Source organism: Enterobacter sp. RHBSTW-00318, from assembly GCF_014101375.1.
Classification (GTDB): Bacteria; Pseudomonadota; Gammaproteobacteria; order Enterobacterales; family Enterobacteriaceae; genus Enterobacter; species Enterobacter ludwigii.
On the sequence record NZ_JABXQH010000001.1, the window covers coordinates 1026896 to 1083728 of the forward strand.

59 protein-coding genes and 2 tRNA genes (2 of these 61 cut by a window edge) are annotated in these 56833 nt (G+C 50.7%); 25 read left to right on the forward strand and 36 right to left on the reverse strand.

Annotation, left to right across the window (positions count from 1 at the left end; translation table 11 throughout):
- The 5 genes from HV157_RS05080 to HV157_RS05100 all read right to left on the reverse strand — a co-directional run.
- Positions 1–139, reverse strand: partial view of a hypothetical protein gene (locus tag HV157_RS05080; RefSeq protein WP_032667106.1) — the 5' portion only. It extends 77 nt beyond the left edge of the window; only the first 139 of its 216 coding nucleotides appear in the window; its start codon is at positions 137–139; the stop codon falls past the left edge of the window.
- A gap of 457 nt (positions 140–596) precedes the next feature.
- Entirely contained in the window at positions 597–872 is a 276-nt protein-coding gene (locus HV157_RS05085; RefSeq protein ID WP_087857524.1) for a hypothetical protein, read from the reverse strand.
- A gap of 9 nt (positions 873–881) precedes the next feature.
- Positions 882–1433 (reverse strand): lipoprotein, encoded by a 552-nt coding sequence (locus HV157_RS05090; RefSeq protein WP_001224786.1) that lies wholly within the window; start codon positions 1431–1433, stop codon positions 882–884.
- A gap of 15 nt (positions 1434–1448) precedes the next feature.
- Positions 1449–2015 (reverse strand): hypothetical protein, encoded by a 567-nt coding sequence (locus HV157_RS05095; protein ID WP_032667107.1) that lies wholly within the window; start codon positions 2013–2015, stop codon positions 1449–1451.
- Positions 2016–2520: 505 nt separating this feature from the next.
- Complete coding sequence (locus HV157_RS05100) at positions 2521–2853, reverse strand: hypothetical protein (protein WP_116325679.1); 333 nt, start codon at positions 2851–2853, stop codon at positions 2521–2523.
- Positions 2854–3734: 881 nt separating this feature from the next.
- Here HV157_RS05100 and HV157_RS05105 point away from each other — a divergent pair.
- Together HV157_RS05105 and HV157_RS05110 are read left to right on the forward strand one after the other, a co-directional pair.
- A complete protein-coding gene (locus tag HV157_RS05105; RefSeq protein WP_100280101.1) occupies positions 3735–4469 on the forward strand; it encodes a DNA-binding protein in 735 nt (244 codons plus the stop codon).
- Positions 4470–4615: 146 nt separating this feature from the next.
- The gene (locus HV157_RS05110; RefSeq protein ID WP_100280100.1) at positions 4616–5098 is read left to right on the forward strand and encodes a DUF4756 family protein; all 483 of its coding nucleotides are present in this window, start codon (positions 4616–4618) and stop codon (positions 5096–5098) included.
- A gap of 78 nt (positions 5099–5176) precedes the next feature.
- Here HV157_RS05110 and HV157_RS05115 read toward each other — a convergent pair whose 3' ends face one another.
- From HV157_RS05115 to HV157_RS05160, 10 genes are all read right to left on the reverse strand, one after another.
- Positions 5177–5497 (reverse strand): hypothetical protein, encoded by a 321-nt coding sequence (locus HV157_RS05115; protein WP_126502050.1) that lies wholly within the window; start codon positions 5495–5497, stop codon positions 5177–5179.
- 58 nt (positions 5498–5555) lie between these two features.
- Positions 5556–6305, reverse strand: coding sequence for an EcsC family protein (locus tag HV157_RS05120; RefSeq protein WP_084831986.1), 750 nt, complete (start codon positions 6303–6305; stop codon positions 5556–5558).
- 98 nt (positions 6306–6403) lie between these two features.
- Entirely contained in the window at positions 6404–6646 is a 243-nt protein-coding gene (locus HV157_RS05125; protein WP_116325681.1) for a DNA-binding protein, read from the reverse strand.
- A gap of 62 nt (positions 6647–6708) precedes the next feature.
- Positions 6709–7074 carry a hypothetical protein gene (locus HV157_RS05130; protein ID WP_116325683.1) on the reverse strand — a complete coding sequence of 122 codons (366 nt, stop codon included), beginning with the start codon at positions 7072–7074 and terminating at the stop codon, positions 6709–6711.
- 54 nt (positions 7075–7128) lie between these two features.
- Positions 7129–7365, reverse strand: a complete 237-nt coding sequence (locus HV157_RS05135) for a hypothetical protein (RefSeq protein ID WP_032667113.1) — start codon at positions 7363–7365, stop codon at positions 7129–7131.
- Positions 7366–7415: 50 nt separating this feature from the next.
- The gene (locus HV157_RS05140) at positions 7416–7712 is read right to left on the reverse strand and encodes a hypothetical protein (protein ID WP_016243654.1); all 297 of its coding nucleotides are present in this window, start codon (positions 7710–7712) and stop codon (positions 7416–7418) included.
- An 85-nt stretch (positions 7713–7797) separates the two neighbouring features.
- Positions 7798–8115, reverse strand: coding sequence for a hypothetical protein (locus tag HV157_RS05145; RefSeq protein WP_032667204.1), 318 nt, complete (start codon positions 8113–8115; stop codon positions 7798–7800).
- A gap of 19 nt (positions 8116–8134) precedes the next feature.
- A complete protein-coding gene (locus HV157_RS05150) occupies positions 8135–8347 on the reverse strand; it encodes an AlpA family transcriptional regulator (protein ID WP_016243656.1) in 213 nt (70 codons plus the stop codon).
- 169 nt (positions 8348–8516) lie between these two features.
- Entirely contained in the window at positions 8517–9359 is an 843-nt protein-coding gene (locus HV157_RS05155; RefSeq protein ID WP_032667114.1) for a DUF6387 family protein, read from the reverse strand.
- 338 nt (positions 9360–9697) lie between these two features.
- A tRNA-Ser gene (locus HV157_RS05160) sits at positions 9698–9785 on the reverse strand.
- A gap of 267 nt (positions 9786–10052) precedes the next feature.
- Here HV157_RS05160 and HV157_RS05165 point away from each other — a divergent pair.
- The 4 genes from HV157_RS05165 to HV157_RS05180 all read left to right on the forward strand — a co-directional run bounded on the left by HV157_RS05165 (position 10053) and on the right by HV157_RS05180 (position 14102).
- Positions 10053–11189, forward strand: coding sequence for a D-alanyl-lipoteichoic acid biosynthesis protein DltD (locus HV157_RS05165; RefSeq protein WP_151712530.1), 1137 nt, complete (start codon positions 10053–10055; stop codon positions 11187–11189).
- Between the two features lie 128 nt (positions 11190–11317).
- Complete coding sequence (locus tag HV157_RS05170; protein WP_151712552.1) at positions 11318–12436, forward strand: MBOAT family O-acyltransferase; 1119 nt, start codon at positions 11318–11320, stop codon at positions 12434–12436.
- Positions 12433–13866 (forward strand): AMP-binding protein, encoded by a 1434-nt coding sequence (locus tag HV157_RS05175; protein WP_182268433.1) that lies wholly within the window; start codon positions 12433–12435, stop codon positions 13864–13866. The genes HV157_RS05170 and HV157_RS05175 overlap by 4 nt, the downstream gene beginning before the upstream one ends.
- A gap of 17 nt (positions 13867–13883) precedes the next feature.
- Positions 13884–14102: an acyl carrier protein gene (locus tag HV157_RS05180; protein WP_151712528.1), complete on the forward strand. Its 219-nt coding sequence runs from the start codon at positions 13884–13886 to the stop codon at positions 14100–14102.
- 121 nt (positions 14103–14223) lie between these two features.
- On the opposite strand, the gene HV157_RS05185 is transcribed toward HV157_RS05180, so the two are convergent.
- Together HV157_RS05185 and HV157_RS05190 are read right to left on the reverse strand one after the other, a co-directional pair.
- Positions 14224–14311, reverse strand: a tRNA-Ser gene (locus HV157_RS05185).
- Positions 14312–14455: 144 nt separating this feature from the next.
- Positions 14456–16084 (reverse strand): ABC transporter substrate-binding protein, encoded by a 1629-nt coding sequence (locus tag HV157_RS05190; protein WP_182268432.1) that lies wholly within the window; start codon positions 16082–16084, stop codon positions 14456–14458.
- Positions 16085–16353: 269 nt separating this feature from the next.
- On the opposite strand from HV157_RS05190, the gene yccA reads away from it, so the two are divergent.
- Positions 16354–17013 (forward strand): FtsH protease modulator YccA, encoded by a 660-nt coding sequence (gene yccA, locus HV157_RS05195; RefSeq protein WP_014169445.1) that lies wholly within the window; start codon positions 16354–16356, stop codon positions 17011–17013.
- 88 nt (positions 17014–17101) lie between these two features.
- Positions 17102–17431: a sulfurtransferase TusE gene (gene tusE / locus HV157_RS05200; protein WP_020884782.1), complete on the forward strand. Its 330-nt coding sequence runs from the start codon at positions 17102–17104 to the stop codon at positions 17429–17431.
- On the opposite strand, the gene yccX is transcribed toward tusE, so the two are convergent.
- The 3 genes from yccX to HV157_RS05215 are packed head-to-tail and all read right to left on the reverse strand — an operon-like array spanning position 17428 to position 19077.
- Positions 17428–17709, reverse strand: a complete 282-nt coding sequence (gene yccX / locus HV157_RS05205) for an acylphosphatase (protein WP_020884783.1) — start codon at positions 17707–17709, stop codon at positions 17428–17430. The genes tusE and yccX overlap by 4 nt on opposite strands.
- A gap of 11 nt (positions 17710–17720) precedes the next feature.
- A complete protein-coding gene (locus tag HV157_RS05210; protein WP_020884784.1) occupies positions 17721–18509 on the reverse strand; it encodes an AraC family transcriptional regulator in 789 nt (262 codons plus the stop codon).
- A gap of 10 nt (positions 18510–18519) precedes the next feature.
- A complete protein-coding gene (locus HV157_RS05215) occupies positions 18520–19077 on the reverse strand; it encodes a kinase inhibitor (protein WP_134179008.1) in 558 nt (185 codons plus the stop codon).
- A gap of 175 nt (positions 19078–19252) precedes the next feature.
- Here HV157_RS05215 and rlmI point away from each other — a divergent pair, with 175 nt between their 5' ends.
- Entirely contained in the window at positions 19253–20443 is a 1191-nt protein-coding gene (rlmI, locus tag HV157_RS05220) for a 23S rRNA (cytosine(1962)-C(5))-methyltransferase RlmI (RefSeq protein WP_040017081.1), read from the forward strand.
- Between the two features lie 60 nt (positions 20444–20503).
- The gene (gene hspQ / locus HV157_RS05225; RefSeq protein ID WP_013097248.1) at positions 20504–20821 is read left to right on the forward strand and encodes a heat shock protein HspQ; all 318 of its coding nucleotides are present in this window, start codon (positions 20504–20506) and stop codon (positions 20819–20821) included.
- Positions 20822–20855: 34 nt separating this feature from the next.
- Here hspQ and HV157_RS05230 read toward each other — a convergent pair whose 3' ends face one another.
- Entirely contained in the window at positions 20856–21272 is a 417-nt protein-coding gene (locus HV157_RS05230) for a CoA-binding protein (protein ID WP_025204532.1), read from the reverse strand.
- Positions 21273–21444: 172 nt separating this feature from the next.
- Here HV157_RS05230 and HV157_RS05235 point away from each other — a divergent pair, with 172 nt between their 5' ends.
- On the forward strand, positions 21445–22107 hold the full coding sequence (locus tag HV157_RS05235) for a DUF2057 family protein (protein WP_041162938.1): 663 nt from the start codon (positions 21445–21447) through the stop codon (positions 22105–22107).
- Positions 22108–22187: 80 nt separating this feature from the next.
- Entirely contained in the window at positions 22188–22646 is a 459-nt protein-coding gene (gene mgsA, locus HV157_RS05240) for a methylglyoxal synthase (RefSeq protein WP_020884788.1), read from the forward strand.
- Positions 22647–22705: 59 nt separating this feature from the next.
- Here the strand turns inward: mgsA and helD are convergent, their stop codons facing one another.
- Positions 22706–24760, reverse strand: a complete 2055-nt coding sequence (helD, locus tag HV157_RS05245; RefSeq protein WP_150344201.1) for a DNA helicase IV — start codon at positions 24758–24760, stop codon at positions 22706–22708.
- Between the two features lie 122 nt (positions 24761–24882).
- On the opposite strand from helD, the gene HV157_RS05250 reads away from it, so the two are divergent.
- Positions 24883–25329, forward strand: coding sequence for a YccF domain-containing protein (locus HV157_RS05250; RefSeq protein WP_182268431.1), 447 nt, complete (start codon positions 24883–24885; stop codon positions 25327–25329).
- Between the two features lie 19 nt (positions 25330–25348).
- Positions 25349–27511: a YccS family putative transporter gene (gene yccS, locus HV157_RS05255; RefSeq protein ID WP_020884791.1), complete on the forward strand. Its 2163-nt coding sequence runs from the start codon at positions 25349–25351 to the stop codon at positions 27509–27511.
- Here the strand turns inward: yccS and HV157_RS05260 are convergent.
- Complete coding sequence (locus HV157_RS05260) at positions 27468–28094, reverse strand: TfoX/Sxy family DNA transformation protein (protein WP_020884792.1); 627 nt, start codon at positions 28092–28094, stop codon at positions 27468–27470. The two genes, yccS and HV157_RS05260, sit on opposite strands and share 44 nt — an antisense overlap.
- Positions 28095–28311: 217 nt before the next feature.
- Here HV157_RS05260 and sulA point away from each other — a divergent pair, with 217 nt between their 5' ends.
- Both sulA and ompA read left to right on the forward strand, forming a co-directional pair.
- A complete protein-coding gene (gene sulA / locus HV157_RS05265) occupies positions 28312–28821 on the forward strand; it encodes an SOS-induced cell division inhibitor SulA (protein ID WP_032677816.1) in 510 nt (169 codons plus the stop codon).
- Between the two features lie 355 nt (positions 28822–29176).
- Positions 29177–30232, forward strand: coding sequence for a porin OmpA (ompA, locus tag HV157_RS05270; protein WP_020884794.1), 1056 nt, complete (start codon positions 29177–29179; stop codon positions 30230–30232).
- 69 nt (positions 30233–30301) lie between these two features.
- Here the strand turns inward: ompA and matP are convergent, their stop codons facing one another.
- Positions 30302–30754 carry a macrodomain Ter protein MatP gene (gene matP / locus HV157_RS05275; protein ID WP_014169429.1) on the reverse strand — a complete coding sequence of 151 codons (453 nt, stop codon included), beginning with the start codon at positions 30752–30754 and terminating at the stop codon, positions 30302–30304.
- Positions 30755–30940: 186 nt separating this feature from the next.
- Here matP and HV157_RS05280 point away from each other — a divergent pair, with 186 nt between their 5' ends.
- On the forward strand, positions 30941–32701 hold the full coding sequence (locus HV157_RS05280; RefSeq protein WP_047955309.1) for a Lon protease family protein: 1761 nt from the start codon (positions 30941–30943) through the stop codon (positions 32699–32701).
- 68 nt (positions 32702–32769) lie between these two features.
- Positions 32770–33288, forward strand: coding sequence for a bifunctional 3-hydroxydecanoyl-ACP dehydratase/trans-2-decenoyl-ACP isomerase (gene fabA / locus HV157_RS05285; protein ID WP_014169427.1), 519 nt, complete (start codon positions 32770–32772; stop codon positions 33286–33288).
- 72 nt (positions 33289–33360) lie between these two features.
- Here fabA and rmf read toward each other — a convergent pair whose 3' ends face one another.
- The 6 genes from rmf to rlmKL form a co-directional block, all read right to left on the reverse strand.
- Complete coding sequence (rmf, locus tag HV157_RS05290) at positions 33361–33528, reverse strand: ribosome modulation factor (protein WP_013097261.1); 168 nt, start codon at positions 33526–33528, stop codon at positions 33361–33363.
- A 257-nt stretch (positions 33529–33785) separates the two neighbouring features.
- On the reverse strand, positions 33786–34352 hold the full coding sequence (gene pqiC, locus HV157_RS05295; RefSeq protein ID WP_025204538.1) for a membrane integrity-associated transporter subunit PqiC: 567 nt from the start codon (positions 34350–34352) through the stop codon (positions 33786–33788).
- The gene (gene pqiB, locus HV157_RS05300) at positions 34349–35989 is read right to left on the reverse strand and encodes an intermembrane transport protein PqiB (protein ID WP_020884796.1); all 1641 of its coding nucleotides are present in this window, start codon (positions 35987–35989) and stop codon (positions 34349–34351) included. The genes pqiC and pqiB overlap by 4 nt, the downstream gene beginning before the upstream one ends.
- 4 nt (positions 35990–35993) lie before the next feature.
- Positions 35994–37247: a membrane integrity-associated transporter subunit PqiA gene (pqiA, locus tag HV157_RS05305; RefSeq protein WP_020884797.1), complete on the reverse strand. Its 1254-nt coding sequence runs from the start codon at positions 37245–37247 to the stop codon at positions 35994–35996.
- A 13-nt stretch (positions 37248–37260) separates the two neighbouring features.
- Complete coding sequence (locus tag HV157_RS05310; protein ID WP_014169423.1) at positions 37261–39168, reverse strand: ABC transporter ATP-binding protein; 1908 nt, start codon at positions 39166–39168, stop codon at positions 37261–37263.
- A gap of 12 nt (positions 39169–39180) precedes the next feature.
- The gene (rlmKL, locus tag HV157_RS05315) at positions 39181–41289 is read right to left on the reverse strand and encodes a bifunctional 23S rRNA (guanine(2069)-N(7))-methyltransferase RlmK/23S rRNA (guanine(2445)-N(2))-methyltransferase RlmL (RefSeq protein WP_014169422.1); all 2109 of its coding nucleotides are present in this window, start codon (positions 41287–41289) and stop codon (positions 39181–39183) included.
- A 98-nt stretch (positions 41290–41387) separates the two neighbouring features.
- Here rlmKL and HV157_RS05320 point away from each other — a divergent pair, with 98 nt between their 5' ends.
- Positions 41388–42497 carry a YcbX family protein gene (locus HV157_RS05320; RefSeq protein WP_182268430.1) on the forward strand — a complete coding sequence of 370 codons (1110 nt, stop codon included), beginning with the start codon at positions 41388–41390 and terminating at the stop codon, positions 42495–42497.
- Here HV157_RS05320 and zapC read toward each other — a convergent pair.
- Both zapC and pyrD read right to left on the reverse strand, forming a co-directional pair.
- Positions 42494–43036, reverse strand: coding sequence for a cell division protein ZapC (zapC, locus tag HV157_RS05325; RefSeq protein WP_182268429.1), 543 nt, complete (start codon positions 43034–43036; stop codon positions 42494–42496). The two genes, HV157_RS05320 and zapC, sit on opposite strands and share 4 nt — an antisense overlap.
- Positions 43037–43201: 165 nt before the next feature.
- A complete protein-coding gene (gene pyrD, locus HV157_RS05330) occupies positions 43202–44212 on the reverse strand; it encodes a quinone-dependent dihydroorotate dehydrogenase (RefSeq protein ID WP_041162521.1) in 1011 nt (336 codons plus the stop codon).
- A 249-nt stretch (positions 44213–44461) separates the two neighbouring features.
- Here pyrD and ssuE point away from each other — a divergent pair, with 249 nt between their 5' ends.
- From ssuE to ssuB, 5 genes are read left to right on the forward strand one after another with little or no spacing between them, the layout of a single operon-like run.
- On the forward strand, positions 44462–45037 hold the full coding sequence (gene ssuE, locus HV157_RS05335; protein ID WP_032681324.1) for an NADPH-dependent FMN reductase: 576 nt from the start codon (positions 44462–44464) through the stop codon (positions 45035–45037).
- Positions 45030–45992: a sulfonate ABC transporter substrate-binding protein gene (locus tag HV157_RS05340; protein WP_182268428.1), complete on the forward strand. Its 963-nt coding sequence runs from the start codon at positions 45030–45032 to the stop codon at positions 45990–45992. Before ssuE ends, HV157_RS05340 begins: the two co-directional genes overlap by 8 nt.
- Positions 45989–47134 carry an FMNH2-dependent alkanesulfonate monooxygenase gene (ssuD, locus tag HV157_RS05345; RefSeq protein WP_182378404.1) on the forward strand — a complete coding sequence of 382 codons (1146 nt, stop codon included), beginning with the start codon at positions 45989–45991 and terminating at the stop codon, positions 47132–47134. Before HV157_RS05340 ends, ssuD begins: the two co-directional genes overlap by 4 nt.
- Positions 47135–47143: 9 nt before the next feature.
- Entirely contained in the window at positions 47144–47935 is a 792-nt protein-coding gene (gene ssuC / locus HV157_RS05350) for an aliphatic sulfonate ABC transporter permease SsuC (protein WP_182268426.1), read from the forward strand.
- Entirely contained in the window at positions 47932–48702 is a 771-nt protein-coding gene (ssuB, locus tag HV157_RS05355; RefSeq protein WP_182268425.1) for an aliphatic sulfonates ABC transporter ATP-binding protein, read from the forward strand. The genes ssuC and ssuB overlap by 4 nt, the downstream gene beginning before the upstream one ends.
- Before the next feature lie 43 nt (positions 48703–48745).
- Here ssuB and pepN read toward each other — a convergent pair whose 3' ends face one another.
- On the reverse strand, positions 48746–51358 hold the full coding sequence (gene pepN / locus HV157_RS05360) for an aminopeptidase N (protein ID WP_063925140.1): 2613 nt from the start codon (positions 51356–51358) through the stop codon (positions 48746–48748).
- A 422-nt stretch (positions 51359–51780) separates the two neighbouring features.
- Between pepN and HV157_RS05365 the strand changes: the two genes are divergently transcribed.
- Complete coding sequence (locus HV157_RS05365) at positions 51781–52047, forward strand: DinI family protein (protein ID WP_182268424.1); 267 nt, start codon at positions 51781–51783, stop codon at positions 52045–52047.
- 95 nt (positions 52048–52142) lie between these two features.
- Here HV157_RS05365 and HV157_RS05370 read toward each other — a convergent pair whose 3' ends face one another.
- The 3 genes in view from HV157_RS05370 to HV157_RS05380 are tightly spaced (at most 56 nt apart) and all read right to left on the reverse strand, a layout consistent with a single transcriptional unit that may run on beyond the window.
- Positions 52143–53438 carry a phage tail protein gene (locus tag HV157_RS05370; protein ID WP_182268423.1) on the reverse strand — a complete coding sequence of 432 codons (1296 nt, stop codon included), beginning with the start codon at positions 53436–53438 and terminating at the stop codon, positions 52143–52145.
- Positions 53439–53494: 56 nt separating this feature from the next.
- Positions 53495–54442: a DUF6453 family protein gene (locus HV157_RS05375; RefSeq protein WP_048959833.1), complete on the reverse strand. Its 948-nt coding sequence runs from the start codon at positions 54440–54442 to the stop codon at positions 53495–53497.
- Positions 54442–56833, reverse strand: the 3' portion of a protein-coding gene (locus HV157_RS05380; protein ID WP_182378407.1) for a phage tail protein. 1445 nt of this gene lie beyond the right edge of the window; 2392 of the gene's 3837 nt are visible here — the last part of the coding sequence; its start codon lies beyond the right edge, outside the window — the gene reads right to left on this strand; the stop codon is at positions 54442–54444. The genes HV157_RS05375 and HV157_RS05380 overlap by 1 nt, the downstream gene beginning before the upstream one ends.

Genomic DNA, 56833 nt, shown 5'->3' on the forward strand with positions numbered 1-56833 from the left:
CAGACCAGCCTTTTGAATTTTCCTTGATTCTCTCTTCAAGGGCTTGTATCGCATCATCCAGTTCTTTCAAAGAGCTATTGTCTACAGTGTGTTTGCTCTTCTCACGCACTCGGCGCAAAGTGTCTAAAACATCTTTCATAAAAACCTCTCATTTTAACAACACGATGCAACTTGCATCCCCGCCAAAATGTCCTGTGGATCGTGTTGCACACCGTAGACAAAGCCAGCCAACACCCATCCAACACAATTGATTGGATACCCCGCCATTTCAGCATTAAACAATGCCGTATCGTAGATATACGATTGCAACATGCATTTCGCATAAAGTTACGATAACAATGAAGAGGGACATGGGCCACGTCTCGTATTGGAGAAATGGTTGACTGAAAATTTCACTCAGTCCTTTACCGATCCTAGAGGTTTTTAAAGAGCAAAGACAAACGAGTTCGTTCGTCCATGATTTGATAATAACCTAGTGTTGCCTGACAGGCAACTTATTAAATATGTCATTTTGGAATATAAAATCATTTATTATGCAAAAAAAACCACATCTAGATCCACAGACATGGTTTTTTTGCACTTACAGTAAGGGAGTTTTACATCCTCCTCCTGAACACAACATTGTCAGAGAAGATAGCCTTGCCAGCTATAAAGGCCACAATAGCAATTATTGGTAGGCTGATAGTAGCTCCAGCAATCCCCGCAGACATACCGATAAGAATAGACAGTCCAAATGTCAGGAAGATAGCTACGGCAGCATACCATTGTGGATAAGCACCATATAAGACAGTCGCCATGCAGCCAGTACACACATGCACACCGCGCTGGCTCTCTTTCAGGCAAAACGGACACTGGATTGTATTGTTTTCCATGATAGCCCCTTAAATCGCTTTCCAGCCATTGCTGGTTTTAACAAGATTAATCATGCCATCTTCCGGTTCATTCATACCCTTGACGCTGGAGAACGCTTTTTTGTCCACCCATGAAGGAACATCCGCCAACTTCCATGTATATGACACGCGAACAACTTTCTGATTACCGTTTCCCGGTTCGGTCCATTCCTTTATCTCAGTAACTTCCCGATGACCGACGCAGGCACCATTCTCACGGTTCCAAAACTCAACCTCTTGGCCCTTGTCAGTTACTTCCAGAACATCAACACTGCTAAACCCATTTGCCTGTTGTGAAACAGTGAGCAGCCCTTGTTCAACAAGTCCTTTAAGGATTTCATCACTGGCACTGTATCCGGCAGAACGGTAGCCACGGTTAACCTTAATTGGAAAACCTTTATTGAATACAATATCGTTGTCCTGCAGGGAGTAGCACAGCTTTGATTGTGATATTTTTGCGTTGATCGCTTTTTCAAAATCGCCTTTTTCACCGCATCCCGATACAAGAGCAGCAAGACCCGCCACGAGTAAAAATTTACGCATAGTGTTATCCCAGAGTTAATGGTTGATTGTGCCGTTTCTCAGAACAACAAGACGAACTGGCATATCGGCGTTGTTGACGGTAGCGAACCCACGGACTTCGAAATTGTTTATCGTTCCGGTAACGCTGACTTTCTGGCCTTTCTTGTAAGTAAGAACGGCATCATCAATACCAGAGTAGTAATCCAGCCAGACCATCCCGCCGCAGTAGCTGGTATCAGAGGTTTTAAATAAAAGGTAATAGTTAGGGGCTGACTTAGGCATTCCCGTCATCATATCGCTGGCACTTCTGCCCTTCGTAACCTCGAGAACAGTGGCATTGGTGATAGAGATCCTTTTGCCAGTCCATTTCTTTTCTGCTGCCATTGCATTTTCTTCATAGTCTTTGCAAACAGCACCAAGACCAGAAACAGATGATACCGGGCCAATGCTTTGAGGTGTGGCAGTTCCCCCCAGTGCTTTGTTTACTGATGACAACGAAGAATTGATTGCTCCATTAACTGTATTCACGCCATCGTTGAGTTGCTGGCATCCTGTCAGTGCGGCAGCAGACAGCACCAGTGGCATCACTATCCGTAATTTCATATCTATCCCCAATGTGTGGAAACTTTATGTCAAAGACAGCCCTAACCATAGGTTGGTCTCTCTGGGCTGTAAAAAAGCATTAATCAATTGATAGGATTCAATTTATTTTTCTGTTCGTCATATCGTTTGTATCGATCGAATTCAAATCATTTGATAGATTAAAACTATCATATATCTATAATCGATCGATATAAACAATTAAAACACCGATCAATTGACGCTAGTTTGATAGTTAAAATCTATCAAATGCAGTTTATTGATCTTTTATATCGATCAATAAGAGGTGTAATGTACACGAAGAGCCATGTCAGTAGCTGTTTGCACATGGATGGAGATAGAAAGGTATAGGTCGGAACAGATAATACCCTGTCGACCATTACGCAGACAGGGATTGTTAGATCTCAGGTAATGTAGCTATCTTCAGATATGGTGTTGTAAAAACCTGTATGCAACGCATGTTTTAATATACTGTTTCATATGGAATGGTAGCTACCATTCAGATTTTTCAATCATCTTCCAAAGCACTCACACCACTTGCCGGGAAATTGGTTTTCATATTATTCGATATCTTCGGAACTAAGGACTCTATTGTTTCTTCGCTAACTTGGCTGAGTTCAGAAATCAATCTTCTGTATGTATTAATCATTCGTTCCTGATCAAACTCATTTGCTGATTCTGATAAGAAGAAATAGCCATAATCTTTGACATGGATATTATCACCACTTTCCAAAGTGAGTTTTATTCCTTGTTCATTTTCTTCAACATCTTTAACAATACAAGTCATAAATGGTATTTTTTTATTTGTATGAAAGAGCGTAATAATCTTAATGCTGTTCATCCTTTATTTTCCTTCTTTTTTTATTATTTAATACCATATCGAATCGGTAAAAATCAAATTTAACTCATTTAATAAACGTTCTACCTGTTTTTATTATTCTTTTGAAAAGATATTTATCTTATGAGCTAACGGTCATGTGCTGACGCACGGCTACGCCCTAACGCTGTAAAATATATTTAACGATTTGACAATGGTATTTGCTATGTTTTAGGGGAAAGCCAAAAGGATCAACATCTATTCTTTTATTCATGATTAAATATTTTAGATCCTATATTTCATAAGAGTATTAGCACTAAAAAATATAGTATTTGCTCTTAAACGCATAGGAAAACTATATTCATAGAAGCAGCACTTAGTGATTGTTCAAAACAATCACATTGCTGAAACAGGGTTCATCCCTGTTAATGATGGATTTATCAATGAAGAATTGCGGCGACAGCCGCCAATAAAATAAAGGTAAGCAATTGCAGTATTCCTGAAACATCAGCAGCGCTGCGTGATTGTATGAAACAATCACTTCGCTGAAAATACACCCCAAGAAAACCATATGTTTTTACGTAAAACGCTCTGCACATAAGATAAAAGGAAAACTAGACTCTCTTAACTTCTTACTAATTATTTAATTATAAGCACTATCCCAGCCCAATAAAATCGGGGCTTCACACCTTTTTTTCCTATGTTTAAACATAGCAGACACCTATGTTTAAACATAGAACCCTCCTATGTTTAAACATAGCGGAATCTATGTTTAAACATAGTTTTTTTAACATATAGCAACATCATAATAATAAAAGTTCTATTTTATTTATAGTTTAACTATTGACTTTCATTTTTCTGCATAGTATTAAATAGGCATAATAAGAACTATAAGAGAGAATAATATGAATACTAATGACACTGAACTACTTCGCTTATTTGAAACATTAACCACAGAGCAAAAGATTGATATCGCAAGACACTTGCTACAAAACAAAGATATAAAATCAACCACCGTTATTGCAACAGAAGAAGATAAAGCGATCTCATTTGCACAGCCTTATGTTTTTGCTTTTACTTCAAACTTTCGTGTTTTTTCTGATCTGGATATATCTAAGAATGAATTCCGCGTGTTGACTTATATCTTAGAATATATGGAGTTTGGAAACCTAATCAACCTCTCACAGTCATCACTCTGTAAAGCGTTGAATATCGCATCCGGTAATATGTCAAACATATTCAAAAAGCTAAAACAAAAAGGTATTCTCGTTGAACATCATGGACACCTGTATATCAACTCTAATATTTTTGCCAAGGGTATGAGTCATCAACTTGATGAAAAACGTAAAGAGCATTTGAGTAATGCAAAAAGCCTCAATGCTGATATTGAACAATATCCAGAGCATTATGCAGATCTTTCACAGAAAGAAAGACGAAACTTATCTTTGGAAACTGAAAATAAAGAGATCTACACAGATGCCTTTGTTTTTAGCAAGAAGAAGAAAAATAATGCTGTTCCTAATGCTAAAAACAGTGTCCAGATCGATAAGCCGCGAAAGGTATATAAAAGAACAAAAGAAAATGAAGCGGCAAGAAAAGACGTAGCTGATATCGACATCTATTTAAAAGCTGCATCCTAAAACAGGACAACAATAATGGAAAAAACATACTTGATAGTTTTTATTCTACAAAAGTAAAAAAAAATATTTAACCCTTTCCTTAATTTGACACCTTCTCTATACACCTTAATATATAAATATATCCACTATTTATTAACGAGGTATATATGAGAAAAGTACAATTAGACAACACTGATTTATTAGCTTATTTTAATACGATTGAAGAACTCAAAAATCATCCATCAATGGATGAATATAGAGCAGGATATAGTAAGCTACGTGATGATGATGATACATTTGCATATGAAATAAAAAAATATAGGTCTGCACATACCACACTGCGCAGGCTTGATAAGAAAAGACAATCTCTTTTGGATAGCTTTATTAGTGAGCTTAATCCTATAAGTTACTCAGCAGCTAACACCGCTGCTAAATCATCAGGAAACTTTGATTTAATTAATGAACGAATACTTTACAGAAAAGCCATTGAAGAAAAAAGTGATACAGAAATCATTGCTCTGGTGATAAAACAACGCACAGAGGCCGCTCTTGAATTCCAGCGCTCTGTTGAGCAGAGTCTGGAACAGCTTTCTTCTATCTCATCAGATTTTGAGTCCTCAAATAAAAAAAGAAGAAAATTGTCTTTTTAAATGCATCAGTTCTGCATTAATCTGGCATTTACCAAGTATGAACTTAATATATGCCAGAGGAATAACAGTGTAATTTATCTACGCTTGCCTTTTGGATTTTATTTGAGAGAACGTTATCAACGTTTGGCAAAATGCAACTACATCACCCATTGTTCTCAGTGAATGTAATGCAGGTCCCCAATCCGCAGGCTCTCCCTCATAGTGGTGCACTTGTAGCCATCCGCCATCTTGTGCCGACGGATGTGTTGAATGTCTAATTTGAAATGCGATACCGTGCTTTTCTCTAGCAAAGTAAACATCAAAAACTGCATCTTGAGGATTACCAGATACCTGATACTCATATTCCGAACCTACAGCTCTTATTAATTTTTTTGCTAAATCTCGGTCTAAAGATTTCATTTCACGACCTATTTAGAATAGTTAAAAGCCAGAACTGAAAATTATCACCATACAAACATCATTCAGGTATTTTTTCTTCAATGAAAATATTACGGGATATATTCCCAATAGTATTGGTGGATACACTATCAAATGTAGCACCAACGACGCCACCAACTAGTGGTATTGCTTTACCAAGATTAATAGCACCTTTTTGCCCAAACTTAGTTATAAGCCTAAATCCTACCGCTTTATTTATAGCTTTTATTGTTTCACCAGAAATATTTTTAATTAAGGTATTTGTCATTTTTGTACTAATTGTTATACCTATATTTTTCACTATATCCTTCGCAGCATTTCCGGTTAAACAGGTATATACAAGTGTCTTAACACGGTCATCTTTTAAATCATACCCGCCCATATGTGCAATTGCTGCGATCATACGAACTTGTATAAATATGACGCTTGAAATGTTAGCTGGAATGGCCACCGGGAGCGTTATTATTCCACCAAGGCCGGTGATAAAGCCTGATGTTCCCGCTTTTGTATTTTGCCATCGTATTAGCGCATTAACCTTATCAACAAGTTCTCCATCACCATTCAAATATGGTGCAGCAAGCTCTTGCGCCGAATCCAAACCTACAACACCATTACAGGCTTTATCATAGGCCCAGTCCAGTACCTGCATGACTTTTGATTCAGTGATTTCACCATCCTCACTTTGGGCGGTGTCTTTCTTTGCAAGAACTTTCTTACCGATGCTGCCTAATGCCCCAAAAGCTGCCGTTGCACCTGAAAATTTACCTGATTTTTTATCGTCAGAATCCATAATGACCTCAGAAAAGATAATATTCAGTATAAGTATCGGCAATCACAGATAAAACTTTAGTATTAAAAATCAAACACACACGATCTTGTTAATTGTCATTAACCTATAAGATCCTCCGGTGATACACGATCACTCCCCATTTTCTCAAGCAACTGTTGTAATCTCTTGGCTCTCAATTTCTGAGCCTTTTTCTCACCAATCTCCTGATAGTATTCTTCCCGGCGCTCCGCGACAACTTGGCGGAACTTCTTCAAAAGCTGTTCCAGTGTTTTCATATCTGTCGTCGCAGCTTCAGCTTGGATTTTTTTATACATATACATAACATGGAATTCATCAATCATATTGGTTATCTCCAGTTCATTACAGGATTATTTCCCTACACACGAGGGAATATTGCCATTTTTCAATACTGATTCACAGTCATTTTTAACTTCCAGTAAATACGCTCCTCAGCATCATCCGGTTTTATGTTTTTCAGTACAAGTTCAATGATATGCTCTTTATGCCAGTATAAAATCGTTTCCTTTAACTTATCCATGTTGATCTCAGATACATCTTTGCCTCTTCCACTTTTAACATAGTCTTCAACTTCACAGGTAATCAACACATCATAAAGTATCTCTGATAACATTTCCCCTGTTAAAATATTCATGGCTATTTCAGGCTGTTTTTCAGAGATACTATAGATCGTTTCGCAATACCCCTGTAATACATTTGTGATAAAATCTACTACCATTTTATTACTTTCATTTAAAATAATCTCTTTCATACTGATTCCTTTTATTAAGTTAAACATTAGATACATATCGAGAAGGTATTAATACTATTTATTAGATACTATTTTGATGATTACAGAACCATATTCCACATCCATCTCATCATACAGTGTCTCATTTACATAACGATTTAAATCATCTAACAAGGTCTTATCATTCATGATTTCTTCGACAGAGCTACCTCTTAATGCGATAAATATATCCAAGCTCTCTTGGATAAGGTTCATCACTTTAGGTGTTTTTTCACATAACATACTTACGATTACTGTCATATCATTATTCATCTGTTTTTCCTTTTGTTTATAGTTAGCCCCTTCCGGGGCAAGATTAGTTCTTACTTTCTAAAGTTTTCTGAATACCCTACCAGTAAGGCTGCTACTTGTTCAAAGTTGACCTGATTAATATCACCACAGTTTCCTTCTTGCGTGGTAAATCTCTCAAAGTTATTCTGAATATGGTCAATCACATAAATAATAAATGGACTCATAAAATCCGGATCATCCAGATAGTCATTGGCATCTCCATCACCATTCACTTCCATGAACAGATTCCAGCTTGCTGTAAACGATCTACAAGCAAGATCATAAAACAGTTCTGTTGATTTATTTTCAATAACAGTTTCTTTAGACATACTTATATCCTCATAATTAAATGCTTATTTTATTCATTTCGTTTTATATTAGCCCCTTGCGGGGCCGAATAGATGACGACAGCGATTATGTATATAAAATATAGTGACTCATCACATGATGTATCTGCCTCAGGTTGACAAGCACTTCATCAAAATATACGTTTTTAATCGATGCTTTATATTTATGTTTTTTCAAGAACTCATTAAAATCTTTCTTACCATTCTCTATTATTGATTTTAAAACACCCTCCATATAACCATCGTCTTCAAGGTTATGATAGAATCTTTCCCCCATATACTCATGCATACATCGCAAATAGTAGTCATAGTCTTCCCCGCTTTTCAGAACAAAGTATTTTGTATCATCATTGCTAACATTTATTTCTATTTTTTGCACTTTCATTTTCGCTTCCTCTTTTATGTTATTTATTATTTTTGCGTGAATCTGAAATAGTATTTTCAATCCAAGCATCAATCTCACTTTCCACAAAGGCTACAGATCTTGCCCCTATGATTACCTTATCCGGGAATCGGCCTTCCTTAATAAGCTCATACATTGTGGTTCGACTAAATCCGACTCTTCTAAGAACTTCAGGAACACGGATTAATCTTTTACCTGCGATTTCATTTCTCATTTGTTTTTTCCTCTGTTGTTTCAACGAGGACAATAATAGCTAATTCGCTTATGGCGTTTTAGGGATGTTGGCAAAAGACTTTTTCGAAAAAAATGGGGGTAGGTGAACAGAAAAAAAATGGTTGAGGATGGATGTGATCACGTTCGCTCAGGGCGAACGTAACCCTTTTTTACTTATCTTCTTTCTTCTTCTCGTCTTTGACGTGATCTACAATTTTTGTGTCTTTTAATACATTGTTTTCCATCATGTAATCTTCAAACGATTTCAGATAGTTCTCATCTGTCAGCAACGCCATAGCCAGCGGATAGTCAGTCACCTTAAGCATTCCCTCATCCCTATCCTTCTCGCTGTTCTCATGAAGCAGCGATGACATCAGCGACAGTGAGATTTTGGTATCATTATTATCTGCCCCCCAAAAAATGAGATCCATCATAGGGATGAGTCGATAGTCGATGATTTTTCTCAACGTGCTTTTACCAAAACGATACTTCCGAACAGCCGGATCGTTCATTTTTAGCTGTTTTTTCCATTGGGGAATGAGCACCTTCAGGTGTTCGATGATATCTTCGGTTGAAGCCTCTTGCAGGAAGATATCGACAGTAATTGAGGACAGACTTTTGATGCCGGATTCCTTCAGGTACTCCGACATATATTCAGACTGACTTCTTTGGGATGTTTCAGGATGGGTTCCAATCAGAGTTAAACTTTTCGCATATAATTGTGCGTTGCTCCGGGTTACGGGGACCACTGCGTAAGTTCTGGCAAGCCCATGTCCTTGCGTGGACGTGTCGCCGCTAAAAAAAATTTCACCTCTGAGGATCTTATAGCGGTAATCATCTAATAAAAGTCTGTTCAGAGGCGGTAATGTATCCCGTTTCAGCAACATCTTGTAAGCCAAGATACGCCGCTCAACCTCAACATAGAATTGCTGAAGGGTGAGTTCCTTTATCGCTTCATACCGCTCTACATCAAACCATTCTTCCAATAGTTTCCTGAGTTCACTTCGTTTCATTACTGTGCTGTCCGTTTTACCATTTTTAGTTGTTTTAACTGACAGAACAACAGGTTGTCCAGTAATGGCGTAGGTCAGCTGAGCTTATTGCTGGTAGGTTCTTAAGATTGGTGTGAAATCATCCGTCGATTACTAAATTTCCGGAGGCTCCCTGCTATCGTATTTCTGCTTTTAAAGGGTTTTGTTGTACAGGAAGGGATGAAGACTGGATAAGTTTTTTGATGAAAAACAGGGATTTTAGATACAAAAAAAAGCCCGTTTACACGGGCTTTTGATGCAATACTTTATGCAGTACAAAATCAAAACTAACTCTTAAGTTATTGATTCTGTTAAGAAATTGGCGGAAGCGTAGAGATTCGAACTCTAGAACCCTTTCGGGTCGCCGGTTTTCAAGACCGGTGCCTTCAACCGCTCGGCCACGCTTCCAAAGTGAGGCGCACTATAAACATCTATTAGCGCCTTGTAAAGCAGGAATTTTTCTATTTTGGCTTGCAGGGGTTTGACTGCGCAAAAAGTCACCCAGGCGCTTCCCTCCCTCTTTTGTACATACCGTTACACAGCAACACTCATCCTTTTAAATCGCTCTGGTATAGAATGCCAAAAAAAATAGACGGCCATTTGTTGTGTAATTGTAATAAAACCGGGTAACACGGATTTTAAAGCATTACCTTCATATAGTCTTACTGGTTGATGATGAAAATCAAAAATACGCTGAGCTTACATATCTTGATGGCAGTTTTGGCCATTTTGTCCCTGAGTATTCACCCACTGGTGACAAGCTTTGATCCGCCGCTTAAATTCCAGCCGCTGATCAAATCAATGGCGGGCACGCCAAAAGAACAGGCGGAAAAAATAGCCACCATTTCCCATGCCCTGGAAGGGAATGCTATTTTCTTCATTGGTGCATCTGAAGTTGCCACCTCAGAAGATGAACATTACGCTGTATATAATTACTTTAATAAGCAATTGCACCAACCCGTCGTGGCGTATGGCGATGCGTTTGTCGATGACGAAACGCAATTTTTACTGTTGTCTCGTTTTAAAAATAAGCTTAACGCAAACAGTAAAGTTGTTTTGCTTCTGGCCCCTGATGGCTTTTATTCAAAAGGTCTGCCACCCGCTATCTATGCGGATAATTTCCCGGACTCAATTTTTAACCCTCTGATGAAGGATCCGCAGGCGCGCCCGTTACTGGTTAATTACCTAAAACATATTGATGCTAAAGAGATAAGCCATCTAACCTTCGGCCAAATGCGTGTCTATGGCTGGCACCCGGCGCTGATGTGGGACGAATTAAGTTTCCAGTTCGCGAACGTCTGCACGCTGATAAAAAACGATTGGTTGTCGCTGCTGAACATTACGCCACACACAGTGCAGCCCTGGCCGCAGCACCCAACCTCACGTCTTGTTCCTGACTGGGATAAAGCGCTGTTAAATGCGCGTGAATTAAATAAAAAACGCCAGCAGAGCGCAGCCACATTGTGGATGGATAAAACGGTTTACGAGCCGGGCGAGAAACCACAGCAGTGGGATGATACCCCGGTAGTGCCAGGACAAATCGCCGCGTTCAGGAAAACCGTCCAACTTCTGAAAGAACGTCATGTGCAGGTGATCGCTATCGTCGACCCGGTTAACCCCTGGGCGCTTTACAATACTGACACCTTCCGTCCGTTCGATAAGCAAATTCAAACCATTCTGCAAGAAAACAAGATCCCTTATTTAGATATGTACGCCATGCCTTATCAGAATGGCTGGAACTGGGATCGTCTGCACCCTTCCGAACTGGCATGGGTTCCAATGCTTCGCTTTATTGCACAGAGTTTTAAATAATGAAAATAGCGCTCCGTCTTTTTTTCCTTTATCTCCTGCTGGCAATCACCGTCGTCGCATGGACCGCCGTCGATGACAGCATGAGTATGCAGCTGCATTTTGAATATCAAAAATTCTGAGGTCGAATGATGTACAGCTCAGGAATGTTTTTTGTCTGTTTATTTTCATCCGCGATGGTGTTCACGCTGATTAATCGGCTGTTGCGCCACCGCCTGACCTGGTTATCTTCCTTGTCCGTAATGACAGCATTAGGCTGGGGGTATATTTTTCAAGGTGATTACATTGTCCCGCTGGCCGTCTTTTGCTGTTTTTATCTTTTCGCTACGTTAAAAGAAAAAGGATGGTTAAAGATCTGGCAAGCGATCGTGTTAACGCTGTTGCCCCTGTTTTTGGTGAAATTACACATTAATCATCATATCGGCATGATCGGTCTTTCTTTTATGACCTTCCGCGCTGTAGATGTATTGCTGTACCGTAGTAAAAAAGAAGGCCAGAATTTCCTGCAGTATTTCTGCTATCTTTTTATGCCCTTTATTATTCTGGCTGGCCCAATGTACCGCTGGCGGACATGGATGACCGATGTCAGTAAGCCCGTTTTTACCCTTAACCGTGAGCAATTTTTAACGGCGCTAGAACAAATTTTCATCGGTATTATTCAGAAGTTCCTGTTTGCTATGCTGATCGATTCGCTCGTCGTTCAGCCCTGGAGCCACAAGCCGTTTACGCTGACCGTGGGCATAGTAATGTCCCTCGCCTATAGCACGTATCTCTACTTCGATTTTGCGGGCTACAGCAATATGGCCATCGGCGCAGGCCGCTTATTTGGGCTGAACATTCCGGCAAACTTTACTATGCCTATTCTTGCAAAGAACCCGCAGGATTTCTGGCGCCGCTTCCACGTCAGCCTTTCTGAATGGCTGCGAGATGTGGTCTTCATGCCCATTTATATGAATCTTATGAAGTTCGTTTTTTTCCGTCAGAACAAAACGCTGGCACAAAATATCGGTATTTTTTGCACCCTCTTCTGTATGGGGGCCTGGAATGGTCTGGAACGTCATTACGTCATCAGTGGCGCGCTGTTTGGCACTATTTCTGTTGCACACAACATGCTGCTGTGGACAGCCAAACGTAGCCCAAGATTAAGCCGCGGATTGCAATATCCTGTGATGGTGTTTCTGGGGCGAATTTTGACGCTGGGAAGCGCCGCAGGCTCCCTTTATATCTTTAGTGGAATGTCACCTCTATGAAAAATCACTTGGACCTTCAGGAACTGCAGGATTTCTTACGTGCAGCTTTATTCGATCCCGAATCCCCACAGCAACGGGCAATCAGTGGCAGCGATACCGCCTTAAGCTGGCAACAACTCTCCCTCGGCGTGACGGATTGGGCGCAGCGCTACCAGCGATATCAACCCACCGATGGCACACCAGTCGTGTTATACGGTCATCAGCAGGCTGAGTTCGCCGTAGCGATTTACAGTTGCCTTCTGCACAACATCCCGTACATCCCGGTGGACTGCATTTACCCTCAGGAACGGCTTAGGGAAATATGCCATCTGGCTAATGCCCCTTACTATTACGATGTGGCGACAAAGCAATTTATCGCCACCGGTGAGGCGGGCGAGGTACTTGAGGAAAGGGATCTGGCTTATATCATGTTTACCTCTGGCAGCACGGGCAAACCCAAAGGGGTACAGATTGGGCGTGAAAGCGTATGGCACTTTATGAAATGGGTCAGCAAAGACTTTTCATTGCCGAAAAAACCGGTATTGATGAACCACGCGGTATTCAGTTTCGATCTTTCCCTCATTCCTTTACTGGCGAATCTGGCGATGGGAGGACACATCGTTCTTAATGCTAAAGAGGATATTCAGAAAGATAACTGGCTGGAGCGACTGAAAACAAATGCGGTTTCTGCCTGGGTTTCCACACCGTCTTTTGCTTATCAGCAACTGCTTTCTCCACAGTTCAACAGTGAGTATTTACCGGCGCTAAGTGTCTTTATTTTCATTGGTGAAGTATTAAACAAAGCGCTGGTGAAACAATTACGCCGCCGTTTTCCACAGGCTAAAATTCTCAACTCCTATGGCCCTACGGAAGCAACCATAGCGACAACAGTGGTTGAAATTACGGATGAGATCCTCAACAGCGACAGTGCCGTTCTGCCGGTGGGAATAATGATGCCAGACAGCAAAATGGACATTTCCGCCGAAGGAGAGCTAATCATCTGGGGTAAAAACGTAATGCGTGGCTATCTCGGACTCCCACAGGAGAACGCAGCAAAATTATTGCATCGGGAGAGTGAGGAATTTCGTGGCTACCGGACCGGCGACCTGGGTTATGAAGATGGGTTTATCTATTGCCATGGACGCAACGATAGCCAGGTCAAACTGAATGGCTACCGTATTGAAATTAACGAAATTGAAAACCGCCTGCTGGCAATGTCTGGCATTAACGAAGCAGTGGTTTTACCCCTGATGAAATCCTGTGGCAGCGTACTGCGCCTTGCCGCGTTTTGTGTAACGGATTTGGCGCCAGATGCGATCAAAACCTTGCTGACTCAGGTGGTTCCGCACTATATGGTGCCTTCACAAATTATCGTTAAAGACGCTTTGCCGCTGAATCCTAACGGCAAAATTGACCGCAAGTTGCTGGACTCATACGCCCGCACCAATTAAATACTCCAGGAAAAATTATGGAACAAGAAATTCTCGCCCTGTTTGAAAAAGTGTTATCCCGTAAGGTGGGTTTTCACGATGAACTGATTGCATCCGACATTCTCGACTCCATCCTGGCAGTCGACATGGTACTGGAAGTGCAGGACGTTTACGGCTGCATGATCCCGCCTACCGACGTTGCAACAGTTCTGAAAACCCCGGCAGACCTGGCCCGCTATATTGAAGAGAACCGTTAAACACTTCTGATGTTGATGTTGGTCTGTAGGCTCTGGACGGTCTCTCCAGAGCCTGTTTTTCAGTTCAAATGCTGATAAAGCAAAAAGCCCCGCGATATGACTATCGCAGGGCTTTTATGTCTGGCGGAAGCGCAGAGATTCGAACTCTGGAACCCTTTCGGGTCGCCGGTTTTCAAGACCGGTGCCTTCAACCGCTCGGCCACACTTCCTAAGTGAGGCGAACTATAAACACCTCTCCGCATGCTGTAAAGAGTGACCGCATTCGTTCGCTTTAAAAATAGCCAAAACGCGTTTAATCGGTTGAATAGACAACGTATCGGCCATTTTATCAGCACAAAATTCAGCGTTCATGCTCAGTGTTTTTTGATATACATGTCCCTGGTGAAATAGTATCCCAGCTTGTCCGGCGTGAATCCTCCCACCCACGGTTTGACCAGGTGCGTTCGGACATAGTGATATACCGGAATGGCAGGCACATCGCGCGCCAGCAAATCTTCCGCCTGCTGATAGAACTTACCGCGCTCTGCCGGTGTTTTGGCTTTCGCGGCGTTCACCAGCGCCTGGTCATACTCCGGATTGCTGTACTGGCTGGTGTTTTCGCTGTCACCGGTACGGAAGTTGTTCAGGAAAGTGGCAGCATCGTCGTAATCGGCAATCCAGGCGTAGCGCACTGCGTCAAAGTCGTGGGTATGCATCGTATCGAGCATCGTTTTCCACTCCTGATTTTGCAGCTTCGCCTCCACCCCAAGGTTTTTCTTCCACATCGAACTGGCGGCAATCGCGATGCGCTGGTGCGATTCAGAGGTGTTATAGAGCAGGTTAAAACGCAGCGGATGGCTGGCGTTAAAGCCGGCTTCGGCCAGCAGCTTTTTCGCTTCTTCGATACGTTTATCCATCGGCCAGCTGGCATAGTCCGGGTTCTGGAGCGTCACACCGCCAATATCTGGCTGGCTGATAAGCCACGCCGGACGCTGCCCCTGCCCTAAGACCTTCCCGGCAATGATCTCTTTATCCAGCGCCATGTTCAGCGCCTTACGTACACGCGCGTCGTTGAATGGCGGCCGGGTGGTGTTGAATTCATAGTAATAAGTGGCAAGCTGCGGGGAGACATCCAGCTGGCTACCCAGGGTTTTCTTGAGCTGGGCAAACTGGTTGATCGGCACCGTATAAACAATATCGATTTCACCTGCTTTAAAACGGTTTACATCCGAGGCCTCGGAGGTGATCGGCAGATAGGTCACCTTATTGATAACGGTATGTGCGTTATCCCAGTAGCGCGGGTTACGCTCCGCCACGATGCGCTCGTTAACCACCCACTGCGACAGTTTATACGCTCCGCTGGTGACGATATGCTCCGGTTTGGTCCACTTATCACCAAACCGACCAATCAGCACCTTATCCACCGGCACCAGCGACGGGTGGGCCAGCATGGCAAGGAATGCGGCATTAGGTTGAGTCAGCGTGACCTCAAGCGTGGTATCGTTAACGGCTTTTACACCCAGCGTATCCGGTGCTTTTTTCCCCTGAGCGATATCAGCGGCGTTAACAATATGCATGTTGCCCGGATAGCTGGCATACGGTGAGGCGGTTTTGGGGTCTGTCAGACGCTGCCAGCTCCAGACCACATCCTGCGCGGTAATCGCGGTGCCGTCACTCCATGTGATGCCTGGACGCAGATGAAAAGTCCAGACGGTGTTGTCTTTGTTCTCCCATTTTTCTGCCAGCCGTGGCTGTATTTCGCCAGTCGGAGAAACGCTAACCAGCCCTTCGAAGATATCGCTGATAATATTGAATTCGACATCGCTTTCGACTTTATGCGGGTCAAGTGAGGCCGGTTCATTACCGTTGTTTCTTACCAGTTCCTGTTTATCGGCCAGCTGTGTTCCTGCTGGCACGTTAGCCGCCCAGGTCGCCGTGCTGGCGCACAGGATCCCTGCCGTTAACAAAGAGAGTGTAAAGCGCGTGCGTGCTTGTGGTTTCATTTCCTTCGCCTTATTGTCTGTTTTTTGACGATCCGGAAATAACACTTAGCGCTCAAAGTGTAATAACGCAATATTTTTCAGTAACCTATAAGAGCTTGATCTGAATAAATGAAGCAAACCGTTGTTCATTCTGCTGAAAAGGTTTTCTGAAGAATAAACAACCAGCAGTAACGCTAACGTCCTGAGTAAAGATGGGTAAAACCACTTTGAGACTGGCGCGCCGTTTCCTATTCTTTCCGCTAATTACATCTGTCATAAGAGAGTGACTCATGGATCGTATAATTACTTCTTCACGCGACCGCACATCGCTACTCAGTACCCACAAGGTGCTGCGCAATACCTATTTCATGCTCAGCCTGACGCTGGCATTCTCGGCGATGACCGCAACGGCCAGCACCGTGCTGATGCTGCCGTCACCGGGTCTGATCCTGACGCTGGTGGGGATGTATGGTCTGATGTTCCTGACCTACAAAACTGCTGATAAACCGGTGGGTATTCTGTCCGCGTTCGCCTTTACGGGTTTCCTGGGCTATATCCTGGGGCCCATCCTCAACGCCTATCTGTCCGCCGGTATGGGCGACGTGATTGGCATGGCGCTGGGCGGTACCGCGCTGGTGTTCTTCTGCTGTTCGGCCTACGTGCTGACCACCCGTAAGGACATGTCCTTCCTCGGCGGTATGCTGATGGCAGGTATCGTGGTGGTGCTGGTAGGTATGGTGGCAAACATCTTCCTGCAGCTGCCTGCCCTGCACCTGGCGATCAGCGCCGTGTTTATTCTGATTTCATCTGGCGCAATCCTGTATGAAACCAGCAACATCATTCACGGCGGTGAGACGAACTACATCCGCGCCACCGTGAGCCTGTATGTATCGCTGTACAACATCTTTGTCAGCCTGTTGAGCATCCTGGGCTTCGCCAGCCGCGATTAATCAACAATGCTGTGAACCAGAGCCCCGCTTATGCGGGGCTTTGTTTTTTGGTACACTGCTGCGGTTTTTGACTGACGCGTGAATGATTATGTTGAGTTTTGAAGGTAAAGAGATTGAAACTGATAACGACGGTTATCTGAAAGAGAGCAGCCAGTGGAGCGAGCCGCTGGCGGAAAAAATCGCCGAAAACGAAGGTATCGCCCTCTCCCCGGAACACTGGGAAGTGGTGCGTTTTGTGCGCGAATTCTATCTCGAATTCAACACCTCCCCGGCTATCCGCATGCTGGTCAAGGCAATGGCCAATAAATTCGGTGAAGAGAAAGGCAACAGCCGTTACCTGTATCGCCTGTTCCCGAAAGGCCCGGCAAAACAGGCCACCAAAATCGCCGGCCTGCCAAAACCGGTGAAATGCATTTAGTAGCGAATACCGAAGTTAACGTATTCCCGGCCAGGTTGATGGGGTTCGGTTAAAACCTTATCAACCCGCGCGCTGCGCGGCCCACCTGCTTTCAGCCACGCCACCAGCTTTTCAACCTGCTCCGCATCACCACAGGCAACCACCTCAACGCTGCCATCATCCCTGTTTCGCGCGTATCCCGTGAGCCCCAGTTGCATAGCTTCGCGCTGCGTGCTGTAACGGAATCCGACGCCCTGAACCATGCCGTGTACCCAGGCAATTGTGCAGATTTTTGACATTTTTCTACTCCTTAACGTAGCGTTTTCGGCAAACAGCCATAATGTTGCCGGAAACGGGCAGTAAAACGAGAGCTGGAAAGATAACCACATTGTAATGCGATTTCGCCAATAGGTAACCGGGTTGACTGTAAGTGTGACAGCGCAACGGCCATCCTCACCTCCTCAACAATCTGGCGAAAACTCTGCGACTCTTCGCGTAACCGTCTGCGTAGCGTCGGCACGCTCAATGCCAGGCGGCTGGCAACGTCCTGTGCAGTCCAGGCCCTGGCGGGCGACAGCATGATGAACTGCCGCACCTGCTCGGACAGGTGGCTATTACGCTCTATAAGCAACGGCCCTGCGACGCCGTCATGTAGCAATGCCAGCAAAAGGCCGAAAGCCTGATGCTTTTGTAACGCCTCTGGTAAATCCTGACGCACGGCATGCAGCAGGTTACTCCACATAAATGCCAGCCCCTCACTCAGGGGAGCACAGAGGGAATGCAATTCTGTGCGCGGCCAGGATTTCAGGTAATGCGTTTTAAACTCCGCCAGAAGCTCCGGTGACAACATCAATAAGTCAGAGCGAAAGAGACCATTCGCGGGTTGATTTATGATCTCCAGCGGCGTATTGGCGGGAATAATGATCAGCGACGCTTTCGTCGCCACCAGGCGGTTATCGTCCTGAACAATCACTTTACTGCCGTGAGTGATATGGCAAATGGCAGGAAGAAAGAGTTTAACCTGGTGCAGGTGATGCATTTTACTGGCACTCACTTCACCGGCCGTCAAATGTTTATGTTGAAACTGGACTCCCTGCACCGTGCCATCCTTATCTGCTGTAGGTAACGGTTAAGCTGGCCTTTGCCAGGACGTGACTGTTAAGCATAAAACCCACCAGCGCGCCGCTGGCATTCCTGTCGACAGGCAATTTATCCACATCCAGCGCCCAGACGGTAAACTGATAACGGTGCGGCTTATCCCCTTTGGGCGGACATGCGCCGCCGAAACCAGAATAACCGAAATCATTACGCCCCTGCACAACCCCGGCCGGTAATGTCTCCCCCTTCGGGTTTCCGGCATCGGCGGGAAGCGTCAGCGTCTGGAGGGGAATATTGACCACCGTCCAGTGCCACCATCCACTTCCGGTAGGGGCATCAGGGTCAAATACCGTGACTGCGAAACTTTTCGTCCCGACAGGCGGATTTTTCCACGCCAGTTGTGGAGAGTGATTCCCACCGTGACACCCAAACCCGTCAAACACCTGCTGTTGCGACAACGGGCGTTCACTGGCCAGATCCTGACTGCTGATGGTGAAAGACGATGCCGCTAAAACATGAACACTGACCACCGCCAGGGTAGTTACTGCTATCGCAAGGCGCTTTCTCATTTGTGTTTCCCTTTGCTGTACCGGAAACCCTACTGTAAAGCCCATCGCAGTGCAGTACTGTGCCTAAGCGATTTGATTTTGTGCCGAAACGCTCAAAGGCATCCGCAGATGATTGCGACTTGCTGAATGTGCTACTCTACGCGCCATTTCCCTGGAATCGACAGAATAGCAAATTATGAGTGTACGTTTAGTGTTAGCCAAAGGGCGCGAGAAGTCATTATTGCGCCGCCATCCCTGGGTCTTTTCCGGTGCAGTAGCCCGTATGGAAGGCAAAGCCAGCCTCGGAGAGACCATCGATATCGTTGACCATCAGGGGAAATGGTTAGCGCGAGGCGCATATTCGCCAGCATCCCAAATCCGCGCTCGCGTCTGGACCTTTGATAAAGATGAAACGATCGATATTGATTTCTTCGTTCGTCGTTTACAGCAGGCGCAGCAGTGGCGTGATTGGCTGGCAAAGCGTGACGGTCTGGACAGCTACCGTGTGATTGCCGGTGAGTCCGATGGTCTGCCTGGCGTGACGATCGACCGCTTCGGTAACTTCCTGGTACTGCAACTGTTAAGCGCAGGGGCTGAATATCAACGTGCCGCGCTGATCAGCGCGTTGCAATCGGTTTTCCCGGAATGCGCCATTTATGACCGCAGCGATGTGGCAGTGCGCAAAAAAGAGGGCATGGAGCTGACGCAAGGTCCGGTCACCGGTGAACTGCCGCCTGCCCTGCTGCCAATCGAAGAGCACGGTATGAAGCTGCTGGTGGATATCCAGGGCGGCCATAAAACGGGTTACTACCTGGACCAGCGTGACAGCCGCCTGGCCACTCGCCAGTATGTTGCCGACAAACGCGTACTGAACTGCTTCTCCTATACCGGTGGTTTCGCCGTCTCGGCGCTGATGGGCGGCTGTGCCCAGGTTGTCAGCGTTGATACCTCTCAGGAAGCGCTGGACGTGGCGAAACAAAACGTCGAGCTGAACAAGCTGGATCTGAGCAAAGCCGAGTTTGTTCGCGATGACGTCTTCAAGCTGCTGCGTAAGTATCGCGATCAGGGCGAGAAATTCGACGTCATCGTGATGGATCCACCGAAGTTTGTGGAGAATAAAAGTCAGCTGATGGGTGCCTGCCGCGGCTATAAGGATATCAACATGCTGGCCATCCAGCTGCTGAACCCGGGTGGAGTGCTTCTCACCTTCTCCTGCTCCGGCCTGATGACCACAGATTTATTTCAGAAAATCATCGCTGATGCCGCAATAGATGCTGGTCGTGATGTACAATTTATAGAACAGTTCCGTCAGGCAGCCGATCACCCGGTGATCGCTACCTACCCGGAAGGGCTGTATCTGAAAGGGTTTGCCTGTCGCGTCATGTAACTTGAAAAGAGAAATATTGCCCGCACATAACGTGTAAGTAGTGTTTCCCGGGAGGTGACTATGATTGCCAGCAAATTCGGTATCGGCCAGCAGGTCCGCCACACTTTGCTAGGGTATTTGGGTGTGGTCGTGGATATCGACCCGGAGTATTCCCTTGATGAACCGTCAGCGGATGAGCTGGCGGTTAACGCTGAGCTTCGCGCCGCGCCCTGGTATCATGTGGTGATGGAGGGGGATGATGGACAACCCGTTCACACCTACCTTGCTGAAGCGCAGCTGAGTAGCGAACTGCAGGATGAGCATCCAGAGCAACCCACGATGGATGAACTTGCTCAGACTATCCGCAAACAGTTACAGGCCCCGCGCCTGCGGAACTAAGCGTGTAAAAAAAGCCCGATAAACGGGCTTTTTTTTATGACTTCGCCAGCCCCAGACGGGGAATCTCAATCGCCGGACATCGGTCCATTACCACCGTCAGACCGGCTTCTCGCGCCAGCACCGCCGCCTGCTCGTTAATGACACCCAACTGCATCCACAGCGTTTTCGCGCCGATGGCGATGGCCTCTTGTGCCACTCCCCACGCTGCCTCGGAATTGCGGAAAACATCCACCATGTCGACTTTTTCAGGTACCTCGTTCAGCGTGGCGTATCCCTGCTGACCGAGTAAGGTTTTACCGGCCACTTTCGGCGACACAGGGATGACGTGATAGCCCTGATCGAGAAGGTACTTCATCACCCGGTAGCTTGGGCGATCCGGTTTATCGCTTGCCCCGACCAGTGCAATCGTGCGCGTCGATGTCAGAATCTCGGCAATTTCGTTCTCTTTCATGGTTTTCCTCCAGGCTTTTTTATGAGTGTACGTCAAAGCGCACATCTCAACCATGCATCCCATGCAGATGCATGAGGGCAAAACGGCAGAATATGTCTATATGTTAGTAAACGTGATTATCGAAATATTTGGATACATTACCGCGGCCGAGTCATTTCAACAGGAGCCCTCTATGAAAACCGGCATTGCCACTGCTGTGATTGCGTTAGTGATGCCAGTTTGCGTCTTTGCGACCACGCTACGGCTTTCAACGGATATTGATCTGCTGGTGCTGGACGGAAAAAAAGTGTCCAGTTCCTTGTTGCGCGGTGCGGACAGCATCGAACTTGATAATGGGCCACACCAGCTGGTATTGCGGGTAGAAAAAACCATCGGCCTCGCTAATCATGAACAACGCATGTATATCTCTGCGCCGCTGATTGTCAGTTTTAATACCCAGCGGGTCAGTCAGGTGAACATTACCCTCCCGCGTCTTGAAACCGAAAAAGAGTCGGCGGCCTTTGACGCCTCTCCGCGCCTTGAACTGCTGGACGGGGATTCAATGCCGATTCCGGTAAAACTCGATATTCTGGCGTTAACCTCGTCCCCGAAAGGCACCGATTACGAGGCCGCGACCGAAATCTATAACAAGGCAGGCAAACGCGCTTCCCTTCCACAGTTTGCCACCAGGATGGCCGACGACAGTACGCTGCTGTCCGGTGTCTCAGAGCTGGATGTTATTCCGCCACAGTCCCAGACGCTGACGGAACAGCGTCTTAAATTCTGGTTCCAGCAGGCCGATCCTGAGACCCGGGCCCGTTTTTTACAGTGGGTAAAGCAACAACCTTCATCATAAGCCACATTTTTTTCGCCTTTCTCTTGCAGCGTCAGGCGGTTCCCGTCATCGTGTAGTCAGTTAACCTGATGGATAAGATTATGGAACTGACAACACGCACGCTACCGGAACGCAAACACATTGCTCTGGTTGCGCACGATCACTGTAAACAAATGCTGCTTAACTGGGTTCGCCGCCATCAGCCATTGCTGGAAAAGCATGCTCTCTCAGCGACCGGGACAACCGGTAACCTGATCCACCGCGAAACGGGTCTGGAGGTCAATGCCATGCTGAGTGGCCCGATGGGCGGCGACCAGCAGGTCGGCGCTCAGATCTCTGAAGGGAAAATTGATGTACTGATTTTCTTCTGGGATCCGCTGAATGCGGTTCCGCACGACCCGGATGTCAAAGCCCTGCTGCGTCTGGCAACGGTATGGAATATTCCGGTGGCGACGAACCTGTCGACGGCAGATTTCATCATTGAATCCCCGCACTTCAACTCACCGGTTGAGATCCTGATCCCGGATTATCAGCGCTATCTTTCCGAAAGACTGAAGTAGTTTTTTGCCCGGTGGCGACACGCTTACCGGGCCTGCAATATTACCGCTCCGCTATCCCGTTAAGGCTTCCTCGCCACTGGGACATCAATACTCTTCAGAATATCGACAAACACCGACGGCTCCTCTTTGTTGAACAGCAGCCACACGCGATGACGCGCGCGGGTCATCGCCACGTACAGCAAACGCCGCTCTTCGGCGTCCGGAAAATCTTCCGGGACCGGCAGTAATGCCTGTTCCATTACCGACTCTCGTGCCGGAGCCGGGAAACCATCGCTCCCCTCTTTAAGCCCCATCACTATCACATAGTCGGCCTGCTGTCCTTTGCTGGCGTGGATGGTCATAAAATCGAGCTGCAGCTTCGGCCAGCGGGTCGCGGCTTTTTCCAGCGCCGCAGGCTTAAGATGGTGATAGCGTGCCAGCACCAGAATACGTTCATCCGGCTTCGCATAGCCGCTCAGTTTGTCCAGCAGCGGCTCCAGCTGATCGTCCGCCAGCAGGGTAACGGCTTTTTTGTCCCCGGCCCGGAGGCTATTTAGCGGTTTTGCCAGCTGATGCGGGTTCTGCTGGATAAAGCGGTTAGCAACTTCACCAATCCGGGAATTGAAGCGGTAGGTGGTATCCAGATCGCTGCGATCGCCTTCGCCAAAATAGTGATGGAATGCAGTCGTCAGGGAGAGCTGTGCCCCGCTGAAGCGATAGATAGCCTGCCAGTCATCGCCCACCGCAAACAGCGAGGTATGTTTATTTTGCGCCCTTAACGCCGAGAGCAGCGCGGCACGTTGCGGCGAGATATCCTGGAATTCATCCACCAGGATATGCTTCCACGGGCTGACAAAACGGCCCTTCTCAAGAATGATAATGGCCTGATGGATCAAACCGGAGAAATCGACGGCATTTTCCTCTTTCAGCGCGGTTTTCCAGGCTTTCAGCATCGGGGCCATCAGCTTGACCCGCTTCGAAAACAGGGCGCGGATCGTCTCCGGCGCGCTTTCAATCATCTCGGCCTGCGATCCGCCGTGCATCCGCATCAGGCTAACCCAGCGGTCGAGGCGAGAGCCCAGGCGACGAGCCAGTTTTTCATCCTGCCAGAAATTGCCTTCCGGTACGTCCCAGTTGAGTTCTTCTTCCAGCCACTGACGCCACCCTTTAGCCTGCGCCTTTTTCTCACTGCACTGCTGACGCCACGTCTTAATGAACAGCGCCTGACGCGCCTGCGTGTCGTTTTCCAGCTTGCTGATGGCAGGCACTTTTTTACTGCCCTGCTGAATGATATGCAGCGCCAGGGCATGGAAGGTTCTGGCGGTAATATCCCGGGTATGCAGGCGTTCCTGTATGCGTTCGTCCATCTCCTCGGCCGCCTTACGGCCAAACGCCAGCAACAGTATCTGGTCGGCAACAGCCTCACCCGTTGTCAGTAGCCAACCCGCACGGGCCACCAGCACCGACGTTTTGCCGCTTCCGGCACCCGCCAGCACCAGCAGGGAGTGCTCGCCGTTAACCACGGCGCGCGCCTGTGCAGGGTTAAGCGGTGAAGATTCAACCGTGCTGAAAAAGTCGGCATAACGGGTCAGCATGGCATCTGTCCACGCCTGGTTGTGCGCCAGCCGGCTCTTGTCTGTATCGCCAAGCCAGGCCTGACACTGACGCCAGGCGTCACGGCAATTGTCGAACTCGTCAAGACGCGTCACGGATAACGGCAGTGCCGCCAGCGCCTGCCTAATCTTTTGCTGCAACCCGGCCGTCTGCTGGCGGGTGAGCCACATTTGTTGCTCGTTACTTTGTGCAATATCATCCAGTACCTGCTGCAGTACCTGAGCGGCAATCACGCTCATATCCTGGCTCCACTGCTGCCAGAGCATATTCAGGTGATGATGGAAGCGCTGGGTCTCAGCCCACTCGGTGCCGTGAAGGCGCACGACTTTATCGTCAGGCAGGACAAACTCCAGTTCGCCCCAGACCAACCCGCGTTTACAGTGGATAGCCAGCAGTTGATTAAACGGAATGAGGTATTCGTGGCGTTCTCCGGAGACTTTCACTCCGGCATTAAGGAGGACAACCCTGTCGTAGGGGTGTTGCGCCAGGCGTTTGCCTAATGATGTTGCTTTCAGTTCCATGTCCAGCCGAATCCACGAAGAGATAATTTACCTGACAGTTTAACTGCCAGTTTTAAGGTGCTCCAGCCTAAAAAACGTTACAATCACTGGGCGTTAATCATATCGAAAGGAACTGAGGGTTTATGCGTACTGTTCTGAATGTTTTGAATTTTGTGTTAGGCGGTTTTGCCACCACTCTTGCCTGGCTTTTTGCCACGCTGGTGAGCATCGTCCTTATTTTTACGCTCCCCCTGACCCGCCCCTGCTGGGAAATCACCAAACTCTCTTTCATCCCGTACGGGAATGAAGCCGTCCACGTTGACGAACTGAACCCGGAGAGCAAAAACGCACTGCTGAACACGGGAGGCACGGTCCTCAATATTCTGTGGCTGGTTTTCTTCGGCTGGTGGCTGTGTGTGATGCATATCTTTGCCGGTATTGCCCAGTGCATATCCATTATTGGTATTCCGGTAGGGATCGCGAACTTTAAGATTGCCGCCATCGCGCTTTGGCCAGTCGGGCGCAGGGTCGTTCCGGTAGAAGTGGCACAGGCGGCACGTGAAGCAAACGCGCGTCGTCGTTTTCAGTAAATAAGGACTGGCCGTGCTTATGCTAAGCCCACTGCTTCGCCGTTATACCTGGAACAGCATCTGGCTTTATAACGTCAGAATATTTATCGCCCTTTGCGGCACGGTTGCCCTGCCGTGGTGGCTGAATGACGTAAAACTCACCATCCCGCTCACGCTGGGAGTGGTTGCGGGGGCGCTGGCGGATCTGGACGATCGCCTTGCCGGGCGCCTGCGTAATCTTGTGATTACGCTGGTCTGTTTTTTTATCGCGTCAGCCTCCGTGGAGCTGCTCTTCCCCTGGCCCTGGCTGTTTGCCATTGGCCTTACGCTCTCTACCAGCGGGTTTATTTTGCTTGGCGGCCTTGGGCAGCGCTATGCCACTATCGCCTTTGGTGCCCTGCTGATCGCCATTTACACCATGCTGGGTGTTTCCCTTTACGATCAATGGTACCAGCAACCCATACTGCTGTTGCTGGGGGCCATCTGGTATAACCTGCTGACGTTAACCGGGCATCTTATTTTTCCGGTTCGCCCTCTTCAGGACAACCTTGCCCGCAGCTTTGAGCAACTGGCCCACTACCTTGAGCTAAAATCCCGGCTCTTCGATCCGGATATCGAGGAGGAGAGCCAGTCTCCGCTCTACGATTTGGCTCTGGCCAACGGTCAACTGGTCGCCACACTTAACCAGACGAAAGCCTCACTGCTTACCCGTCTGCGGGGCGATCGCGGTCAGCGCGGAACGCGAAGAACCTTGCACTACTATTTCGCGGCGCAGGATATTCATGAGCGTGCCAGCTCCTCGCACGTTCAGTATGCTGCCCTGCGTGAGAAGTTCCGCTACAGCGACGTGATGTTCCGCTTCCAGCGCCTGCTGTCGATGCAGTCTCAGGCGTGCCAGCAGCTGGCACGCTCCATTTTGCTGCGTACGCCCTATCAACATGACCCGCGCTTCGAACGCGTATTTAGCCATCTTGATGCGGCGCTCGATCGCGTTCAGGCCAGTGGAACATCGCCGGAACATATTAAAGCATTGGGATTTTTGCTGAATAACCTGCGGGCGATAGATGCTCAACTGGCTACCATTGAATCCGAGCAGGCGATGGCGCTCCCCGATAAAGATGTGGAGAATCAGCTTGCTGATGACAGCGTGCATAGCTTCAGCGATATGTGGCTGCGACTGAGCCGCAACTTTACGCCGGAATCGGCACTGTTTCGCCATGCGGTGAGGATGTCACTGGTGCTGTGCGTGGGTTATGCCATCATTCAGATAACCGGGTTACATCACGGTTACTGGATCCTGCTGACCAGCCTGTTTGTTTGCCAGCCAAACTATAACGCCACCCGCCACCGCCTTGCGCTACGTATTATTGGTACGCTGGTGGGCGTCGCTATTGGGCTGCCGGTGCTCTATTTCGTGCCCTCTGTCGAAGGCCAGCTGATCCTGATCGTGATCACCGGTGTGTTGTTCTTCGCCTTTCGTAATGTGCAGTATGCGCATGCCACAATGTTCATCACGCTGCTGGTGCTACTCTGCTTTAACCTGCTGGGTGAAGGATTTGAAGTGGCCCTGCCCCGCGTGATAGATACGCTGATTGGCTGCGCAATCGCCTGGGCGGCGGTCAGTTTTATCTGGCCGGACTGGCGGTTCCGTAATTTACCGCGTGTGGTAGACAGGGCGATGAATGCGAACTGTCGATACCTTGATGCCATCCTTGAGCAGTATCATCAGGGTCGCGATAACCGTCTGGCTTATCGTATCGCGCGTCGCGATGCGCATAACTGTGATGCTGAACTGGCTTCGGTGGTCTCTAACATGTCCACGGAGCCTCGCGCCACGGCAGAAATTCGGGAAACGGCTTTCCGCCTGCTCTGCCTGAACCATACCTTCACCAGTTATATTTCGACGCTGGGTGCGCACCGTGAGAAATTGACTCACCCGGCCATCCTCGCCCTGCTGGATGACGCCGTATGCTATGTCGATGACGCGCTTCATCACCGACCAGCCGATGAGCCTCGCGTTCAGCACGCGCTGGATGAACTGGCTCAGCGTATTACGCATATTGACCCGGGAAGCGACAGCAAAGCACCGCTGGTTCTTCAGCAGATTGGCCTCCTTATCGCTCTGCTGCCAGAAATTTGCCGACTGCAACTGCAGATCGCTACCTGGAGGAGTGATTCTCCTGTGGCTCAGGCAGCGCATTAAACCACTCCGTTAACTCCCGGCGAATTCCCGCCGGGAGTGCCGCTTCATGAAGTCCGGCGATGGCCCCTTCCAGCGCGAAGAGCACTTTAATGCTGAGCGCTTTATTTTTCGCCCGCATCTTTAGCCAGCTCGCACGGGCACCCAGCTCCCGCAGCGTCTCTTCATCAGTGATTCCGGCTTCAAAGAGCAGCACTTCAAGCTGAAAGGTGAGATTGGGCAAGTCCTTGAGGCGGTTTCGCCGATCACGCTGCGAACGCTCTTTTCGTGCCGCATTGAGCGCGAACGAGGAGAGTTGAAGCAGCCGTTCTCTGTCCTGCCACAGTCCGTCATCGACACGATAATAATTGAGCAGCACCGGTCGACCCCGTTTCATCAGGGTTAAGAATGACGAGGCATTTTTTACACAGTATTTTGCACTTTCCTCACAGGCCCGGAGATACAGTTCCCCGTCGGAGACCATAGCGAAGACGGCATCATCTACGGCCAGGGTATACCCCCCGAACAACGCACGATGGTGGATTTCACCTAAGGGTGAAAGGTATTCCTGGGATTTATAAATCCGTTCATAAGATATCTTTTTCATGATATTTCCCTTCAAAATCATAAAGTAACAACGAAATTTCTTACTAGCGGATCCGTTAGCAGGAAAATAGGCAACTTATCGTCGTTGAGCAAGATGATTTTTCCAGGCGCATCAATAATGAATGAATTTTGCGAGTCGCTTTCCGAAAATGAGGTTGATCTTTATGCATACAGGGGTTACTGTATATCCATACAGTAACTACAGGGCTGGAATGAATATGTACACTTCAGGCTATGCAAATCGCTCAACCTCTCTCTCTTCTTCCGCTGGCAATGTCACGCAGAATTCCACCGGGCGTGTTTCGACAGGGCTTATCAGTGAAGTGGTTTATCGTGAAGACCAGCCCCTGCTCACTCAACTTCTGCTGTTGCCGTTATTACAACAGCTTGGTCAGCAGTCGCGCTGGCAGCTTTGGCTGACGCCTCAACAAAAACTGAGCCGTGAATGGGTGCAGTCCGCGGGCCTGCCGCTGACAAAGGTCATGCAAATTAACCAACTCTCTCCCTGCGATACCGTGGAATCGATGATCCGGGCGTTACGTACGGGGAATTACAGCGTGGTGATTGGATGGTTATCCGACGAATTGACCGATGAGGAACATTTTCGACTGACTGAAGCGGCTGAAGAAGGTAGTGCGATCGGGTTGATCATGCGTCCGGTTCGACCAGATTCTTATCGCAGAGGACAACTTTCTGGCCTAAAAATTCACTCAAATTTGTATCATTGAGGAAAATTAAGATTATTCCTGGAATTTTTTTTTGACCACAAGATGCGATTTTAGTTCCAGGCGCCAAAACTGCGGCAAGGCTTGTCTGGTGCGGTTCTCCTTAATTTTATTGCACAAAACTCGTTCGAAAAATGTTAAATAATCGGTATACGGAACTTTTTTTTTCATATGCCTGACGGACTTCACACTTGTAAGTTTTCAGCTACGTTGTAGACTTTACATCGCCAGGGGTGCTCGGCCTAAGCCGAAGATATCGGTAGATTTATATTTGACCACGCCCCCCGGTGAAGGATTTAACCGTGAATCTCTATTGAGACCTTCATGGCGAATTTTGGATGATAACGAGGCGCAAAAAATGAAAAAGACAGCTATCGCGATTGCAGTGGCACTGGCTGGCTTCGCTACCGTAGCGCAGGCCGCTCCGAAAGATAATACCTGGTATGCAGGTGGTAAACTGGGCTGGTCTCAGTTCCATGACACCGGCTGGTACAACAGCAGCCTGAACAACGATGGCCCTACTCACGAGAGCCAGCTTGGTGCAGGTGCGTTCGGTGGCTATCAGGTTAACCCGTATGTTGGTTTTGAAATGGGTTACGACTGGTTAGGTCGTATGCCATACAAAGGCGACAACGTAAACGGCGCTTTTAAAGCTCAGGGCGTACAGCTGACCGCTAAACTGGGTTACCCAGTAACTGACGATCTGGACGTGTACACTCGTCTGGGCGGCATGGTATGGCGCGCTGACTCCAGCAACAGCATCGCTGGCGACGACCATGACACCGGTGTTTCCCCAGTATTCGCTGGTGGCGTTGAGTGGGCTATGACCCGTGATATCGCTACCCGTCTGGAATACCAGTGGGTTAACAACATCGGCGACGGCAACACCGTTGGTGTTCGTCCGGACAACGGCATGCTGAGCGTAGGTGTGTCCTACCGTTTCGGCCAGCAGGAAGATGCAGCGCCAATCGTTGCTCCAGCGCCGGCTCCAGCTCCAGAAGTACAGACCAAGCACTTCACTCTGAAGTCTGACGTTCTGTTCAACTTCAACAAAGCTACCCTGAAACCAGAAGGTCAGCAGGCACTGGATCAGCTGTACACCCAGCTGAGCAACCTGGATCCTAAAGACGGTTCTGTAGTGGTTCTGGGCTTCACCGACCGTATCGGTTCTGACGCTTACAACCAGAAACTGTCTGAGAAACGTGCTCAGTCTGTTGTTGATTACCTGATCTCTAAAGGTATCCCAGCTAACAAGATCTCCCCACGTGGTATGGGCGAAGCTAACCCAGTTACTGGCAACACCTGTGACAACGTTAAAGCTCGCGCTGCACTGATCGACTGCCTGGCTCCAGATCGTCGCGTAGAGATCGAAGTTAAAGGCATCAAAGACGTTGTAACTCAGCCAGCGGCATAAGTTATCGTCTTATAAAAAAACCCCGCACTGCGGGGTTTTTTATTATCTGAATCTCAAGTAAACAAAAATCTATTTCTTACCCAACAGAGCCTGAAGATCATTCTTCAGCGTCGACATCTGGTTGGCGTACTTCTCTTTATGCTCGGCATCTTCAATCAACTGCACTATCGTTTCTGACAGCGTTTTCCCACGCCGTTGCGCAAGCCCTGCCAGACGTTGCCAGACCATAAACTCAAGGTCGATGGATTTTTTGCGAGTGTGCTGATGCTCCGCATTAAAATGCCGTTTGCGACGCGCACGAATAGTTTGCTTCATCCGGTTTAACAACGCAGGATTAATGTGTTTCTCAATCCAGCCGTTAACTTGTACCGGTTCATTTTCGAGGGTCAGCAAAATATCCACGGCTTCTTGCGCTGCGCTGGCTTCGATGTAGCAGGTGATCAGCTCCCCTTCACGGTGCTTTTTGACCAGGTACTTCCATTTCCAGCCGCTTTCGAGATTTTCCAGTTGTTGATATTTCATTGCGATCTCAGTGTTACCACGTAACTCTGTTCAGAATATCAGTTTTTTGGCAATCTGCTGAAAAGAAATCATATCCTGTGAGTGAATGCAGCCAATCGCCCTGCCGAAATGCCCAATCCTGCTTGGGTAGAGCCCCCCGCTTACGGTATACTCCACGCTTTTACATCTAACTAAAAAACATCAACTTTGACCATTACGAAACTTGCATGGCGTGACCTCGTTCCGGATACCGAGAGCTATCAGGAACTGTTTGCACGACCCGATCTCGCAAAAGAACACGAATTCATCCTTAGCGATACGCAACCCCGTTTGCATTATGCGCTGGAGCAGGTGTTAAGCCCCTGGGCAACATCACCCTTCATGATGCTCAAGGCCCCGGAAGAAGCGGAATATCTGACGCTTCTGGGTGATGCCATGCGCCAGTTGCGACCGCAAGCGAACGCCGTCTTTGGCGGCCAATATCGTATCGCGGGACATGATGTCACATTCGAACCGGCAGAGCAGCCCGACGACCGCTTTGCTGCCAGGGGTGAGGTGATTACCGCTAACTGGGTCGAGGCTGAACAACTCTTTGGTTGTCTGCGCCAGTTTAACGGTGAGCTCTCGCTGCAACCAGGGCTGGTGCACCGCGCCAATGGCGGCGTACTGATCATCTCGTTGCGCACCCTCCTCTCACAACCTCTGCTGTGGATGCGCCTGAAAACGGTGGTTAGCCAGCAGCGTTTTGACTGGGTTGGCTACGACGAGTCTCGTCCCCTGCCTGTCTCAGTTCCTTCAATGCCGCTGTCGCTGACCGTGGTGCTGACGGGTGATCGTGAATCGCTGGCTGACTTCCAGGAGATGGAGCCCGAACTGGCTGAGCAGGCGGTCTACAGCGAATACGAAGATAACATCCAGATTACCGATGCCGATGATATGGCACAGTGGTGCCAGTGGGTGTTGAGCGTTGCGGAACGTTTCGCACTGCCAACGCCGGCCGCCGACGCCTGGCCTGGTTTGATCCGCGAAGCGGTTCGCTACACCGGTGACCAGGAGACGCTGCCGCTCTGCCCGCTCTGGATCGGCAAGCAGTTACGTGAAGTGGGTGTCGTCAGCGGTAACGGCGCATTCACCGGTGAGCAGCTTACCCAGATGCTGGCGCAGCGTGAGTGGCGTGAAGGCTATCTTGCTGACCGTATGCAGGATGAAATTCTGCTGGAACAAATTCTGGTTGAGACCGAAGGCGAACGTATCGGGCAGATCAATGCCCTGTCGGTGATTGAATTCCCCGGCCACCCGCGCGCTTTCGGGGAACCTTCCCGCATCAGCTGCGTTGTGCATGTCGGTGACGGTGAGTTCACTGATATCGAACGCAAAGCCGAGTTGGGCGGCAACATTCACGCTAAAGGCATGATGATCATGCAGGCGTTCCTGATGTCAGAGCTGCAGCTTGAGCAGCAAATCCCCTTCTCCGCCTCGCTGACGTTTGAGCAATCATACAGTGAAGTCGATGGTGATAGCGCCTCTATGGCGGAGCTGTGCGCCTTAATCAGCGCCCTGGCAGAAGTGCCAGTTAATCAGAACATCGCGATCACCGGCTCGGTCGATCAGTTTGGTCGTGCGCAGCCAGTGGGTGGTCTGAACGAAAAGATTGAAGGCTTCTTCTCGATTTGTCAGCAGCGTGGGTTAAACGGCAAACAGGGGGTGATTATTCCTGCCCCTAACGCGCGCCATTTGAGCCTCAGCCAGGACATTCTGGATGCCGTGGAACAGGAACAATTCACCATCTGGGCCATCGAAGGCATTGATGATGCACTACCCTTACTGACAAACCTGGTATGGGACGGCGAAGGGCAAACAACCCTGATGCAGACTATCCAGGAGCGCATTGCTCAGGCGACGCAGCAGGATGCTCGTCATCGTTATCCCTGGCCGTTACGCTGGTTAGGCTGGTTTAGTTCAAACTGATCGGACTTGTTCAGCGTACACGTGTTAGCTATCCTGCGTCCTTCACTAAAATAAGGCTTACTGAGAACATGGTAGATAAACGCGAATCCTATACAAAAGAAGACCTTCTTGCCTCTGGTCGCGGTGAACTGTTTGGCGCTAACGGCCCACAGTTACCGGCCCCGAACATGCTGATGATGGACCGTGTCGTGAAAATGACCGAAACCGGCGGCAACTTCGATAAGGGTTACGTAGAAGCAGAACTCGATATCAATCCGGACCTGTGGTTCTTCGGTTGCCACTTTATTGGCGATCCGGTAATGCCTGGGTGTCTGGGTCTGGATGCAATGTGGCAGCTGGTTGGCTTCTATCTGGGCTGGCTGGGTGGTGAAGGTAAAGGCCGTGCGCTGGGTGTGGGCGAAGTGAAATTTACCGGACAGGTTCTGCCTACTGCGAAGAAAGTGACCTATCGTATTCACTTCAAACGCATCGTTAACCGCCGCCTGATTATGGGCCTGGCAGATGGCGAAGTGCTGGTAGACGGTCGTCAGATTTATACCGCAAACGACCTGAAAGTGGGTCTGTTCCAGGACACTTCCGCGTTCTGATTTCGCGTTGAGCGACCCCATAAAGGCGAAACCTCCGCAGTGCGGAGGTTTCTTTTTTTGAAAGAGACGTTATCAGGCTATGAGTGCCCTGTCGCCGATGGCTTCTCGCCAGCCTCCAAGCCATTGTGACCTTTGATTTATCGTCTGATAAGGACACATTTCTTTAGATCGTCCAGCGATGCCGGCCTGATAACCACGTTGATGAGCCCGTTCCAGGCGATCTCGTTTCTGTCTCTTCATGCCTCGTTTCCCTCATTCTTTTGTCTGGTGGAAAGAAAACAGTTTCTGCACAAACTTGCGCAGGCACAGATAACGAATACCCCGAATTAGTCGCAGCGTCAATGTTCAAAATTCATACGGGTGTCATATTTGTGAGCTACCTGGAAGATCATTTGTACAAAAATTGTGACCCGGCACAAGTAACGGTCTGAAGTGAAACTGAAAAAAAAACCGCAATCAGCAACAGGCCGACTGCGGTTTTTACCGATGAATTTTACTTATGGCAGCCGGGAAATCTCCCTGGCGATGCTGGCCGACTCTTGCGCCCACCCCTGGGCCAGCACTTTCACCATTTCATCGTAGCCATCTTTCTGCTGTTTCAGCTCAAGATGGAAAGGACGCTTAATCATCTGGCCCTGATGGTTCAGCAACCACTCTCCGCTAATCACCACCGCACCGTCATAACGGCCATGGAAACCCGTAACCGTGACGTTCAGCGTATCCTGGTCGTTACCCAGCGGCTGCGACGCGACAACCCAACCCGGAAGCTGGCTGCCCAAATTGGCCACCAGCGTGTTGCGCAGCTGCTGATCCAGCGGGCTGGCCCACAGGTTGTTTGTCGCAATCACGTATTTTACGTCGCTGGTCTGGTAGACCACGCCGTTGCCTGCCAGATAATCCGGCACGGCAACCTGCTCAACCCACAGCAGACGGTTTCCCTGACTGGCGGTACTTTGTACCCCGTTTTGCGCTGCAAGAGGCAACTGATAGTAGCTCTTGTTCTCCACGCCTGAACTGCACGCCGTTAACAGCAGAGCGCCAACCATTAATAGCCATTTATTCATTCTTTTGCCCTCTTAGGCTCAGGATCCTTTTTATCTTTCGCTTCGAACACCAGCGCGTTGCTCTTCTCATTGAGCGTTTTCAGAACCGGCTGCAGTTCACGCAAGACCTGATCAAGACGTTGCATATCTGCCACCATCTTGTTGTACGCCGCCGAGCCAGGCTGGAAGCCCTGCATACTGCGGTTAAGCTCACGCAGCGTTTTCTGCATATCCTGCGGCAGCTGCTGCATACTCTGGCTTGCGGTGATCTTGTTGATATTATCCAGCGTGGTTTGCAGGCGACGCATCGTTGCCTGACTTTCGCTGAGCGAACTGGTCGCGGCTTCAATCATCGGATTCAGTGGCAGATTGTTAATCTTATCCAGTGTCTCCATCAGACGCTGCTGGATCTGTGCCAGGCCGCTGCTCACCGTCGGGATGATCTTATAACCACCGAACTCCCGGATACCGGTAATCGGCGGGGCTTTTGGATAGAAGTCCATATCCACATACAGCGCACCGGTCACCAGGTTGCCCGTCTTCAGCGACCCACGCAGACCCCGGTTCATCAGTTCGGTAATATGCGTACCAATATCCTGATTCTCGCCAATCTGGTTGAGCAGACGTTCCGGCTCAATGCGAATCAGTACCGGAATGCGGTAATCGTCATCCAGTACCTGCTGCAGACCCGGTACAAAGAACGGAACTTGCCCCACCGTACCCAGGCGAATGCCGCGGAATTCAACAGGCGCGCCCGGCTGAAGGCCACGGACGGAATCTTTAAAGAACATCAGGAAGTCGATGTGATCGGTATAGAGTGCGTCCTGAATGCTGCGTTGATCGTCAAAAAGCCTGAACGCCGTTTTCTCTGCAACCGGCTGTCCCAAATCTTGCCCTTCCGGCACATCAAAGCTTACACCGCCACCAAACAGCGTGGTCAGGGAGCCCATCTCCACGCGCATTCCCGCTGACGTCAGATCAACCGCGATCCCGCTGTCCTTCCAGAAACGGACGTTGCTGGTGACCAGCCGATCGTTTGGCGCGTTGATGAACAGCTGATAGCTGATGGTGCGCTTTTGCGGATCAAAGGTACTTGTTTCAACCGATCCCACGCGATAACCGCGGAACAGCACGGGATCGCCCGCCGTTAACTGGCCCGCTTTTTTACTGTCCAGGATCACGCGGATGCCTTTCGCATCTGGCGGCGCAAGCGGTGGTGAGTCAAGCAGTTGGTATTGCGCCGGCTGGCTTCCTTTTTTACCCGGCTGCAGTTCAATGTAGGCACCGGAGAGCAGCGTACCTAAGCCGCTGATCCCTTCACGTCCTACCTGCGGCTTGACCACCCAGAAAGCTGAATCACCGTGCAGCAGTTTTTCCATGCCCGCGTTCAGGCGTGCCTTGATTTCCACATGGGTTAAATCGTCGGTCAGGGTTGCGCTTTCAACCACGCCCACATCGACGCTGCGGCTTTTGATGGTCGTTTTACCGCCCTCAATCCCCTCGGCATTGGTGGTGATGAGCGTCACTTCCGGTCCCTGATGGCTGTAATGATAAAACAGGATCCATGCACCGATCAGCGCGGTCACGATGGGGAAAATCCACACCGGCGACCAGTTTTTGACCTTCTGCACTTTCGCCTCTCCACTCTTATTTTCCATGCTCTTACTGTTCCTCATGGCTTGATTCAGGCTCACGATCCCACGATAAACGAGGGTCGAAGGTCATGGCCGCGAACATGGTCATAATAACGACCAGCGCAAACATTAATGCCCCCATCGCGGGATAAATACTCATCAATCCGCCCATCCGCACCAGTGCAGAGAGAACGGCAATAACAAACACATCAATCATTGACCAGCGTCCAACAAACTCGACGACTTCATAAATCAGGTGCATGCGTTCGCTGTCGCGTTTGCCATGGCCTTTCGCATCCCAGCAGAGCCAGGCAATGGCGATCATTTTTAACGTGGGTACCATAATACTGGCAATAAAGATCACCCCCGCAACGGGATAGGAGCCTTCACCCCACAGCAGTATTACCCCGGCAAGGATTGTCGAGGGCATTTTGTCACCGAGCAAATCGGTGATCATAATCGGCAGGATATTGGCCGGCAGGTACAACATGATGGAAGTCACCAGCAGCGCCATTGTCCACTGCAGGCTATTTTTACGTCGCACGTATCCTTTTGTTTCGCAGCGCGGGCACACATCCAGATCGGCTGGCAGCACAGCGGTGCAGCATGGGCAAGAACGAAGCCCCTGACGGATGCCTGGCACCCCCACCTTTACCGTCTGCACCAGCGTCGGTGCCGGCGCGATATCGTCCCACGCCCAGCGTCTGTCCACACACTGGAAGGCGCGCAGTTGCAGCACGCAGTACAGACACCAGGGTACAAAGCTGCTGCCGATACCCACATCGCCATACGCCATCAGTTTGACGAAACTGACCAGGATTCCCGCCAGAAAGATTTCGGCCATGCCCCAGCTTTTTAACTGGAACAGGATACGCGCGAGCCAGATTTTAAGCGCGAGGGGCATCGCGACGCGGTTCACCAGCAACAGAATGACGACCAGACAAAAAGCCGGGACGATCTGTACGAACAGGAGGAAAAAGGTGCCGAGGCTGGCATAGTCTTCCGAGAACATAACCCCCGGAATTTCAAGCAAATCGACCTGGCTGGTCATCCCTCCCACCTTCATATAAATGAAGGGGAAGAGATTGGAAAGCAGCAGCATGAACAACGCCGCCAGCGCATAAGCAGTGGGACGCTGCCTTGGTGCGTCCCACTCGGTTGTCAACGTCGTACCGCAACGGGGACACAGGGCTTTATGTCCGTGACCAAGCTCTGGCAACGCCACGAGCATATCGCATTGAGAGCATAATATATGCCTGTCGGCATGGTGCTGGTCACACATATTGTATCCCTGTTTATGCGCCGTTCTTCAGAGACTCAAGGTACTCCCAGCGCTCAAATGCTTCTTCCAGGGCTTTTTCAGCCGCGGACAGTTCTGCCAGTACTTTTTGAGTATAGTCATGCGATTGGGTAAAGAATGACGCATCAGCGACCTGCGCCTGCAGATCTTCAAGTGCGGCTTCCAGCTCTTCAAGACGCTGAGGGAGTCCTTCCAGTTCGCGCTGCAGGTTATAGCTTAGTTTAACCGAGGTTTTCTTGACAGTTTCTGCTTTTGTTACAGCAGGTTCGGAACTGGTTCTGGATTTAGCCTGTTTTAGCGCCTGAGACTGCGACTGCTGTCCTTTCGCATCGTGATAGCCGCCCACATACTGTCCGATTCGCCCTTCACCTTCGAAGATCCAGCACTCGGTCACGGTGTTATCGACGAACTGACGGTCGTGGCTTACCAGCATCACGGTTCCCTGATAGCCGTCGATCAGCTCTTCCAGCAGTTCGAGCGTTTCCACGTCCAGGTCGTTTGTTGGTTCATCGAGGATCAGCAGGTTACTTGGCTTCAGGAACAGACGTGCCAGCAGCAGACGATTTCGCTCACCGCCTGACAACGCGCGTACCGGCGTCAGCGCGCGTTTCGGATGGAACAGGAAGTCCTGCAGGTAGCCCAGCACATGGCGCGGCTTACCGTTAACCATCACCTCTTGTTTACCTTCCGCCAGGTTATCCATCACCGTTCTGTCCGGATCCAGCTCCGCACGGTGCTGGTCGAAGTAAGCCACTTCGAGCTTAGTCCCGCAGTGAATGCGGCCGCTGTCAGGCTTCAGCTGATCCAGCATCAGCTTCAACAGCGTGGTTTTACCGCAGCCATTCGGCCCGATCAGCGCGATTTTATCCCCACGCTGAACCTGTGCGGAGAAGTCTTTCACCAGCACTTTGCCATCAACCTGATAGTTGACGTTTTCCATTTCGAAGACAATTTTGCCGGAACGGGAGGCCTCTTCAACCTGCATTCTGGCGCTGCCCATCACTTCGCGGCGCTCGCTGCGTTCACGACGCATCGCTTTCAGCGCGCGAACGCGGCCTTCATTACGGGTACGACGAGCTTTGATGCCCTGACGGATCCAGACCTCTTCCTGCGCCAGCTTGCGGTCGAATTCAGCGTTCTGCAACTCTTCCACACGCAGGTTTTCTTCTTTCTCCAGCAGATAGGTGTCGTAATCGCCAGGGTAGGTCACCAGCTTGCCACGATCGAGATCGACAATACGCGTGGCCATATTGCGGATAAACGAACGGTCGTGGGAGATGAAGATAATGGTCCCGTTGAAGGTTTTGAGGAACCCTTCCAGCCAGTCTATCGCTTCGATATCCAGGTGGTTCGTCGGTTCATCCAGCAGCAGCACTTTCGGCCCGCTGACCAGCGCGCGGCCAAGCGCAGCCTTACGCAGCCAGCCGCCAGAAAGCGCCGACAGCTCCATGTCCGGTTCCAGTCCGAGCTGCGCCAGCACTTCATTGATGCGGTTTTCGAGCTGCCACAGACCGTGGTGATCGAGCATCTCCTGCACTTTCGCCAGTTCGTTAAGATTCTTGTCGCTCGGGTCGGTCATCACCAGGTGTGAAATCTCGTGATAACGCTTCAGGTATTCAGCCTGCTCAGAGATACCTTCGGCAACAAAATCGTAAACGCTGCCGGTCACGTGACGCGGCGGATCCTGCTGCAGGCGAGAGACGATAAGATCCTGCTCGTAAACAATACGCCCGTCGTCCAGGCCCTGTTCGCGGTTGAGGATTTTCATCAGCGTGGATTTACCCGCGCCATTACGGCCGACCAGACAGACGCGCTCGTTGTCCTCGATATGCAGTTCTGCATTGTCGAGAAGCGGCGAGTCGCTGAAAGAGAGCCACGCGCCGTGCATACTAATTAAAGACATGTATTATTCCTTTCAGACCGCGGAGATCAACCAGCAGTTATGGATCTGACGATTACGGGCAAAGTCCTGGGACAGCGTTTTTTGGCTAATTTCTTGTGCTTTCAGTCCCAGAGCAGCCAGCCCCTCATGATCCATGCGGAAGCCGCGTTTGTTATTCGAGAACATAATGGTACCGCCCTTACGCAGCAGGCGTTTCAGGTCGGTCATCAGGCGCAGGTGATCGCGTTGAACGTCAAAGCTATCTTCCATACGCTTGGAGTTAGAGAACGTTGGGGGATCGATGAAGATCAGATCAAATTGTTCGTCCGTTTCGCGTAGCCAGCCCAGCACGTCAGCCTGCATCAGACGATGCTGACGCCCGGTGAGACCGTTCAGGCGCAGGTTACGTTCTGCCCATTCCAGGTAAGTACGGGACATATCCACCGTGGTGGTACTGCGCGCGCCGCCAAGGCCAGCATGCACACTGGCGCTGCCGGTATAGGAGAACAGGTTCAGGAAGTCTTTACCCTTGCTCATCTGGCCCAGCATGCGGCGGGCGATACGGTGGTCAAGGAACAGACCGGTATCCAGATAATCGGTCAGGTTAACCCACAGGCGCGCGTTGTATTCGCCCACCTCGATAAAGTCACCCTTCTCACCCATTTTCTGATACTGATTTTTCCCTTTCTGACGCTCACGGGTTTTCAGCACCAGTTTGTTAGGCGCAATGCCCAGCACCGAAATCGTTGCCGCAATCACGTCCAGCATACGCTGACGCGCTTTTTGTGCATCAATCGTTTTTGGCGGCGCATATTCCTGCACCACAACCCAGTCAGCGTAACGGTCAACCGCCACGTTGTACTCCGGCAGATCGGCATCATACAGGCGATAACATTCGATACCTTCCTGTTTCGCCCATTTTTCGAATTTCTTCAGATTCTTACGCAGGCGGTTAGCGTAATCTTCCGCCACACCCGATGGTTTACTGTCCGCCGCTTTCTCGGCCAGATGGTAGTTTTTCTGCACGCAGTCCAGCGGGCCGTTTTTCGCCTTAAACTGGCGTTCGGCACGCAGTTGCAGACAGCTCAGCAGTTCTGGCGAGGCGCTAAACAGCGACAGGTTCCAGCCGCCAAAGTCATTTTTCATATTACGGCCCAGCAGGCTGTGCAGGGCAATCAGCGCCGGTTCGCTATCAAGACGCTCGCCGTAAGGCGGGTTGCTGATAACGGTACCGTATGGGCCTTTTGGCAGCGGATTGGTCAGGTTCGCCACGTCTTTCACTTCGAAGGTGACCAGCTCGCCGATACCGGCACGGCGGGCGTTGCTGCGCGCACGCTCAATGACGCGTGAGTCGCTGTCAGAGCCGTAGAAATGGGAGGTGTACTCCGCCAGACCTTTACGTGCACGGGTCTGCGCTTCGTCTTTGACCTCTTTCCACAGCGCCTCATCGTGCTGCGCCCAGCCGCTGAAGCCCCAATGGCCGCGGTGCAGGCCCGGTGCGCGGTCGGTGGCCAGCATAGCGGCCTCAATCAGCAGCGTACCGGAGCCACACATCGGGTCGAGCAGCGGTGTGCCTGGCTGCCAGCCGGAACGCATCACGATGGCGGCGGCGAGAGTCTCTTTGATGGGCGCCATACCGGTACGATCGCGATAACCACGCAGGTGCAGACCCGCGCCGCTCAGATCCAGAGAGATACTGGCGGTGTCGCCGTTGAGCCAGACGTTGATCCGCAGATCGGGATTTTCACGATCGACGTTTGGGCGTTCCTTATTTTTACGCGTGAAGCAGTCCACAATGGCGTCTTTAACGCGCAGGGCACCGTACTGGCTGTTGCGGATTTCATCGTTCACGCCATTAAAGTGCACGGCAAAGGTGGCATTCGGGGAGAAGATCTCTGTCCAGTCGATCATCTGTACGCCGGTATAGAGGTCAAGGTCGCTGTAAACCTTGCACTCTTTCATCGGCAGCATGATGCGTGATGCCAGACGGCTCCACATCAGGCTCTGGTAAATAAGCCGTGTGTCGCCCTCAAAATGGACACCACCCTGAACCACCTGGCACTCTTGCGCACCCAGGGTTTCCAGTTCAGTTTTTAACAGCTCTTCCAGCCCACGGGCCGTACTGGCAAACAGAGAATTCATATCGTCACTTTTACTCTTAGAAAATTGTCGCGCATTATAGCTAATATGGCGTGTATGTCATAAAGTTGAAGGCTTATTTTCATTCGAGGGGCTGTGCAGTGGCGACGTTATCCAGGCTTTTTATTCATCCGGTGAAATCCATGCGCGGGATCGGCGTTTCACACGCGCTGGCCGACATGAGCGGATTTGCCTTCGATCGTATCTTTATGGTCACCGAACCTGACGGTACGTTCATTACCGCACGCCAGTTCCCACAAATGGTTCGCTTTACCCCTTCCCCGCTTTATGACGGTTTGCATCTCACCGCGCCGGATGGCTCCAGCGTGGTGATCCGCTTTGCTGATTTTGCGCCTGTCGAAGCGCCAACGGAAGTGTGGGGCAATCATTTTACCGCGCGCATCGCCCCGGATGACATTAACCGCTGGCTGAGCGGCTTCTTCTCCCGGGATGTGCAGCTGCGCTGGGTCGGCCCGGCGCTGACGCGGCGCGTTAAGCGCCACGAGGCGGTCCCGCTCTCATTCGCGGACGGCTTCCCCTTCCTGCTGACTAACGACGCCTCCCTGCGCGACCTGCAGCGTCGCTGTAAAGCCAGCGTCCAGATGGAGCAGTTTCGTCCCAACCTGGTTGTTACAGGCGCTGACGCCTGGGAAGAGGATACCTGGAAGGTGATCCGTATCGGCAGCGTGGTATTTGATGTCGTGAAGCCCTGCAGTCGCTGTATCTTTACCACCGTCAGTCCCGAAAAAGGCCAGAAACACCCTTCCGGCGAGCCGTTAAAAACCCTGCAGTCATTCCGCACAGCGCAGGACAATGACGATGTGGATTTCGGCCAGAACCTCATTCCGCGCTCAAGCGGCGTCATCCGCGTGGGCGACGAAGTCGAAATTCTCGCCCGTGGACCCGCAAGAGTGTATGGCGCAGGTCAGGAAGAAGAGTTCGTCGACGTTGAGACGCCAGCCAGCTCGCCCGTAGACATTCACTGGCAGGGCACCGTTATCCGCGGCAACAATCAGCAGGTTTTACTTGAACAGCTGGAACAAGCGGGGATCCGCGTACCTTACTCCTGCCGGGCAGGCATCTGTGGGTGCTGTCGAATCAAGCTGGTCGAAGGGGAAGTCAGCGCGCTGAAAAAATCCGCGATTGGCGATGATGGTACAATTCTGTGCTGCAGCTGTATTCCGAAAACGTCGGTACAGCTGGAAGCTTAAACGGCCTGCTCGAGGCTGAAAGCGTCTAAGCGTTGCTGCGGTTTCAGCCTGTCATTCATTACCTTAATGGCATCCCCCAGTTGCATCGTCCGCCCGGCAATGGTCACTCCGGGCTGGGCCAGCAGACAGAGTGCGGCATTTTCGCCAGGCTCAACCACCAGCAGGCTCACCTCTTCAGCGGTATCGCTCAGGTTTACACTCGCCGCATCACCGGTGGCGGGGGCCCAGTTCATGCTGTGCGCTAAAAAATGCCAGCTTTTCGGCATTTGCGGTTTCAGGAATCGAATAGCCACTAACGCGTTTAATACCAGTTCGGCACGCTGCTCTTTAGAAAGCACCAGGTCGCGGCATTTTTCTTCAAAGGAGAAATAAAGCGCAGCGTCGTCAACACAAAAGCCTGACGGGGAGAAGGCATCCGGGGTTAACATTCGGCGAGCAAAACGGGAACGAAACAACATACCATTGGCTAAATCGAGCATCATGCGATCATGCTCGTCACAAAAATACCAGCGCCAGTTATCGTCAGGTTTAATTCGCATGTTTCTCTCCCGTCCCCAAACTTCCTGTACTAAAAATGTCCTGTTCGCCGCTTCGTTTATAACACCATTAATAAAAGACTATAATGACTAAATAAGCAACAATGACGGAATATAAAACAACCAGGGCTGGAAATAAAGCCCTGGTTGTCTGATAAAGAGAAAAGATTAGATATGAGTAACGATTTCTTTAATCAGCTGCGGTCCTTTATAAATAAAACCGGAATAGATTTGCACCAGTGAGGCACCCGCCGCCATCTTCTCGCGAGCCGCAATCACGGAGTCGATACCACCGACGCCAATAATCGGCAGTCGTCCTTTTAATTCTGCTGACAGGGCACGAATAATTTCTGTGCTTTTTAATTGTACCGGACGTCCACTTAACCCACCCGCTTCGTCACAGTTTTTCATTCCCTGAACGAGCGAGCGATCGAGTGTGGTATTGGTCGCAATCACCCCGTCAATATTATGGCGAACTAAACTGTCGGCAACCTGGATCAATTCTTCAGCAGAAAGATCCGGTGCGATCTTAACCGCGACCGGAACATATTTATGGTGGATCGCCTGGAGCTCATTTTGTTTATTTTTAATGGCACTCAGAAGATCGTCCAGTGCTTCGCCATATTGTAAAGAGCGCAGACCTGGGGTATTTGGTGAGGAAATATTCACCGCAATATACCCCGCGTAGGCATAGACTTTTTCCATACAAATCAGATAGTCATCTTTACCCTGCTCTACCGGCGTGTCTTTATTTTTGCCAATATTGATGCCTAATACACCATCAAAATGGGCTTTTTTTACGTTCTCAACAAGGTGATCAACGCCGAGGTTATTAAAGCCCATGCGGTTGATCAGCCCTTCGGCTTCGACCAGGCGGAACAGACGCGGCTTATCATTACCTGGCTGCGGACGCGGCGTGACGGTACCGATTTCGATGGAGCCAAAGCCCATCGCGCCCAGGGCATCAATGCACTCACCATTTTTATCCAGACCCGCCGCAAGACCCAGCGGATTTTTAAAGGTCAGGCCCATGCATTGCACAGGTTTTTCCGGCACGTTTTGACGCACCAGTGCGGCCAGCGGCGTTCCGGTAATACGACGTAACTGCTGGAATGTAAATTCATGAGCGCGCTCAGGGTCGAGCTGGAAAAGGGCTTTACGAACGAAGGGGTAGTACATGAACTCTCCTGGATTCCCGGTGTGCAAACCGGGAGGGGATTATGTGCGATCCGGCCCGGAAAGGGAATTGACCTGTGGCAAAAAAAACACCGTTAGACGCAATCGTTTACCTCGCAGCCCCGTTCTGATGCGCTTTTTCGCATTTTAATTGCAGATAAATCATTTAGTGGAATAACCGGGCAGTGTCACACTCCTGAAAATTGTTATGAATGTTAGATAAAAGCAAACAATTAGTTATAAGGAGCATGCATGCGCGTCATAACCCTGGCCGGAAGTCCACGATTCCCCTCTCGCTCCAGCGCGCTGCTGGAATATGCCCGTGAAAAGCTCAATGCTCTGGATGTGGAAGTATGCCACTGGAATCTGCATAACTTCGACCCCGAGGATCTGCTCTACGCCCGTTTTGACAGTCCGGCGCTGCAAACGCTGACTGAACAGCTTAAAGGGGCTGATGGCTTAATCGTGGCGACGCCTATCTATAAAGCTTCGTTTTCCGGGGCCCTGAAAACCCTGCTCGATCTGCTGCCTGAACGTGCGCTGGACGGCAAAGTAGTCCTGCCATTGGCAACGGGCGGCACGGTGGCCCATTTACTGGCGGTGGATTATGCCCTCAAGCCGGTACTCAATGCGCTAAAAGCGCAGGAGATCCTCCACGGCGTCTTTGCCGACGACTCGCAGGTTATCGATTATCAACACAAACCTCACTTCACGCCGAATCTGCAAACCCGTCTCGACAGCGCCCTGGAAACCTTCTGGCATGCCCTGCACCGCAGAGATATCCACGCCCCGGCGTTTAACCCGTCACAGGGAGTCGCCCATGTTTAAAAGATTAACCCGTCTCGGACTGGCCGGGCTGTTAGCGCTCACCTCGCCGGCCCACGCGGCAGAGACGGCGCCTGAACATTTACGCATCGGCTATCAGAAAGGCAGCGTCAGTATGGTGCTGGCTAAAAGCCATCAGCTTCTGGAAACACGCTTCCCGAAGACCACATTCTCCTGGATTGAGTTCCCTGCGGGCCCGCAAATGCTGGAAGCCCTGAATGTCGGAAGCATCGACCTCGGCAGCACCGGGGATATTCCGCCAATATTCGCGCAGGCGGCGGGGGCCGACCTGGTTTATGTCGGCGTTGAGCCGGCCAAGCCGAAGGCTGAGGTCATTCTGGTCCCTGAAAATAGCACCATTAAGACGGTCGCCGATCTCAAAGGCCACAAGGTTGCATTCCAGAAAGGCTCAAGCTCGCATAACCTGCTGCTGCGGGCCCTGCAGGAGGCGGGGCTTAAATTCACCGACATTCAACCCGTCTATTTGACGCCGGCTGATGCTCGCGCCGCTTTCCAGCAGGGCAATGTCGACGCGTGGGCTATCTGGGATCCCTACTACTCCGCAGCTTTACTGCAGGGTGGCGTGCGGGTATTAAAAGATGGCACCACGCTGAAACAAACCGGCTCGTTCTACCTCGCCGCGCGCCCGTATGCGGAAAAGAATGGCGCTTTTATTCAGGATGTTCTTAACACCTTTACTCAGGCGGATGCGCTAACGCAAAGCCAACGTCAGGAAAGCATTACCCTGCTGGCGAAAACCATGGGCTTACCTGAGCCGGTGATCGCGAGCTATCTCGATCACCGTCCACAGACCACCATTACCCCGGTGGACGCACACGTCGCTGCGCTGCAGCAGCAAACCGCAGATCTCTTCTATCAAAATCGCCTTGTTCCAAAACAGGTGAATATTCGCGAACGCATCTGGCAACCCGCAGGCAAAGAAGGAACCAAATCATGAGTCTGAATCTTTTCTGGTTTTTACCCACCCACGGTGATGGACACTATCTTGGCACAGAAGAGGGTTCACGCCCGGTTGACCACAGCTATCTGCAGCAGATTGCGCAGGCAGCCGACCGAATCGGTTTTACCGGCGTACTGATCCCCACCGGACGCTCGTGCGAGGATGCGTGGCTGGTAGCCGCATCGATGATCCCCGTGACCCAACGCCTGAAGTTCCTCGTGGCACTGCGTCCGAGCGTGGTCTCCCCGACCGTCGCGGCGCGCCAGGCGGCAACGCTCGACAGGCTCTCTAACGGCCGGGCCCTGTTTAACCTGGTCACCGGAAGCGATCCGCAGGAGCTGGCGGGTGACGGCGTGTTCCTCGATCACACCGAACGCTATGAAGCGTCCGCCGAGTTCACCCGCGTCTGGCGACGTCTGCTGGAGGGGGAAACCGTCACCTTCGAAGGTAAACATATTCACGTTCGCGACGCCAGGCTCTACTTCCCGCCGGTGCAGCAGCCGCGCCCTCCTCTTTACTTCGGCGGCTCATCAGATGTGGCGCAGGATCTGGCGGCTGAACAGGTTGATCTCTACCTCACCTGGGGTGAGCCGCCCGAGCTGGTCAAAGAGAAAATTGCCCAGGTGCGCGCCAAAGCGGCAGCGCATGGTCGCAAGGTGCGCTTTGGTATTCGCCTGCATGTGATTGTGCGTGAAACCAATGAAGAAGCCTGGCAGGCGGCCGACCGGCTGATCGCGCATCTCGATGATGAGACTATCGCTAAAGCTCAGGCGGCGTTTGCGAAAACCGACTCCGTCGGCCAGCACAGAATGGCGTCATTGCACAACGGTAAGCGCGAGAGTCTGGAGATCAGCCCGAACCTGTGGGCGGGCGTCGGCCTGGTGCGCGGCGGTGCGGGTACCGCGCTGGTCGGCGACGGTCCAACGGTGGCTGCGCGGATCAATGAATACGCGGACCTGGGTATCGACAGTTTTATCCTCTCCGGTTATCCGCACCTGGAAGAGGCCTACAAAGTGGGCGAGCTGTTATTCCCGCATCTGGATGTCGCCATCCCGGACGTACCGCAGCCCCGCCAGCTCCAGCTTCAGGGCGAAGCCGTGGCTAACGAGTTTATCCCGCGAAGAGCCGCACAAAGCTAAGGAGTTGCCATGAATGCCCCCTCACAAAAATGGTTGCTACGTGCCGCCCCGTGGTTTTTACCCGTTGGCATTGTGCTTGTCTGGCAACTCGCGTCTTCTGCCGGCTGGCTGTCGAGCCGTATTCTGCCCTCTCCGGAGGGCGTAATAGAGGCATTCTGGTCGCTGAGCGTCAGCGGCGAACTCTGGCAGCATCTGGCCATCAGCTCATGGCGTGCGGTAATTGGTTTTTCGATTGGTGGAAGCATCGGCCTGGTACTGGGTCTGATCAGCGGGCTTTCTCGCTGGGGCGAGCGGCTGCTCGATACCTCCATTCAGATGCTGCGTAACGTGCCGCATCTGGCGCTGATCCCGCTGGTCATTTTGTGGTTTGGTATTGATGAGAGCGCCAAAATTTTTCTCGTCGCGCTGGGCACGCTGTTCCCGATTTACATTAATACCTGGCACGGGATCCGCAACATCGATCGCGGACTGGTCGAAATGGCACGCAGTTACGGCCTGTCCGGTTTTGCCCTCTTTATGCATGTGATCCTGCCGGGCGCCCTGCCCTCCATAGTGGTCGGCGTGCGCTTTGCGCTCGGCCTGATGTGGCTGACGCTGATTGTGGCAGAGACCATCTCTGCAAACTCAGGGATTGGCTATCTGGCGATGAACGCCCGCGAATTCCTGCAAACGGACGTGGTGGTGGTGGCCATTATCCTCTATGCCCTGCTCGGCAAACTTGCCGACGTCAGCGCCCAGTGGCTGGAACGCAGCTGGCTGCGCTGGAATCCAGCCTATATTTCACAGGAGGCTAAAGCATGAATACTGCCCGACTGACTCAGGGTACACCGCTGCTCCTTAACGGTGTCACGAAGCGCTATGGCGAAAACACGATTCTCAACGCGCTGGATCTGCATATTCCTGCCGGACAATTTGTCGCCATTGTGGGCCGCAGTGGTGGCGGCAAGAGTACGCTGTTACGCCTTTTAGCCGGGCTGGAATGCCCCAACGGCGGCGAAATTCTGGCAGGCGCGACACCGCTGGCCACTATTCAGGATGATACCCGCATGATGTTTCAGGACGCGCGCCTGCTGCCCTGGAAAACGGTGATTGATAATGTCGGACTGGGCCTCAACGGCAACTGGCGGGATGAAGCCCGCCAGGCGTTGGCCGCCGTAGGGCTGGAAAACCGTGCGGATGAATGGCCTGCTGCGCTCTCCGGCGGGCAGAAGCAGCGCGTGGCGCTGGCGCGGGCGCTGATACATCGTCCGGGCTGGCTGCTGCTGGATGAGCCACTCGGCGCGCTCGACGCCCTGACGCGAATCGAAATGCAGGACCTGATTGCCTCACTCTGGCAAAAGCATGGCTTTACGGTACTTCTGGTGACGCACGACGTGAGCGAAGCCGTCGCGATGGCAGACCGCGTGCTGCTAATAGAAGAAGGGAAAATCGGTCTTGATGTCACGGTCGATATTGCGCGTCCGCGCCGCGTAGGGTCGGCAAGACTGGCAGAGCTGGAGGCGGAAGTGCTGAATCGAGTGATGAAGCGCGGGGTCAGCGAGCGAGCGTTAAAGACGGCTCACGGGTGACATCCTCCCTCTCCCACCGGGAGAGGGAGGATGGGTCTTTCGATCAGGCCAGTGCCTTAGCGATCTTCTCGTACAGATCGCCAGACAGGTTTTCCAGCCCTTTCAGCTGCTCAAGCGCAGCACGCATTTTCGCCTGGCGCTGTGCATCATAGCGTTTCAGACGGATCAGCGGCTCAATCAGGCGTGACGCCACCTGTGGGTTACGGCTGTTCAGCTCGGTCAACATTTCCACCATAAACTGATAACCGCTGCCATCTTCCGCATGGAACGCCGCCGGGTTGCTGCTGGCAAACGCACCAATCAGGGAACGCACGCGGTTTGGGTTGCTCATGGTGAAGGAGCGATGCTTCAGCAGACTGCGTACATTGCTGAGGACATCGGCCGCCGGGCTGGTGGCCTGCAGGATGAACCACTTGTCCATGACCAGACCATCCTGATGCCACTTGTCGTCGTACTCCTGCATCAGCGCATCACGGCATGGCAGTTCAGCGGCAACACTTGCAGCCAGGGCTGCCAGCGCGTCGGTCATGTTGTCTGCTTCGTGATACTGCTTGCTCACCAGCGTGTTTGCCAGCTCGCGCTCACCGAAGGCCAGATAACGCAGGCAGGTGTTACGCAGGGAACGTTTACCGATGTCAGCATGTTCCACACGATAAGCGTCAAGCTTATTGGCGTTGTAGATTGCGAGGAATTCGTCCGCAAGCTCGTTCGCCAGCGTACGGGTCAGCGCTTCACGCACCGCCACAATGGCAATCGGATCGATGATGTCGAACAGTTCGGCGATTTCGCCTGCGGATGGCAACGTCAGAATTTCAGCCGCCAGCGCCGGGTCAATCTTCTCATCCAGCAGGACTGCGCGGAATGCATCCGCAACGTGAACCGGCAGCGACAGCGGCTGGCCCTGCTGATGACGATTAACGTTCAGCTTGATGTAGGTCGCCAGCAGGCTTTGCGCCGCATCCCAGCGTGAGAAGTCATTGCGCGCATGACGCATCAGGAACGTCAGTTGCTGGTCGCTCCACTTATATTCCAGTTTCACGGGCGCAGAGAATTCACACAGCAGCGCGGGAACCGGCTGGAAATAGACGTTATCAAAGATAAAGGTCTGTTCCGCCTGGGTCACGTTCAGGACGTGGTGGACCGGATGACCGCCCTTCTGCAGCGGGATCACGTTACCCTCGTTGTCATACAGTTCAATACTGAACGGAATGTGCAGCGGGTGTTTTTCTTCCTGCTCTGCCGTTGGCGGCGTGCGCTGGCTGATGGTCAGGGTGTACTGCTCGGTTTCCGGATTGTAGTCGTCTTTGACGGTGACAATCGGCGTCCCGGCCTGGCTGTACCAGCGGCGGAAATGGGAAAGATCGACATTAGACGCATCCTCCATCGCCTGCACAAAATCGTCGCAGGTGGCTGCGCTGCCGTCATGACGCTCGAAGTAGAGCTGCATCCCTTTCTGGAAGTTCTCTTCACCCAGCAGGGTATGGATCATACGGATAATTTCCGCCCCTTTTTCGTACACCGTCAGGGTGTAGAAGTTATTCATCTCGATGACTTTATCGGGACGGATAGGGTGTGCCATTGGGCTGGCATCTTCCGCAAACTGCAGGCCACGCATGGTGCGCACGTTGTTAATGCGGTTCACCGCACGGGAACCCAGATCGGAACTGAACTCCTGGTCACGGAAGACGGTCAGGCCCTCTTTCAGGCTCAGCTGGAACCAGTCACGGCAGGTGACGCGGTTTCCGGTCCAGTTATGGAAATACTCGTGTCCGATGACGCGTTCAATATCCAGGTAATCTTTATCGGTCGCGGTATCGGTTCGCGCCAGGACGTATTTGGAGTTAAAGACGTTAAGACCTTTATTCTCCATCGCGCCCATGTTGAAGAAGTCGACAGCAACGATCATATAGATGTCGAGGTCATACTCGAGGCCAAAGCGCTCTTCATCCCACTTCATGGAGTTGATAAGCGAGGTCATCGCCCATGGCGCGCGGTCCAGGTTGCCGCGGTCGACGAACAACTCCAGCGCGACGTCGCGGCCTGAACGGGTTTTGAACGTATCACGCAGCACGTCGAAATCACCCGCCACCAGCGCAAACAGGTAACACGGTTTCGGGAACGGATCCTGCCACTGTACCCAGTGGCGACCGTTTTCCAGCTCGCCTTCACCTACGCGGTTGCCGTTGGAAAGCAGGAACGGATAGAGGGTTTTATCGGCAATGATTTTCGTTGTAAAGCGTGCCAGCACGTCCGGGCGGTCAAGATACCAGGTAATGTGGCGGAAACCTTCGGCCTCACACTGAGTGCACAGGGCCACGCCAGACTGGTAAAGCCCTTCCAGCGCCGTGTTGGCAGCGGGGCTGATTTCATTCACGATGCGCAGCGTAAAGCGTTCCGGCAGGTTGTCGATAACCAGCTGGTTGCCTTCTATTTTATAGTCAGACCATGCTTGATCATTGATCTGCACGGAGACCAGCGTCAGGTCTTCACCATCCAGACGCAGCGGCACAGCCGTCGCGCTCTGGCGCGTGAGCTGGCTTACCGCCGTGACAACGGTTTTAGTGGCATCCAGGTCAAAAGTCAGATCGATATCGCTAATCAGGTAATCCGGCGCACGGTAGTCGTGGCGGTATTTGGCTTGTGGCTGTTGTGTCATAGAAAACCTTATGCATCGTTTGTCGAATAACGAATCCAGTCTATTCCTGTTGTGTAAAACGCGCTATGCAGAATGTTCATCTTTTCAGGTACAAACACCTTTTTCGCTACATTTGTATAATATGAACTCATAATTTTTAAAATCGATAAAGATCGTCCAGGAGCGCATTAAACAAGGGATGAGCGACATCGAGGCAAAGCATTATTAACGAACTTTAACGAACTTCACAGACCACTTTTGCCCCATCCATGCCCCATGGCTGAATTATGTCAACACCAGACACCATCAGCGTTCTAGGCGAGTTGGCTTAAAATTCACTTCAACGAACGCCCCAAAACACGACTACTTGCATCTGGCATCTTGACAGACAAACCTACCGCGCTTTTAATACTGTATATACAAACAGTGTCAAGGGTGTATTTATGTTCGTTGAATTGGTATATGACAAACGTAATGTTGATGGACTGACTGGGGCAAGAGAGATCATTCTGGCCGAACTGACAAAGCGGGTGCACCAGATTTTCCCTGATGCCGAAGTGAGGGTGAAGCCGATGCAGGCGAACGCTTTAAATAGCGACGCCAGCAAAAGTGATCGGGAAAAACTGAACTGCATGCTGGAGGAAATGTTTGAAGAGTCCGATATGTGGCTGGTTTCTGAGTTCCCGACTGTTCGCCAGGTTAGTCTTTAACTATCTCTCGGGTAATATTCACAACGATTGCTCGGACATGAACACTGAGCAATCAGCCGCCGCCCATTCTTGCATACGATGGGCAGCGGTTTTCTTTACGAAGCAGGTTCTTGAGTCTCTTTTGCCATCGCCTCTTTCTGGCGCTGATTCCAGACGCTGTTTTCAGGCATGTCCAGGCGAACATCAATCCAGCTGTTAGCCGGTACGTCGATCGGCTCCCCTTTTGTTTTTACAATCTCACCTTCATCGCCCAGCATGTATTTGCGCTTAAACAGACGGATTGTCAGTTCGCCGTTATCGGTTTTAACTGCCTCAACTACGCCAAGTTCTCCCATGCCGCTAGGGTCCATTGGAGGCAGTAACTGCCACCCATCAGACGCCAGACCTGCCGAACCTGTGAGAACATAAACGCCGACATCAAGCCGTGAAATAGTAATGCCCTCTGCCTCGGCGTTCGCCGCACCACAGCCGCACCATAAAAAACCATCATCAACAATATCGCTTCGCTGGTTTTCTTCTTGAGATTTAATAATGCGTGCAACCGGCGAGGCTGCTTTTAGTGTTCCATCGCTGGCCTTAGTGGTATTCGCAGTAGAATAGAATTCAGCCCAATTGCTGCCGCCTGTGGAGGAGTTGATGTTACGTGCAAAAAATCTCACCGTGCCAGCTAACGGAGAAAACCATTCTGACTGATAACCACTAATACTCATGCGTAGACACCCACCGCCATAATCTGGAGTTGGAGGATCGGGTTGGCCAGTATAAAAACCTGTTGGTTGTGAATAAGAGTACCCAGCTAAATCACCGCCCAAACCAAATGCTGACCCTACCAATAGAACATGACCGGGTGATGTGCCCGTATCCTTTGTCGCTGATGTTCCTAAACCAAGGTTTGTGCGAGCGTCTGCGGCGGTTTTCGCACCAGTGCCACCCTGGCCAACGCTGAGTGCGGTAGTCAGGCCACTTAGGCTGGTTATATCGCTGTTAGCCCCTTTCTTCGCCAGTGATTTCTGGCCTGGTACTGTGACGGCCACACCGTTAATCGTGATAGTGACGTCTGTAGTACCGTTCATCACATCAGCGAAACCGCTCATGTAACGCTGATACATAGTGAAGGTTTCAGCGATGTCCTGCGCCAGACCGTCAACGCTAAGGCTGTCGCTCAGAAGAATTGCATATTTGGTTCCAGCAGGGATATCAGGGTTAGCAGCTGGCGTAACGGTGAGAGAGGTTGCGCTTCCAATCGCGGTAATCTGGAAAACCTGCGCTGGGCTGGTCATTGCAATAACGGTGCAGCCGTTGCGGATCAGAGAACCTGCGGCGGTAAAATTAGTACCTGTGCCGGTGACATTGTTACGACTAATAGCAATGGTGCCTGTTGTGTAAATCATATTTTCTCCAGGGAATAAAAACCCCCGCCATGGCGGGGCTTGTTAGTGAGGTTGTGTCAGTACATTGCGGGGATGATGGGAATACTCATTCCGGTATATCTCTCGCCGGTTACAGAATACCTGTCGGTCCATCGGGAACGGACACGGCCATTTCCACCTTTTACAGAATTCCCGCTCATAACCAGTCCCTTAGAACGCATGTTGCACCACCCGCTGGCAACTGAAGAGTTGAAACCATAGGAACCAAGAGCAATCATGCTGTTGCCAATATCGACCCAGCTATTGCCCGGTGAATAAAACTGATTGCGGAATATAAATGGACGGCGGGTGGTAGAAAAAGTGCACTGACCAGCGGCGTTGATGAAATTTAATCCCCTCCCTGGCACCGGAGCCTGAACCGCAAAAATCGCAATATCGACATTCACAGAACGGGCAATATCGTCATAGCCCGTGTAATCCTGCCGGGAGTAAATATTATTACCATCACATTCAAGCGTAGCTGCGCTGTCATTCCAGCGGGCAAAAACGAGCCCTTTGGCGGGAAGTGCGTAAGTACCATTTACATTGACCGTTCCACTGAAAACACAGGAAGCAACACGGCTGACATCAGTGATCGCAATAAAGTCTGTCGAATCCTCAATGAGCAAACCACGGTTTCCACTCTGCCCTGCGGGTAAAATCTGCCAGACTGTGCCGGGAAACGTTTTATCTTTCCCCCAGCCATCTGATGACCAGACGCTCTGAGTCAGGGTTCCGTTGCCGTTATTGGTTATCCCATCGAGAACCATAATCGTGGTTATCAGATTCGGAGAGCGAGTCACATTCACAACAGAGTTTGATGGAATGAAAAAAGGGGTCGCTCCGGCAACATAGCCCTGAACAGTCATGGTCTGCTGGCCCCACGCCTCCACAGCCTCCCCACCATAAGACGGACATTTCATTCCGGCAGTGATGGTCATTGCCGGACGCCCGTCATTCAAATCAATATAAAGCCCCCTGGCCATCAAAATTCCCCCAGAACAATACGCCCACCGTTCGACAAATTGACAGTGACACCGTTGTTATTGATCGTGACTCCTCCTGTTGAGTTGGTAAATCCAAACTGCCCATTTTGAGCGTAAACCCCGCCACGAACCGTCACATTATTGAAAACCGCATAACCAGATTTGTTGATGTGCCAGCCGACGTTCCCGGTTCCGTCCCAGGTTGAAGACTGAATATAGCTGCCGATTTTGGCGTTACCGATCGTCCCGTCACCAATTACTGTGTCCCGGATGATGGCTTGTCCGTTCTGGATAACAAACGGAAGAGTCACGGCGCCGCCTGCCTGGGTCATAACCGCGAAGCGGTCAGCCAGGAAGAGAACCTGCGTCTGCATTCCAGATGGCGTATTCTGAACACCAATCCCCATCCCTGCTGCATACTGATTACCATTAGAATCAACAGCGACCTTGATGCTGTACATCGCATTCAGGTTGTTATTGATGTCCGCTGATACCTGGCTGTTCTGGACAATCGCTGCAGACTGACCGTTAACCGTGACCTTTAGCGAATTGATTTGCGTAGCAGATGCCTGGGTAAAATCAGCAAGTGTCTTCGACAAGTCAGTGACATTCGCCGTGTTCCCACCGGTGCTGGAATCCAAAACGCGCAATGACTCAGAGACAGCTTTACTGGCGTCGGCCATCACATTGTCTACTCGATCGATACTGGCTTTGTTATCTCCATATTGGACGCTCAGGAGGTTGCGCTGGTTAACCTGCGCGAGCGTACTGGTGATCAGCGCGATAGCATTGTTCTGAATACCGCCGCTGGCCTTATCAGTTTGTGCACCCAGCTCTTCCAGGCGTGATGCCATTGAGGAATCGAGGTCCGTGACAACCTGGCTAAGGTCAGTGATTGATGCTGTATTCTGAGCACCTACAGCAGCTGCTGAATCAGCTTTGTCAGATGCGGCCTGAGTGGCAGCCGTCAATTGACTTACCGCAGAAGCGCGAGCTTCAGTTTCCGTTGCTAACGCCTGGCGAACATCAGTAATACCCGCTTCATTCTGTGCAGTTTGTGCCTCAAGACGAGTAACATCCGTGACGCGTGCTTCCGTCTCAGTAGCGATCACTTCCCGGAGCTGTTCGAATGTCGCAGAGTTAGCCCCCTGCTGCGCAGTCTGGCGCACAACAACATCAGCAATAGCCAGGGCGTTGCCAATGATTGCTTCTGCTGTCTGCTTATTCGAACCTACTGCTGCAGCCAGCCCATCGGCGTTCTCCTTAATTGCATCAGAAAGCTCGGCCAGTTTCTCGCTACTGTCTACAGCACTTTCAATCAGATCCTTAAATACCTCGGAATCTTTAATCTCCTCCAGGATCGCATCGGTGATATCGGAAACATCGATGCTCGCCTGTCCGCGCACCCAGTCGGTGTATCCGGACTCGTTGCCGCTGCGGTCCACCAGCTGCGCGCGGTACCAGAAAATCTGCCCAGCCTTAAGGCCCATCTGCTGATATTTGCGCTGCGGGTAAGGCACATCGGCCAGCAGCATCGCATCGTCTTCGGTACCGGTCAGGCTGTACTGAATTTCGGTCTTCAGCGTGTCGTCGGTATTCGCCGGGAATCCCCAGTTCAGCTCGATACCGAATACCACGTTTTCAGAAGCGATAAAGCCAACCGGCTTCGGTGGATTGCCCACTTTACCAGTAAGATTTACTTCTGGTGATGTCGCCCACACTGATGAAACGTCGCTGGCGTTCACCGCCCTGACGCGGACCAGATAGCGACCCGAGTAGATACCCTGCACTTCAAAGCCGAGAGAAGACGTTCGGGGCACACTAATCCAGTTGCCGCTGTCACGCCGCCATTCCGCCTCGTACGCAACTGCACCCTGAACAGCATCCCAGGCAACGCGCATGGTGGTAATCGCAATGTTCTGGTTAACCGTAGAGTAACTGTCTACGACGATATTTCCTGGGGGAGCCTGAACCCCTGGGGGAATGACACTGACTGGCCGCTCGTCCAGTCTTGCGCCGGTATCAACAGCGGAATAGATATCAGGGTTGTAAGTCGTCCCGGTGACCTCGAAAGTACCGTCGTTGTTGTCCCGCGTTCCCGTAACACGGAAAAGCGCTATAAACAGATCGTCAGAGTCCACACCCCAGTTACATTCAGCCTCCGGCGTTTCGCTGTAGGGTGTGGTGACAGTGACTGTGTTTCCGTTAACGGCCTGGACCGTTCTGGCCTGAGCTGTGCCTGACGGAAGATTCAAAAACAGCCGGTTCCCGGCCTTCACATCAGCGGCTCGATCGAGGGTTATGTTGCGGCCGTTAACCGCACTCACCCTGCCACCGATAGTTCTTCCGGCCAGCTCGTTAGCTGCCACGCCGATCACCTCACCAACGGGG

Coding starts and splice junctions, on each gene's coding strand:
- HV157_RS05140 (WP_016243654.1), bottom strand. CDS start 7,712: ATGTCTAAAGAAACTGTTATTGAAAATAAATCAACAGAACTGTTTTAT.
- HV157_RS05090 (WP_001224786.1), bottom strand. CDS start 1,433: ATGCGTAAATTTTTACTCGTGGCGGGTCTTGCTGCTCTTGTATCGGGA.
- HV157_RS05175 (WP_182268433.1), top strand. CDS start 12,433: ATGAAAAATCACTTGGACCTTCAGGAACTGCAGGATTTCTTACGTGCA.
- HV157_RS05215 (WP_134179008.1), bottom strand. CDS start 19,077: ATGAGAAAGCGCCTTGCGATAGCAGTAACTACCCTGGCGGTGGTCAGT.
- HV157_RS05230 (WP_025204532.1), bottom strand. CDS start 21,272: ATGAAAGAGAACGAAATTGCCGAGATTCTGACATCGACGCGCACGATT.
- HV157_RS05165 (WP_151712530.1), top strand. CDS start 10,053: ATGAAAATCAAAAATACGCTGAGCTTACATATCTTGATGGCAGTTTTG.
- sulA (WP_032677816.1), top strand. CDS start 28,312: ATGTACACTTCAGGCTATGCAAATCGCTCAACCTCTCTCTCTTCTTCC.
- HV157_RS05310 (WP_014169423.1), bottom strand. CDS start 39,168: ATGTCTTTAATTAGTATGCACGGCGCGTGGCTCTCTTTCAGCGACTCG.
- ssuB (WP_182268425.1), top strand. CDS start 47,932: ATGAATACTGCCCGACTGACTCAGGGTACACCGCTGCTCCTTAACGGT.
- zapC (WP_182268429.1), bottom strand. CDS start 43,036: ATGCGAATTAAACCTGACGATAACTGGCGCTGGTATTTTTGTGACGAG.
- HV157_RS05115 (WP_126502050.1), bottom strand. CDS start 5,497: ATGAAATCTTTAGACCGAGATTTAGCAAAAAAATTAATAAGAGCTGTA.
- pepN (WP_063925140.1), bottom strand. CDS start 51,358: ATGACACAACAGCCACAAGCCAAATACCGCCACGACTACCGTGCGCCG.
- pyrD (WP_041162521.1), bottom strand. CDS start 44,212: ATGTACTACCCCTTCGTTCGTAAAGCCCTTTTCCAGCTCGACCCTGAG.
- fabA (WP_014169427.1), top strand. CDS start 32,770: ATGGTAGATAAACGCGAATCCTATACAAAAGAAGACCTTCTTGCCTCT.
- HV157_RS05085 (WP_087857524.1), bottom strand. CDS start 872: ATGGAAAACAATACAATCCAGTGTCCGTTTTGCCTGAAAGAGAGCCAG.
- ompA (WP_020884794.1), top strand. CDS start 29,177: ATGAAAAAGACAGCTATCGCGATTGCAGTGGCACTGGCTGGCTTCGCT.
- HV157_RS05120 (WP_084831986.1), bottom strand. CDS start 6,305: ATGGATTCTGACGATAAAAAATCAGGTAAATTTTCAGGTGCAACGGCA.
- HV157_RS05155 (WP_032667114.1), bottom strand. CDS start 9,359: ATGAAACGAAGTGAACTCAGGAAACTATTGGAAGAATGGTTTGATGTA.
- pqiC (WP_025204538.1), bottom strand. CDS start 34,352: ATGAATAAATGGCTATTAATGGTTGGCGCTCTGCTGTTAACGGCGTGC.
- yccS (WP_020884791.1), top strand. CDS start 25,349: ATGCTAAGCCCACTGCTTCGCCGTTATACCTGGAACAGCATCTGGCTT.
- ssuE (WP_032681324.1), top strand. CDS start 44,462: ATGCGCGTCATAACCCTGGCCGGAAGTCCACGATTCCCCTCTCGCTCC.
- HV157_RS05145 (WP_032667204.1), bottom strand. CDS start 8,115: ATGAAAGTGCAAAAAATAGAAATAAATGTTAGCAATGATGATACAAAA.
- HV157_RS05125 (WP_116325681.1), bottom strand. CDS start 6,646: ATGATTGATGAATTCCATGTTATGTATATGTATAAAAAAATCCAAGCT.
- HV157_RS05260 (WP_020884792.1), bottom strand. CDS start 28,094: ATGAAAAAGATATCTTATGAACGGATTTATAAATCCCAGGAATACCTT.
- HV157_RS05340 (WP_182268428.1), top strand. CDS start 45,030: ATGTTTAAAAGATTAACCCGTCTCGGACTGGCCGGGCTGTTAGCGCTC.
- matP (WP_014169429.1), bottom strand. CDS start 30,754: ATGAAATATCAACAACTGGAAAATCTCGAAAGCGGCTGGAAATGGAAG.
- HV157_RS05365 (WP_182268424.1), top strand. CDS start 51,781: ATGTTCGTTGAATTGGTATATGACAAACGTAATGTTGATGGACTGACT.
- yccA (WP_014169445.1), top strand. CDS start 16,354: ATGGATCGTATAATTACTTCTTCACGCGACCGCACATCGCTACTCAGT.
- HV157_RS05370 (WP_182268423.1), bottom strand. CDS start 53,438: ATGATTTACACAACAGGCACCATTGCTATTAGTCGTAACAATGTCACC.
- HV157_RS05375 (WP_048959833.1), bottom strand. CDS start 54,442: ATGGCCAGGGGGCTTTATATTGATTTGAATGACGGGCGTCCGGCAATG.
- HV157_RS05250 (WP_182268431.1), top strand. CDS start 24,883: ATGCGTACTGTTCTGAATGTTTTGAATTTTGTGTTAGGCGGTTTTGCC.
- mgsA (WP_020884788.1), top strand. CDS start 22,188: ATGGAACTGACAACACGCACGCTACCGGAACGCAAACACATTGCTCTG.
- HV157_RS05110 (WP_100280100.1), top strand. CDS start 4,616: ATGAGAAAAGTACAATTAGACAACACTGATTTATTAGCTTATTTTAAT.
- rmf (WP_013097261.1), bottom strand. CDS start 33,528: ATGAAGAGACAGAAACGAGATCGCCTGGAACGGGCTCATCAACGTGGT.
- rlmKL (WP_014169422.1), bottom strand. CDS start 41,289: ATGAATTCTCTGTTTGCCAGTACGGCCCGTGGGCTGGAAGAGCTGTTA.
- HV157_RS05180 (WP_151712528.1), top strand. CDS start 13,884: ATGGAACAAGAAATTCTCGCCCTGTTTGAAAAAGTGTTATCCCGTAAG.
- HV157_RS05190 (WP_182268432.1), bottom strand. CDS start 16,084: ATGAAACCACAAGCACGCACGCGCTTTACACTCTCTTTGTTAACGGCA.
- HV157_RS05170 (WP_151712552.1), top strand. CDS start 11,318: ATGTACAGCTCAGGAATGTTTTTTGTCTGTTTATTTTCATCCGCGATG.
- HV157_RS05135 (WP_032667113.1), bottom strand. CDS start 7,365: ATGAATAATGATATGACAGTAATCGTAAGTATGTTATGTGAAAAAACA.
- ssuD (WP_182378404.1), top strand. CDS start 45,989: ATGAGTCTGAATCTTTTCTGGTTTTTACCCACCCACGGTGATGGACAC.
- HV157_RS05235 (WP_041162938.1), top strand. CDS start 21,445: ATGAAAACCGGCATTGCCACTGCTGTGATTGCGTTAGTGATGCCAGTT.
- tusE (WP_020884782.1), top strand. CDS start 17,102: ATGTTGAGTTTTGAAGGTAAAGAGATTGAAACTGATAACGACGGTTAT.
- hspQ (WP_013097248.1), top strand. CDS start 20,504: ATGATTGCCAGCAAATTCGGTATCGGCCAGCAGGTCCGCCACACTTTG.
- helD (WP_150344201.1), bottom strand. CDS start 24,760: ATGGAACTGAAAGCAACATCATTAGGCAAACGCCTGGCGCAACACCCC.
- rlmI (WP_040017081.1), top strand. CDS start 19,253: ATGAGTGTACGTTTAGTGTTAGCCAAAGGGCGCGAGAAGTCATTATTG.
- HV157_RS05105 (WP_100280101.1), top strand. CDS start 3,735: ATGAATACTAATGACACTGAACTACTTCGCTTATTTGAAACATTAACC.
- HV157_RS05095 (WP_032667107.1), bottom strand. CDS start 2,015: ATGAAATTACGGATAGTGATGCCACTGGTGCTGTCTGCTGCCGCACTG.
- pqiB (WP_020884796.1), bottom strand. CDS start 35,989: ATGGAAAATAAGAGTGGAGAGGCGAAAGTGCAGAAGGTCAAAAACTGG.
- yccX (WP_020884783.1), bottom strand. CDS start 17,709: ATGTCAAAAATCTGCACAATTGCCTGGGTACACGGCATGGTTCAGGGC.
- HV157_RS05150 (WP_016243656.1), bottom strand. CDS start 8,347: ATGAGAAATGAAATCGCAGGTAAAAGATTAATCCGTGTTCCTGAAGTT.
- HV157_RS05130 (WP_116325683.1), bottom strand. CDS start 7,074: ATGAAAGAGATTATTTTAAATGAAAGTAATAAAATGGTAGTAGATTTT.
- ssuC (WP_182268426.1), top strand. CDS start 47,144: ATGAATGCCCCCTCACAAAAATGGTTGCTACGTGCCGCCCCGTGGTTT.
- pqiA (WP_020884797.1), bottom strand. CDS start 37,247: ATGTGTGACCAGCACCATGCCGACAGGCATATATTATGCTCTCAATGC.
- HV157_RS05100 (WP_116325679.1), bottom strand. CDS start 2,853: ATGAACAGCATTAAGATTATTACGCTCTTTCATACAAATAAAAAAATA.